The sequence below is a fragment of the Paracoccus sp. SSJ genome (assembly GCF_030234105.1).
GTDB lineage: Bacteria > Pseudomonadota > Alphaproteobacteria > Rhodobacterales > Rhodobacteraceae > Paracoccus > Paracoccus denitrificans.
Map to the genome: position 1 here is coordinate 1 of NZ_JASSPE010000001.1, position 55961 is coordinate 55961.

Annotated in this window: 53 protein-coding genes and 2 pseudogenes (1 of these 55 running past the window's edge); 33 read left to right on the forward strand and 22 right to left on the reverse strand. The window is 66.4% G+C overall.

The features are described 5' to 3' along the window. Nucleotides 1-131: 131 nt before the first annotated feature. Genes QPR87_RS00005 through QPR87_RS00055 form a run of 11 tightly spaced genes read right to left on the reverse strand, consistent with a single transcriptional unit; the run spans nucleotide 132 to nucleotide 12654 of the window. Entirely contained in the window at nucleotides 132-1787 is a 1656-nt protein-coding gene (locus tag QPR87_RS00005; protein WP_285047518.1) for an acyl-CoA synthetase, read from the reverse strand. Nucleotides 1788-1826: 39 nt separating this feature from the next. Next, the gene (locus QPR87_RS00010) at nucleotides 1827-2219 is read right to left on the reverse strand and encodes a rhodanese-like domain-containing protein (protein ID WP_285047519.1); all 393 of its coding nucleotides are present in this window, start codon (nucleotides 2217-2219) and stop codon (nucleotides 1827-1829) included. Between the two features lie 2 nt (nucleotides 2220-2221). Further along, nucleotides 2222-2800, reverse strand: a complete 579-nt coding sequence (locus QPR87_RS00015) for a peroxidase-related enzyme (protein ID WP_285047521.1) — start codon at nucleotides 2798-2800, stop codon at nucleotides 2222-2224. Then, nucleotides 2797-5112 carry a molybdopterin-dependent oxidoreductase gene (locus QPR87_RS00020; protein ID WP_285047523.1) on the reverse strand — a complete coding sequence of 772 codons (2316 nt, stop codon included), beginning with the start codon at nucleotides 5110-5112 and terminating at the stop codon, nucleotides 2797-2799. Before QPR87_RS00020 ends, QPR87_RS00015 begins: the two co-directional genes overlap by 4 nt. A 12-nt stretch (nucleotides 5113-5124) precedes the next feature. Further along, nucleotides 5125-6669: an acetolactate synthase large subunit gene (locus QPR87_RS00025; protein ID WP_011750816.1), complete on the reverse strand. Its 1545-nt coding sequence runs from the start codon at nucleotides 6667-6669 to the stop codon at nucleotides 5125-5127. Continuing rightward, nucleotides 6666-8156, reverse strand: a complete 1491-nt coding sequence (locus QPR87_RS00030; RefSeq protein WP_285047528.1) for an FGGY family carbohydrate kinase — start codon at nucleotides 8154-8156, stop codon at nucleotides 6666-6668. Before QPR87_RS00030 ends, QPR87_RS00025 begins: the two co-directional genes overlap by 4 nt. Beyond that, nucleotides 8156-8833, reverse strand: coding sequence for an L-fuculose-phosphate aldolase (locus QPR87_RS00035; RefSeq protein WP_104493952.1), 678 nt, complete (start codon nucleotides 8831-8833; stop codon nucleotides 8156-8158). The genes QPR87_RS00030 and QPR87_RS00035 overlap by 1 nt, the downstream gene beginning before the upstream one ends. An 8-nt stretch (nucleotides 8834-8841) precedes the next feature. Then, complete coding sequence (locus tag QPR87_RS00040) at nucleotides 8842-9888, reverse strand: 2-hydroxyacid dehydrogenase (protein ID WP_285047531.1); 1047 nt, start codon at nucleotides 9886-9888, stop codon at nucleotides 8842-8844. Next, entirely contained in the window at nucleotides 9885-11084 is a 1200-nt protein-coding gene (locus QPR87_RS00045) for a CaiB/BaiF CoA transferase family protein (RefSeq protein WP_285047532.1), read from the reverse strand. The genes QPR87_RS00040 and QPR87_RS00045 overlap by 4 nt, the downstream gene beginning before the upstream one ends. Beyond that, complete coding sequence (locus QPR87_RS00050) at nucleotides 11081-11848, reverse strand: CoA-transferase (protein WP_285047533.1); 768 nt, start codon at nucleotides 11846-11848, stop codon at nucleotides 11081-11083. The genes QPR87_RS00045 and QPR87_RS00050 overlap by 4 nt, the downstream gene beginning before the upstream one ends. After that, a complete protein-coding gene (locus QPR87_RS00055) occupies nucleotides 11845-12654 on the reverse strand; it encodes a CoA transferase subunit A (protein WP_285047535.1) in 810 nt (269 codons plus the stop codon). The genes QPR87_RS00050 and QPR87_RS00055 overlap by 4 nt, the downstream gene beginning before the upstream one ends. Before the next feature lie 206 nt (nucleotides 12655-12860). On the opposite strand from QPR87_RS00055, the gene QPR87_RS00060 reads away from it, so the two are divergent. The 10 genes and pseudogenes from QPR87_RS00060 to QPR87_RS00105 all read left to right on the forward strand — a co-directional run bounded on the left by QPR87_RS00060 (nucleotide 12861) and on the right by QPR87_RS00105 (nucleotide 23388). Beyond that, nucleotides 12861-14009, forward strand: a complete 1149-nt coding sequence (locus tag QPR87_RS00060; protein ID WP_285047536.1) for an ABC transporter ATP-binding protein — start codon at nucleotides 12861-12863, stop codon at nucleotides 14007-14009. Further along, a complete protein-coding gene (locus tag QPR87_RS00065) occupies nucleotides 14006-15781 on the forward strand; it encodes an ABC transporter permease subunit (protein WP_285047537.1) in 1776 nt (591 codons plus the stop codon). The genes QPR87_RS00060 and QPR87_RS00065 overlap by 4 nt, the downstream gene beginning before the upstream one ends. A gap of 31 nt (nucleotides 15782-15812) precedes the next feature. Continuing rightward, nucleotides 15813-16889 (forward strand): extracellular solute-binding protein, encoded by a 1077-nt coding sequence (locus tag QPR87_RS00070; protein ID WP_285047538.1) that lies wholly within the window; start codon nucleotides 15813-15815, stop codon nucleotides 16887-16889. A gap of 97 nt (nucleotides 16890-16986) precedes the next feature. Beyond that, nucleotides 16987-17742: an IclR family transcriptional regulator gene (locus QPR87_RS00075; RefSeq protein WP_285047539.1), complete on the forward strand. Its 756-nt coding sequence runs from the start codon at nucleotides 16987-16989 to the stop codon at nucleotides 17740-17742. A 63-nt stretch (nucleotides 17743-17805) separates the two neighbouring features. Beyond that, nucleotides 17806-18145: pseudogene (locus tag QPR87_RS23580) on the forward strand (aldehyde dehydrogenase family protein). Beyond that, complete coding sequence (locus tag QPR87_RS00085) at nucleotides 18142-18276, forward strand: aldehyde dehydrogenase family protein (protein ID WP_285047542.1); 135 nt, start codon at nucleotides 18142-18144, stop codon at nucleotides 18274-18276. Before QPR87_RS23580 ends, QPR87_RS00085 begins: the two are co-directional and overlap by 4 nt. A 133-nt stretch (nucleotides 18277-18409) precedes the next feature. Then, on the forward strand, nucleotides 18410-19642 hold the full coding sequence (locus QPR87_RS00090; RefSeq protein WP_285047544.1) for a putative DNA modification/repair radical SAM protein: 1233 nt from the start codon (nucleotides 18410-18412) through the stop codon (nucleotides 19640-19642). Beyond that, a complete protein-coding gene (locus QPR87_RS00095; protein ID WP_285047545.1) occupies nucleotides 19639-21078 on the forward strand; it encodes a UdgX family uracil-DNA binding protein in 1440 nt (479 codons plus the stop codon). Before QPR87_RS00090 ends, QPR87_RS00095 begins: the two co-directional genes overlap by 4 nt. Nucleotides 21079-21150: 72 nt before the next feature. Then, nucleotides 21151-21633 (forward strand): pyridoxamine 5'-phosphate oxidase family protein, encoded by a 483-nt coding sequence (locus tag QPR87_RS00100; protein WP_011750830.1) that lies wholly within the window; start codon nucleotides 21151-21153, stop codon nucleotides 21631-21633. 279 nt (nucleotides 21634-21912) lie between these two features. After that, the gene (locus QPR87_RS00105) at nucleotides 21913-23388 is read left to right on the forward strand and encodes a phospholipase D-like domain-containing protein (RefSeq protein ID WP_231000992.1); all 1476 of its coding nucleotides are present in this window, start codon (nucleotides 21913-21915) and stop codon (nucleotides 23386-23388) included. A gap of 20 nt (nucleotides 23389-23408) precedes the next feature. Here QPR87_RS00105 and QPR87_RS00110 read toward each other — a convergent pair whose 3' ends face one another. The 3 genes from QPR87_RS00110 to QPR87_RS00120 form a co-directional block, all read right to left on the reverse strand. Next, a complete protein-coding gene (locus QPR87_RS00110) occupies nucleotides 23409-24638 on the reverse strand; it encodes an NAD(P)/FAD-dependent oxidoreductase (RefSeq protein WP_285047548.1) in 1230 nt (409 codons plus the stop codon). Between the two features lie 31 nt (nucleotides 24639-24669). Continuing rightward, on the reverse strand, nucleotides 24670-26718 hold the full coding sequence (locus tag QPR87_RS00115) for a catalase (protein ID WP_285047549.1): 2049 nt from the start codon (nucleotides 26716-26718) through the stop codon (nucleotides 24670-24672). Between the two features lie 104 nt (nucleotides 26719-26822). Next, nucleotides 26823-27014 carry a hypothetical protein gene (locus QPR87_RS00120; protein WP_285047550.1) on the reverse strand — a complete coding sequence of 64 codons (192 nt, stop codon included), beginning with the start codon at nucleotides 27012-27014 and terminating at the stop codon, nucleotides 26823-26825. Nucleotides 27015-27140: 126 nt separating this feature from the next. Between QPR87_RS00120 and QPR87_RS00125 the strand changes: the two genes are divergently transcribed. The 4 genes from QPR87_RS00125 (at nucleotide 27141) to QPR87_RS00140 (ending at nucleotide 30246) form a co-directional block, all read left to right on the forward strand. Next, a complete protein-coding gene (locus QPR87_RS00125) occupies nucleotides 27141-27875 on the forward strand; it encodes a peptidoglycan-binding domain-containing protein (RefSeq protein ID WP_285047552.1) in 735 nt (244 codons plus the stop codon). Nucleotides 27876-28087: 212 nt separating this feature from the next. Further along, the gene (locus tag QPR87_RS00130) at nucleotides 28088-28645 is read left to right on the forward strand and encodes a hypothetical protein (protein WP_285047554.1); all 558 of its coding nucleotides are present in this window, start codon (nucleotides 28088-28090) and stop codon (nucleotides 28643-28645) included. 43 nt (nucleotides 28646-28688) lie between these two features. After that, nucleotides 28689-29087: a hypothetical protein gene (locus QPR87_RS00135; protein ID WP_285047556.1), complete on the forward strand. Its 399-nt coding sequence runs from the start codon at nucleotides 28689-28691 to the stop codon at nucleotides 29085-29087. 139 nt (nucleotides 29088-29226) lie between these two features. Further along, nucleotides 29227-30246: an extracellular catalytic domain type 1 short-chain-length polyhydroxyalkanoate depolymerase gene (locus QPR87_RS00140; RefSeq protein ID WP_285047557.1), complete on the forward strand. Its 1020-nt coding sequence runs from the start codon at nucleotides 29227-29229 to the stop codon at nucleotides 30244-30246. A gap of 93 nt (nucleotides 30247-30339) precedes the next feature. On the opposite strand, the gene QPR87_RS00145 is transcribed toward QPR87_RS00140, so the two are convergent. Further along, the gene (locus QPR87_RS00145; protein ID WP_285047558.1) at nucleotides 30340-31446 is read right to left on the reverse strand and encodes a DNA topoisomerase IB; all 1107 of its coding nucleotides are present in this window, start codon (nucleotides 31444-31446) and stop codon (nucleotides 30340-30342) included. A 148-nt stretch (nucleotides 31447-31594) separates the two neighbouring features. On the opposite strand from QPR87_RS00145, the pseudogene QPR87_RS00150 reads away from it, so the two are divergent. Next, nucleotides 31595-31861, forward strand: a pseudogene (locus QPR87_RS00150) (transposase); the annotation flags it as partial. Between the two features lie 205 nt (nucleotides 31862-32066). On the opposite strand, the gene QPR87_RS00155 reads toward QPR87_RS00150, so the two are convergent. From QPR87_RS00155 to QPR87_RS00170, 4 genes are all read right to left on the reverse strand, one after another. Next, the gene (locus QPR87_RS00155) at nucleotides 32067-32477 is read right to left on the reverse strand and encodes a DUF3830 family protein (RefSeq protein WP_231000985.1); all 411 of its coding nucleotides are present in this window, start codon (nucleotides 32475-32477) and stop codon (nucleotides 32067-32069) included. A gap of 122 nt (nucleotides 32478-32599) precedes the next feature. Next, nucleotides 32600-34000, reverse strand: coding sequence for a dihydropyrimidinase (gene hydA, locus QPR87_RS00160; protein WP_285047559.1), 1401 nt, complete (start codon nucleotides 33998-34000; stop codon nucleotides 32600-32602). Beyond that, the gene (locus QPR87_RS00165) at nucleotides 33997-34716 is read right to left on the reverse strand and encodes a GntR family transcriptional regulator (RefSeq protein WP_285047560.1); all 720 of its coding nucleotides are present in this window, start codon (nucleotides 34714-34716) and stop codon (nucleotides 33997-33999) included. The genes hydA and QPR87_RS00165 overlap by 4 nt, the downstream gene beginning before the upstream one ends. 41 nt (nucleotides 34717-34757) lie before the next feature. Further along, the gene (locus tag QPR87_RS00170; RefSeq protein ID WP_011750840.1) at nucleotides 34758-35525 is read right to left on the reverse strand and encodes a maleate cis-trans isomerase family protein; all 768 of its coding nucleotides are present in this window, start codon (nucleotides 35523-35525) and stop codon (nucleotides 34758-34760) included. A 281-nt stretch (nucleotides 35526-35806) separates the two neighbouring features. On the opposite strand from QPR87_RS00170, the gene QPR87_RS00175 reads away from it, so the two are divergent. The 5 genes from QPR87_RS00175 (at nucleotide 35807) to QPR87_RS00195 (ending at nucleotide 40817) form a co-directional block, all read left to right on the forward strand. After that, entirely contained in the window at nucleotides 35807-36850 is a 1044-nt protein-coding gene (locus QPR87_RS00175; RefSeq protein ID WP_285047561.1) for a TRAP transporter substrate-binding protein, read from the forward strand. Continuing rightward, a complete protein-coding gene (locus tag QPR87_RS00180) occupies nucleotides 36847-37500 on the forward strand; it encodes a TRAP transporter small permease subunit (protein WP_233902072.1) in 654 nt (217 codons plus the stop codon). The genes QPR87_RS00175 and QPR87_RS00180 overlap by 4 nt, the downstream gene beginning before the upstream one ends. Next, nucleotides 37497-38798, forward strand: a complete 1302-nt coding sequence (locus tag QPR87_RS00185; protein ID WP_285047564.1) for a TRAP transporter large permease — start codon at nucleotides 37497-37499, stop codon at nucleotides 38796-38798. The genes QPR87_RS00180 and QPR87_RS00185 overlap by 4 nt, the downstream gene beginning before the upstream one ends. Beyond that, on the forward strand, nucleotides 38799-40271 hold the full coding sequence (locus QPR87_RS00190; RefSeq protein WP_285047565.1) for an amidohydrolase family protein: 1473 nt from the start codon (nucleotides 38799-38801) through the stop codon (nucleotides 40269-40271). Between the two features lie 243 nt (nucleotides 40272-40514). Next, complete coding sequence (locus tag QPR87_RS00195) at nucleotides 40515-40817, forward strand: membrane dipeptidase (RefSeq protein WP_285047566.1); 303 nt, start codon at nucleotides 40515-40517, stop codon at nucleotides 40815-40817. A 43-nt stretch (nucleotides 40818-40860) separates the two neighbouring features. Here QPR87_RS00195 and QPR87_RS00200 read toward each other — a convergent pair whose 3' ends face one another. After that, nucleotides 40861-41322 (reverse strand): Lrp/AsnC family transcriptional regulator, encoded by a 462-nt coding sequence (locus tag QPR87_RS00200; RefSeq protein WP_011750846.1) that lies wholly within the window; start codon nucleotides 41320-41322, stop codon nucleotides 40861-40863. Between the two features lie 120 nt (nucleotides 41323-41442). Between QPR87_RS00200 and QPR87_RS00205 the strand changes: the two genes are divergently transcribed. The 4 genes from QPR87_RS00205 to QPR87_RS00215 all read left to right on the forward strand — a co-directional run bounded on the left by QPR87_RS00205 (nucleotide 41443) and on the right by QPR87_RS00215 (nucleotide 43806). Further along, nucleotides 41443-42510 carry a Leu/Phe/Val dehydrogenase gene (locus QPR87_RS00205; RefSeq protein ID WP_285047568.1) on the forward strand — a complete coding sequence of 356 codons (1068 nt, stop codon included), beginning with the start codon at nucleotides 41443-41445 and terminating at the stop codon, nucleotides 42508-42510. Between the two features lie 48 nt (nucleotides 42511-42558). Further along, on the forward strand, nucleotides 42559-43311 hold the full coding sequence (locus QPR87_RS00210; protein ID WP_285047569.1) for a YitT family protein: 753 nt from the start codon (nucleotides 42559-42561) through the stop codon (nucleotides 43309-43311). Nucleotides 43312-43486: 175 nt separating this feature from the next. Further along, nucleotides 43487-43690: a hypothetical protein gene (locus QPR87_RS23585; protein ID WP_350310434.1), complete on the forward strand. Its 204-nt coding sequence runs from the start codon at nucleotides 43487-43489 to the stop codon at nucleotides 43688-43690. Then, entirely contained in the window at nucleotides 43627-43806 is a 180-nt protein-coding gene (locus QPR87_RS00215; RefSeq protein WP_285047570.1) for a hypothetical protein, read from the forward strand. Before QPR87_RS23585 ends, QPR87_RS00215 begins: the two co-directional genes overlap by 64 nt. A 120-nt stretch (nucleotides 43807-43926) precedes the next feature. On the opposite strand, the gene QPR87_RS00220 is transcribed toward QPR87_RS00215, so the two are convergent. Both QPR87_RS00220 and QPR87_RS00225 read right to left on the reverse strand, forming a co-directional pair. Beyond that, the gene (locus QPR87_RS00220) at nucleotides 43927-45165 is read right to left on the reverse strand and encodes an NAD(P)/FAD-dependent oxidoreductase (protein ID WP_285047572.1); all 1239 of its coding nucleotides are present in this window, start codon (nucleotides 45163-45165) and stop codon (nucleotides 43927-43929) included. A gap of 16 nt (nucleotides 45166-45181) precedes the next feature. Further along, a complete protein-coding gene (locus QPR87_RS00225) occupies nucleotides 45182-46654 on the reverse strand; it encodes a S9 family peptidase (protein WP_285047574.1) in 1473 nt (490 codons plus the stop codon). Between the two features lie 119 nt (nucleotides 46655-46773). Between QPR87_RS00225 and QPR87_RS00230 the strand changes: the two genes are divergently transcribed. The 9 genes from QPR87_RS00230 to QPR87_RS00270 form a co-directional block, all read left to right on the forward strand. Next, the gene (locus QPR87_RS00230; protein WP_285048060.1) at nucleotides 46774-47838 is read left to right on the forward strand and encodes a M81 family metallopeptidase; all 1065 of its coding nucleotides are present in this window, start codon (nucleotides 46774-46776) and stop codon (nucleotides 47836-47838) included. Nucleotides 47839-48150: 312 nt separating this feature from the next. Then, complete coding sequence (locus tag QPR87_RS00235; protein WP_285047575.1) at nucleotides 48151-49158, forward strand: ABC transporter substrate-binding protein; 1008 nt, start codon at nucleotides 48151-48153, stop codon at nucleotides 49156-49158. Nucleotides 49159-49179: 21 nt separating this feature from the next. Next, nucleotides 49180-50871, forward strand: a complete 1692-nt coding sequence (locus tag QPR87_RS00240; RefSeq protein WP_011750870.1) for an ABC transporter permease — start codon at nucleotides 49180-49182, stop codon at nucleotides 50869-50871. Nucleotides 50872-50877: 6 nt separating this feature from the next. Then, nucleotides 50878-51981: an ABC transporter ATP-binding protein gene (locus QPR87_RS00245; RefSeq protein WP_011750871.1), complete on the forward strand. Its 1104-nt coding sequence runs from the start codon at nucleotides 50878-50880 to the stop codon at nucleotides 51979-51981. A 2-nt stretch (nucleotides 51982-51983) separates the two neighbouring features. Next, nucleotides 51984-52835 carry an inositol monophosphatase family protein gene (locus QPR87_RS00250; RefSeq protein WP_285047578.1) on the forward strand — a complete coding sequence of 284 codons (852 nt, stop codon included), beginning with the start codon at nucleotides 51984-51986 and terminating at the stop codon, nucleotides 52833-52835. A gap of 28 nt (nucleotides 52836-52863) precedes the next feature. Further along, the gene (locus QPR87_RS00255; RefSeq protein WP_158659358.1) at nucleotides 52864-53664 is read left to right on the forward strand and encodes a MurR/RpiR family transcriptional regulator; all 801 of its coding nucleotides are present in this window, start codon (nucleotides 52864-52866) and stop codon (nucleotides 53662-53664) included. Nucleotides 53665-53783: 119 nt separating this feature from the next. After that, a complete protein-coding gene (aphA, locus tag QPR87_RS00260) occupies nucleotides 53784-54470 on the forward strand; it encodes an acid phosphatase AphA (RefSeq protein WP_285047579.1) in 687 nt (228 codons plus the stop codon). Between the two features lie 160 nt (nucleotides 54471-54630). After that, on the forward strand, nucleotides 54631-55818 hold the full coding sequence (locus QPR87_RS00265; protein WP_285047580.1) for an ABC transporter substrate-binding protein: 1188 nt from the start codon (nucleotides 54631-54633) through the stop codon (nucleotides 55816-55818). Then, nucleotides 55815-55961: the beginning of an ATP-binding protein gene (locus QPR87_RS00270; RefSeq protein WP_285047581.1), read on the forward strand. Its footprint extends 1806 nt past the window's final position; only the first 147 of its 1953 coding nucleotides appear in the window; its start codon is at nucleotides 55815-55817; the stop codon falls past the right edge of the window. The genes QPR87_RS00265 and QPR87_RS00270 overlap by 4 nt, the downstream gene beginning before the upstream one ends.

The window sequence follows — 55961 nt, forward strand, 5'->3', positions numbered from 1 at the left end:
CTGGACCGGCAGGGCTTGTGAAGGAAACAGCGCGATGCCCTGTAAAGTCAGGCCGAGGCGCCCCGCCCTTCAGGTCCCCCGCCCTTCAGGTCCCCCGCCCTTCAGGTCCCCGCCCTTCAGGTCATTGCCCTTCAGGTCATTGCCCGCGCCAGTTCCGCCGCCCGCGCACGCAGGGCGAACTTCTGGATCTTGCCGGTCGAGGTCTTGGGCAGCGGCCCGAACACCACCCGCGACGGGCATTTGTAGCCCGCAAGCCCGGCGCGGCAATGCGCGATCAGGCCGGGCTCGGTCTCCTCGCCGCCCTCGCGCAGCTCCACGAAGGCGCAGGGGGTCTCGCCCCATTTCTCGCTGGGCATGGCGACCACGGCGCAAAGCGCGACGGCGGGATGGCGGTAGAGCTGTTCCTCGACCTCGATCGAGGAGATGTTCTCGCCGCCCGAGATGATGATGTCCTTGGAGCGGTCCTTGAGCTGGACATAGCCGTCGGGATGCATCACCGCCAGGTCGCCGGAATGGAACCAGCCGCCGGCAAAGGCCGCCGCCGTGGCCTCGGGGTTCTTCAGATAGCCCTTCATCACCACATTGCCGCGAAACATCACCTCGCCCAGCGTCCGGCCGTCGGCGGGCACGGGCTGCAGGGTTTCGGGGTCCATCACCGCCAGTTCGTCCAGCGACAGGTAGCGCACGCCCTGCCGGGCCTTGCGCGCCGCCTGCCCGGAAGGCGGCAAGCCGTCCCAACCGGGATTCCATTCGTTCACCACGGCCGGGCCGTAGGTTTCGGTCAGGCCGTAAAGATGGGTGACCCCGAATCCGGCCTTCGCCATGGCCTGCAGCACCGTCTCGGGCGGCGGCGCGGCGGCGGTGTTGAACGTCACCTGCTGCGGAAAGCCGCGTTTCCGGTCGGCCGCAGCGTTCAGCAGCGTGGACATGACGATGGGCGCCCCGCACAGATGCGTGACGCCGTGATCCGCGATGGCGTCGAAGATCGCCCCCGCCCGGACCCAGCGCAGGCAGACCTGCGTGCCCGCCTGCACCGGCACCGTCCAGGGAAAGCACCAGCCGTTGCAGTGAAACATCGGCAGGGTCCACAGATAGACCGGATGCCGGCCCATCCCGGCATGGATGACGTTGTTCAACGCCATCAGCGCCGCACCGCGATGGTGATAGACGACGCCCTTGGGATTGCCGGTGGTCCCCGAGGTATAGTTCAGCGAGATCGCGTCCCATTCGTCGCCGGGCGGGGTGGCGGCGAAATCCGGGTCGCCCTCGGCCAGCAGCTGCTCATAGTCCAGGCTGCCGATGGGTTCGCCCTTGGGATGGGGGGCATCGTCGGGATATTCGGCATCGTCGAAGTCGACGACCAGCGGCCGCACCCCGGCCAGGGCCAGCGCCTCGGCGGCCATTGCCGAGAACTCGCGATCCACGATCAGGACGCGGCTTTCCGCGTGGTCCAGCTGGAACGCCACGGTGGCGGGATCGGAGCGGGTGTTGATCGAATGCAGCACCGCGCCCCCGGCCATCGGCACGCCGAAATGGGCGTGGATCATCGGCGGCGTGTTCGACAGCAGGACCGAGACGGTATCCCCCCGGCCGATCCCCCGGCCCCGCAGCGCCGAGGCCAGCCGGCAGCAATCGGCCCAGAGCCGGGCATAGCCGTGGCGCTGGCGGCCATGGATCACCGCCGGGTGGTCGGGATGGATCCGCGCCGTCCGCCGCAGATAGGATATGGGCGTCATCGGCTGGTGGTTGGCCGCCGTTCGTTCCAGCCCCTCGTCGTATTCGGTCATGCTTTTCCCCCTGATCCGCCCGGATGCGTCGGACGATGCCTATCCCCTTGCCGGGCGTTCGGCCACCGGCTGGCCGGCCCTGCGCCATTCCCCGAAGCCGCCGCGCAGGGACCGCGCGTCCAGCCCCATCTCCTGCGCCACCCTCGCCGCCAGCAGCGAGCGCCAGCCCGAGGCGCAGTAGAACACATAGGTCCCGCCCTCGGCAAAGCCAGGCTTGTGATAGGGGCTGTCGGGGTCGATCCAGAACTCCAGCATCCCCCGCGGCGCGTGAAAGGCGCCGGGGATCAGCCCTTCGCGCTCAAGCTCGCGCGGGTCGCGGATATCGACCAGGACCACCTGCGGATCGTCCCGCATCCGGGCCGCCTCATCGACCGTGACCGATTGCACTACGGCCTCGGCCTCGGCCAGCAGCTGCTTGTAGCCGACAGCCATGCTCAGCGGCCCATCGTGTAGAATTCGTCGTTGGGCCGCATGCTGGACACGTTGGCCAGCCGGTTCGACATGCCGAAGAAGGCGGCGATGGCGGCGATGTCCCAGATGTCGTCCTCGTCGAAGCCGTGGCCGCGCAGGGTGGCGAAGTCGTCGTCCTCGACCTCTTGCGCGCGGGCCGAGACCTTCATGGCGAAATCCAGCATCGCCTTTTGCCGGGGCGTGATGTCGGCCTTGCGATAGTTGATCGCTACCTGGTCGGCGACCAGCGGGTTCTTGGCGCGGATGCGCAGGATCGCGCCGTGGGCGATGACGCAATACTGGCACTGGTTCACGGTCGAGGTGGCCACCACGATCATCTCGCGCTCGGCCTTGGTCAGGTTGCCGGGGCGGTCCATCAGCGCGTCGTGATAGGCGAAGAAGGCACGGAATTCGTCCGGCCGATGCGCCAGCGTCAGGAACACATTGGGGATGAAGCCGGATTTCTCCTGCACCGCCTCGATGCGGGTGCGGATATCCTCGGGCATGTCGGCAAGGCGGGGCACGGCAAAGCGGCTGACGGGGGTGTCGGCGGTTTCGGTCATGGGGTCTCCTCCAGGTCGGGCAGGATGTCTGCCAGTTGCGATTGATAGGTCCGCATCGGGTCGCGGTTGTCGCCGGCATGGGGGGCGACGCGGATCAGGCAGGTATGGGCGGAGCAGCCCTGCCCAAAGGCCGAGGTGCCGATGTCGAGCGTCAGCACATTGGGGTTGCCCGAGATTTCCGGGCCGTCCCCGACGGGCGTGAACCAGGCCCCGGTCGGCAGCACCGCAACGCCCGGCGCGGTGTCGCTGCTGATGCAGGCCGTGGCAAGGCAGGCGCCGCGCGCGTTCCACAGTCGCACCGTGGCGCCATCCACGATGCCGCGCGCCTGCGCATCGGCGGGGTTCAGCCGCAATTGCTCGCGCCCGTGGCGCTTGCCGGCCATGCTGGCGGCGCCGGTCTCCAGTTGGCTGTGCAGCCGCCCGGCCGGCTGGTGCGAGATCAGGTGCAACTCGTCCCCCCTTGCCTCGCCCAGCCATTCGGCGGGCGGCAGCCAGGCCGGATGCGCCGGGCAGTCGTCATGGTCCAGCCGCGCCAGCGTCTTGCTGCCCAGCACGATCCGCCCGCTTTCCGTGTCCAGCGCATTGCCCGCCGGGTCATGGCGAAAGCCGGCCAGATAGACATGGTTGCGCTGCACCGGAACCGGGGCATGGCCGCGTTCCCAGAAGGTCTCGAAATCCGGCATCAGGAAGCCATGCGCATGCAGGGCATGGGTGCGGCTTTCATCGTAGAGATGCCGGATCCAGCCCATCTCGTCCCGGCCCTCGTTGAACTCGGGGCCGACGCCCAGCCGCTGGGCCAATGCGTCGAAGATGTCGAAATCCGAGCGCGACTGGCCCAGCGGCGCGATGGCCTGCCGCATGGCCAGGATCAGGTCGCAGCGCTTGTTGCCGGCCAGGTCGTTGCGCTCGATCGAGGTCGAGGCCGGCAGCACGATATCCGCCCGGCGCGCGGTCGCGGTCCACATCGGATCCTGGACGACGATCGTCTCTGGCCGGGTCCATGCCTCGGACAGCCGGTTCAGGTCCTGATGGTGGTGGAAGGGATTGCCGCCCGCCCAATAGACCAGCCGGGTGTCGGGATAGTGCCGCGTCTCGCCCTGATAGGTGAAGGGCGCGCCGGGGTTCAGCAGCATGTCGCTGATCCGTGCCACCGGGATGAAGCTGTCGATGGGCTTGACCCCCTGCGACATGCCCGGCGACTTGCCGACGGAAAAGGGCGCACCCACGCCGCCGAGCGAGCCGTAGCCGTAGCCGACCCCGCCGCCCGGCAGGCCGATCTGGCCCGCCACGGCTGCCAGCCCAAGCGCCGCCCAGAAGGGCTGCTCGCCATGATGGGCGCGTTGCAGGGCCCAGCTGACGGTCAGCATGCTGCGGCTGTCCACCAGCCGCAGCGCCAAGGCCCGGATCGCATTGGCGGGCAGGCCGGTGATGGCCGCGGCCCAGGCGGCGTCCTTGCGCTGTCCGTCCGGCTTGCCGCGCAGATAGGCCAGGAACTCGTCCGAGCCGCTGGTGCAGCGGGCAAGGAAATCGGCATCGTGCCGCCCGGCCATCACGATTTCGCCTGCCAGGCCCAGCATCAGCGCCGCGTCTGTATTGGGCCGGATCGGCCACCATTCGGCGCCCACCCAATCCGGCAGGTCGTCGCGCAGCGGCGAGACATGGATCACCCGCACCCCGCGTTCCGCGATCCGGCGCAGATAGCCTTCCAGGTAATGTGCGCCGATGCCGCCGGCCTCGCTTTGCGCGGTGCGGGGCGACATGGCGCCGAAGACCACCAGCGTTTCCGTATTCTCGGCGATGTCGTCCAGCGTATTGGCCTGCCCGCCGCAGGCGCGGTCGTCGCCCAGCACATGGCGCAGGATCACCGGCCCGGCGGCGATGGAATAGGTATCGACATGGCCGGTATAGCCGCCTGCCAGGTTCAGCATCCGTTTCAGCAGCGAAGAGGCATGATGGAACCGCCCGCAAGAGGTCCAGCCGTAGCTGCCGGCAAAGATCGCGGCATTGCCGAAGCTGCCTGCGACGCGCGCGATCTCGCCGGCGACCAGATCCAGCGCCTCGTCCCAGGGAACGGCCAGGAAACGCTCGCTGCCCCGGCGATGGCGGTCGCTGCCCTCGCGTTTGGCCAGCCAGCCTTCGCGCACCATGGGGCGCAGCACGCGGCGGTCGGGTTTCGCCCATTCGGCGACGGAATGGATGATGGCCGAGGGCGCGGGGTCCAGGGCCAGCGGTTCGACGCCTGCGATCCGCCCGTCCTCGACCAGGATCGTATAGGCGCCCCAATGGCTGCAATGCGGGATGCGGCGGATCATGGCTGGCCCCCTTCAGACCACGGCTTCGATCAGGAACGGTCCCTTGCGCGACATGGCGGAACGCAGCAGGTCGAAGAAGGCTTCGGCGGTATCGGCCCGGGCCGCCTCGACCCCCATGCCGTTCGCGATGCGCACCCAGTCCAGCGCTGGATCGTCCAGGTCCAGCATCCGCCGGGCATTTTCGCCGGGGGCACCCGCGCCGACGTTCTGCAACTCTCCATGCAGGATCTTGTAGAGGCGGTTGGCAAAGACGATGGTCACCACGTCCAGCCGCTCTCGCGCCTGCGTCCACAGGCCCTGCACCGTATACATGCCGCTGCCGTCGGCTTGCAGCCCGATCACCTTGCGGTCGGGGCAAGCCACGGCGGCGCCGGTGGCCATGGGGATGCCCTCGCCGATGGAGCCGCCGGTCAGTTGCAGGAAATCATGCGGCGCGGCGCCATGGGTCGAGCGGAAGAAGTCCCGCCCCGAGGTTATGGATTCGTCGCAGACGATGGCGTCTTGCGGCATCAGATGCGCCAGCGCGATGGCGATGGCGTCCGGGGTCAGCGCGCCGCCGGGCATGTCCGGCGCGCCGTGTTCCGCCAGTCGCGGCGCAGGGGCCAGGCCGGTTTCCCCGGCCAGCGCGGCGATGGCGGCGGGCAGGTCATCGTCTGCGTCCGCCATGGCGATCACCCGGCAACCTTCGGGCAGCATCGAGCCGGGCTTGCCGGGATAGGCGAAGAAGCCGACCGGGGCATTGGCGCCGATCAGCACCAGTTGCTCGGTTTCGGCGAAGGTCGCCAGCGCCTGGTCGATGACATAGGGAACGCGGTCCAGCGCCACCCGGCCCGCGCCGCGCTGCATCCGGGCATTGGCCTGCTGCGCCATGACGCGGGCATCGGTCTTTTGTGCGATACGGTCCAGCATCTCAGTCTGTGGCGCGCGCAGGGCGCGGCCGGTGACGAGGATGGTGGTGCGCTTGCCATTGCGCAGTGCCTCGGCCGCCTCGCGGATGCGGGCGGGATCGGGCGCGGCGGGGGCGGCGGGAACCACCGCTGCCGGGACCGGGGCCGAGGTCTCGGTCCAGGCGGCGTCGGCATGCAGGATCAGCGTGGCGATGCCGCCCGCGCCGGCCCGCGCCGCCGCGATGGCCTCGGCGGTGCGTTGGCCCACGGCCTCGGCGGTCTCGGCCCGGCCGATCCAATGCGACATCGGCCGGGCGAGGCTGTCGATGTCGCTGGTCAGCGGCGCGTCGAGGGCCAGGTGGCAGGTCGCATGGTCGCCCACCACGTTGACCATGGGCGAGCGCGCGCGCCGCGCGTTGTGCATGTTGGCAAGCCCGTTCGCCAGGCCGGGGCCGAGATGCAGGAGGGTCGCTGCGGGTTTCTCGGCCATGCGCGCATAACCGTCGGCGGCGCCGGTCACCACGCCCTCGAACAGGCCCAGCACGCAGCGCATCCGCGGCTGGCGGTCCAGCGCCGCGACGAAATGCATCTCGGAGGTGCCGGGATTGGCGAAGCAGGTGTCGATGCCGTTCGCCAGCAGGGTTTCGCACAGAAGATCGGCGCCGTTCATGGGGTCTCCATCAGTTTTTCGGCCTGTTCGCGCAGGTCGGAGAGCGGTTCCCAGAACGGGGACACGGCCTCCAGCAGGGTGGCGAACAGACGGTATTTGTCTTCGGCATAGGCTGCGACGGGGCCGGGGTCGGGCGCAAGGCCGTGCCCGGTCAAACCGACCCATGGCGCGGGGTCGCGGGCGTCCAGCAGGAAGCGCGCGGCGATGGCGGCAAGGCCGCGCAGGCCGGCATGGCTGCCGGGACTGCGCTGCACCGTGCAGCCGGTGACGGTCGCAAGGAACTGGGCGAAATGTTCGTCGCCCGCCAACCCGCCGCCCAGCGACAAGGCACCACCGGGCGCGCCCATTACCGCGTGGCTGGCGCGGGTGACGAAGGCCAGCGCCTCGCGCCCCGCCCAGGCAATTTGCGCGGGCGTGGCGGCTGCGGTCAGGCCGATGATCGCGCCCGAGGCATGGGGGTCGGTCCAGGGTGCGCGCTCTCCGCCCGGTTCAAGGAAGGGGTGCAGGATCAGGGCGGAATAATCCGGCGCGGGTGCGGCGGGCAGGTCGGCAAAGCGGCGCGACAGGTGATGCAGCAGCGTGGCGCCATTGAAGCAAGGATGAAAGCACAGATAGCCCGACCCCAGAGCGAATTGCTGGATCATCGCGCCGGCGGGAGCCTGCGGCATGGCGGTCGGGTCGTCCAGCAGGCAGGCATGGATCGCGCTGGTGCCGAAGATCGAGGCGCGGCCGACGCCGGCCCGGCTGCCCAGCCCCAGCCCGATCAGTGTCGCCTGCACATCGCCCGGACCCAGCAGCACCGGCAGGCCCGGCGGCAGGCCGGTCGCTTCGGCAGCGGCTTGGGACAGCTCGGCCCGTGCCGCGCCGACGGGGGTCAGGTCGGGCAGCAAATCGGCTCCGCGCGACAGGCCAAGGCTTTCTACCACCACCGGCGTCAGCGCGCCGCTGCGCCAGTCGCCCCAGACCGGCAGCAGCGCCGTCGGCTCGGCCATCAGCCGCCCGGTCAGCGCCAGGAACAGCCATTCCTTCGCCCGCAGGGCATGGGCGATGCGGGCATGGCGGGTGGGGTCGTTTTGCTGAAGCCACAGAAGCTGCAGGCTGGCCGAGGCGGCGGTCGGCCGCGTCCCGGTCGCCGCCTGCACCGCGTCCAGCGCCGGCGCCATCGCGGCCACCAACCCGCGCGCCCGTCCGTCGAGCCAGGTCAGCGCCCGTCCGACCGGCTGGCCACCCGCATCCACCGGCCAGAGCCCGTCGCCCTGCCCGGTGACGATCAGCCCCGCGAAGGGCTCCGTCACCTGCGCCGCGCAATCGTGCAGTACGGACAGCGCCTCGGCGCGGGTCCGGTGCATGTCCTGTTCGACCCGCGCGCCCTCGCGTTGCAGCGCGCCGTTCGGGCGCTCGGCCTGGGCCAGGAGGCGCCCGCCGCCGTCGAAGGCCGCCGCCTTGACCGAGGTCGTGCCGGAATCGAGGCAAAGCAGAACAGCCATCAGGACGCCTGGCGCAGCCCTTCCAGCGCGGCGCTGCTTTGCTGGCCATAGGTCTTGAACTTGACCAGGACTTCGGCGATCTGCTCGTCCGACAGCACCGGCGGCTCGCCCAGGGGCAGGCACAGCAGGTATTGCCTGGCCAGTTCCTCGACCGTGACGGCCAGCGCCAGTGCACGGGCGATAGTGGCATGGGCGGCGATGACGCCGTGATGCGCCATTAGGCAGGCGCGGCGCCCCTCCAGCGCGGCGACCACGCGGTCGGCCAGTTCCTGCGTGCCGAACAGTTCATAGGGTGCGCAGCGGATGCTGCTGCCGCCGGCGGCGGCGATGACGTAATGGATCGCCGGGATCTCGCGCCCCAGGATCGACAGCGCCGTGGCATGGGTCGAATGGGTATGCACCACCGCGTTCAGGTCGGGCCGCGCCTGCAGGATGTCGCGATGAAAGCGCCATTCGGACGAGGGCTGGACCTCGCCTTCATAGGTCGCGTCCCAGTTCATCGCCACGACATGTTCCGGTTGCAGCTTGTCATAGGGGATGCCGGTGGGCGAGATCAGGAAGCCGTCGCCGTAACGGACGCTGATATTGCCCGAGGTGCCCTTGTTGATGCCCAGCCGGTTCATGGCGCGGCAGGATTCGATCAGCTCAAGACGCAGGGCGCGTTCTTCGTCGGTCATGGGATGCCTCACTTGCAGGGATAGAGCGGCGGCTTGCCGTCAAGGATCAGCGCGATGTCGCCGGCGATCATGGTCGCGGCCTTGATCGCGGAATAGCGCGAGGCGCCGGCGATATGCGGCGAAAGCGTGACGTTGGGCAGCCTCAGCAGCGGCCAGTCGGCGGGCGGCGGCTCGGGCTCGAACGTATCCAGCGCGGCGCCGCGCAACTGTCCCGAAACCAGCGCGTCGTACAGCGCGTCATAGTCCAGCACCTGCCCGCGCGTGGTGTTCACGATATAGCCGCCGGGCTTCATCATCGCGATCCGTGCGCGAGAGATCATGCCCCTGGTCTGGGGCGTGACGCGGGGGTGCAGCGTCACCACGTCGGCGCGGGCCATCAGGTCGTCCAACTCGGCCTTTTCGAAGCCGGCGGCCGTTTCGTCGGGCGTCAGCTCCTTGAACGGGTCGTAGATCAGGATGCCGCAGCCAAAGGGTTGCAGCAGCCGCGCGACCCGTGTGCCGATGTCGCCATAGCCGACGATGCCGACGGTCAGCTCGCACAGTTCGGGGCCGGTATTGGCGTAGTGATAGAATTCGCGCCCGAACCGGCCGCTGGCGACGGCCATGTGGCCGCGGATCAGGTTGCGGGTTTCCGCCAGCAGCGAGCCGACGGTGAATTCCGCCACCGCCGAGGCATTGCGGCCGGGCGTGTTCACCACCGGGATGCCGCGCGCGCGGGCCGCCGCCATTTCGATATTCACCGGCCCGCCGCGCGATACGGCGATGGCCTTGAGCCGCGGGGCGTGGTCGAGGCTTGCTGCGGTGATCGGCGCCAGGTGAGTGATGAGGATGTCGAGATCGGCGAGGAAGTCGAAATAGTCCTCGGGCCGGCCGACGAACTCGCCCACCGGCAGGGTGGGGTCGTATTTGGTGGATTTCAGCCGCAGCGGCCAGTCGATCTCCATGCTGCGGATGGTCAGCTCGCGGCCGGGCAGTTTCTCGCGCAGTGCGGTTTCAAAGAAGCCCGGCTGCATGAAGCCGTCGCCGATGATGCCGATGGTCAGGCTGTCCGTCATGCTTTCCTCGCGGCGTTCTGTTCGGGGTCCAGACCCGGCAGCACCTCGCGATAGCTGTCGGGGTCCAGCGCGCGTTCCGCCATGACTTCGCCCGTGTGCTGGGCAAAGCCGGGCGGCGCGCGGCGATAGCTGGCGGGCGTGCGCGACAGCTTGATCGGGCTGCCGGTGCCGCGATACTCGCCGATATCCACCACCATCTCGCGGTGGATCGTATGCGGGTCGGCGATTACCTGGTCGATGCTGCGCACCGCACCGCAGGGCACGCCGGCCTTGATCAGCCGGTCGGAAAGCCCGGCGCAATCGAAGGCGGAAAGCGCCGCTTCCAGCGCCGCCTTCAGCGCGTCTCGGTGGATGTTGCGCTGGCTGTTGCTGGCAAAGCGCGCGTCCTGCGGCAGGTCGGGCCGGCCGATCATGGCGCAGAGCGTGGCGAATTGCCGATTGTTGCCGACGGCGAGAAAGATCGGCTCGGTCCCGGTGGCGAATGTGTCATAGGGGCAGATGTTGGGATGCGCATTGCCCGAGGGCCCCGCCACCCTGCCCGAAAGGTAGTAGTTGGGCAAATGCGGATGCAGCAGCGAGACGCCGCAATCGTAAAGGCTGGTCTCGACGAACTGGCCCTTGCCGCTGGTCGCGCGCTCGTTCAGCGCCATGAGGATGCCGATCGTCGCGTTGAGACCCGTCACCATGTCCACCACCGGCAGGCCCACGCGCAGCGGCTGGCCACCCGCCTCGCCATTCACGCTCATGATGCCGCAAAGCGCCTGGATCGCGGCGTCGTAGCCCGGCAGCCCGCCCATCGGCCCGTCCGCACCGAAGCCCGAGACGCGGCAATGCACCAGCCGCGGGAAGCGCCGCGCGAGTTCGTCCTGGCCCAGGCCCCAGCGTTCCATCGTGCCGGTCTTGAAATTCTCGATCAGCACATCGGCGTCTTCCAGCAGCGCCAGCAGCAACTCGCGCCCCATCTCTTGCGACAGGTCCACGGCGATGCCGCGCTTGTTGCGGTTCAGGCCCAGGAAATAGCTGGCCGCATCGCCCAGGAAGGGCGGGCCCCAGCCGCGCGTTTCGTCGCCTGCAGGGGGTTCCAGCTTGACGACATCGGCGCCGTGATCGGCCAGTATCTGGCCGGCATAGGGACCGCCCAGCACGCGGCTGGCGTCGATGACCCGAAGATTGGCGAGCGATCCGGGATTGATCATGCGGGGCTTCCTTCGCGGGTCAGGGCCGCCAGGTCGCTGCGCCATTCGGCGGCGAAGGCGGGGTAGGTTTCGGCAAGCTCATCCAGCACCCGGCCGCGCAGCAGCGACAGGGTGGCGGTGTCGGGGGCAGGGGTGGCGGCGGGCGTTTCCGCATGGTCGAAGGCAAAGCCGGTCGCCGCGCGGATCTCGTCCAGGTCATGGCCGGGATGGACGCTCTCCAGCGTGAAGCCCGGCCGCGCCTTGTCGAAGCGGAACAGCGCCTTGCCGGTCAGCAGCGCGACCGGCCCGCCGGTGCGATAGACGCCGGGGGCGCTGGCGCCGGGGGCGCTGATGAAATCGACCTTGTCCACCAACACGCGCGGCGAATGCTCTTCGCGGAACAGGATCACGCGCGGCACGGTGAAATACAGATAGGCCGAGCCGAACGAGCCGGGCCAGCGCACCTTGACCTGCGGATAGTCGCCGACGCCGACCAGGTTCACGTTGGCCTGGCCGTCGATCTGGCCGCCGCCCAGGAAAAAGGCATCCAGCCGGCCCTGGCCCGCGCTGTCGAACAGTTCTGCCGAGCCGTTGGTGAAGAAATTGTGCTCGACCGAGCCAAGGATCGACAGCCGCACCGGACGCTGTCCTTCGTCGAGCGCCCGGCGCAGCATCGCACCGGCGGCAGGCATGGGGGAGGAGGCGCCGACCGCGACATGGCGCACGCCGTCGAGCAGCCGGGCGATGGTGCAGATCAGGATCTCGCGGGGCAGGGCGGCGCTCATGCCGGCATCTCCTGCCCCACGAAGCCCGCCATGTATTCGGCAAAGCCCTTGGCCGTGCCGGCGGCGGCGGCATAGCGCATCAGCTCATCCGTGTCGGAGGCATATTCGCCCCAGAGGCCATAGGGCCAGGCGCCGCGCGGCGCCTGCGCCACGGCGCTGACGTAAAGCGCGGGCAGGGTGCCGGCGGCGGTCATCTCGTCGGCCAGCAGGCTGCGGTCCACGATGCGTTCCACCGTGACCAGCGTTTCGCTCGCGGCATAGGCCATGGCGGCCAACTCGCGCCGGCGGCCGATCCAGACATTGCCTTCTCGGTCGGCCATCGGCGCATGAAAGATCGCCACGTCGGGCCGGATCGCCGGGATCAGCGCGACGGGATCGCTCGCTGCAAAGGGATTGTCGATCACCCGCCAGTCGGGGCGGTTCGCCAGCACGTCCGAGCCGATCAGCCCGCGTATCGGCAGGAAGGGCACGCCCTTCTGCGCCGCCATCAGCCCGGCATGGATCGCGGGGCAGGTGGCGTCGAGGATGCGGATGCCGCCCTGTCGCACGGCATCGTTGAACCGCGGCGCGCCCCCGGCCTCGCCCAGCGACACGGCGCTGGTCTCGACCGTGGCGACCAGCCCGGCACCGATCAGCATGTCCACCTGCAGGCCGCCGGTCGGCACGCAGACCAGGTGCAACCCGCCCGCGCCATGCTCGATCAGCGGCCGGGTCATCGCCATCGAGACCCCGGCATAATCCACCGGCAGCGCCAGCGACATGCCCGGCGTGACGCGACGGGCCATGTCGCGCAGATCCTGTGCCATGTCGCTCCCCTCTCTTATTGTTCCAAAATACGGAACATAGTTCTGAAAATTATGATAGGCAGAGCCAAACCGGCAAGTCAATCCATTCCCATCGCGGCATTTTGCGGAAATTTCTTCAGTCGGTCGGAAATTCTTGACAAGCGAAGCAGAGCGCTGACAATAAAATACAGAATACCGTTCTACAATACAGAACAAAAGGGGAGATGATGGTGCAGACATTGGCACGGCGCGAGATGAGCCTTGAAGCACCCCGCACCACGACCACTGCCGCCGTGCGGACGCAAGGGGCGATCGGCGCCGGCATCTCGATCCGCGAGGTGGTCAAGAGATACGGCGCCTTCGTCGCGGCCGATCGCATCAGCCTGGACATCGAGCCGGGCGAGTTCATTACGCTGCTCGGCCCCTCGGGCAGCGGCAAGACCACGCTGCTGAACCTGCTCGCCGGGTTCCAGAGCCTCGATGGCGGCCAAATCCTGGTCGATGGCAGGCCGATCCAGAACGTGCCGGTGCATCGGCGCGGCTTCGGCATGGTGTTTCAAAGCTATGCGCTGTTTCCGAACATGACCGTGGCGCAGAACGTGGGCTTTCCCATGCGCATGGCCAGGATCGACCGCGAGACCACCGACCGCCGCGTGGCCGAGACGCTGGAGATGATGCGGCTGTCCGATCATGCCGGCAAGCTGCCGGCGCAGATGTCGGGCGGCCAGCAGCAGCGCGTGGCCATCGCCCGCGCCATCGTCATGCGCCCGCGCGTGGTGCTGATGGACGAACCGCTGAGCGCGCTGGACCGCCGGTTGCGCGAATCGATCCAGATCGAGCTGCGCGAGCTGCATCAGGCCATCGGCTCGACCATCCTGTTCGTGACCCATGACCAGTCCGAGGCGCTGACCATGTCCGACCGCATCGCGGTGATGGACGCGGGCCATATCGTGCAGGTGGCCCGCCCGGCCGAGATCTATCGCCGTCCGCAAAGCCGGTTCGTTGCGGGTTTCGTGGGCGAAAGCAACCTGATCGACGCGCAGGTGCTGGGCCGAAACGGCCGCGTTCTGACGCTGCGCACCCCCGGCGGCCATGTCTTCGAGGCGGAATCGCGCCATGGCGTGTCAGCGGACAGCGCCACGGTGCTGATCCGCCCCGAGCGCATCGCGATCCATACCGCCCCGGCGCCCGCTACCCTGCCTGCGACTGTGACCTCGGCGCTGTTCCTGGGCGAGGTGCTGCGCATCGAGGTGGTGCTGGACGATGGCCAGCGCCTGCTGATCCGCTGCCCCGACATTGCCGGGCGCGACTTGCCCGAGGTCGGCACGCAGGTGCATGTCGGCTGGGGCGCCGCCGACAGCTGGGTGCTGTCATGAGCGACGCGACCCTTGCCGCCCCCCGCACGTCCCTGGCGCAGCGGCTGAAAAGCCCGGTGCTGCTGCTGGTGCCGGCGGTGCTGTTCCTGGCGGTGATCTACCTGCTGCCGCTGATCGACCTGTTCCGGGTCAGCATGTCCGGCCCGACCTGGTCCACGCATTTCGAGCGGGTGTTCTCGGTTCCACTTTACTGGGAATCGCTGATCCGCACCATGCAGATTGCCTTTACGGTGGCCTGCCTCTGCGCGCTGCTGGGCTATCCCACGGCGCTGCTGATCCATCGCACGCGCGGCATCGCCCAGATCCTGATCGCGACGGCGGTGATCCTGCCCTATTTCATTGCCATCCTGATCCGCACCTATGCCTGGATGGTGCTGCTGGGGCGCAACGGCCCGATCAACAAGCTGCTGCAAACGCTGGGGCTGATCGACACGCCGCTGGCGCTGCTGTTCAACCGGGGCTCGGTGCTCTTGGGCATGACGGCGGTGCTGTTGCCGCTGATGGTGCTCAGCATCTATGCCTCGGTGGCGCGGCTGGACACCAGCCTGACGCGCGCGGCGCTGGCCTCGGGCGCGGGGCCGCTGGCGGTGTTCTGGCGCGTGCTGCTGCCGCTGACGCTGCCGGGGATCGGCGCGGGTTTCCTGCTGGTCTTCGTGGCCGGGCTGGGGTTTTTCATCACGCCGACGCTGCTGGGCGGTCCGGCGGACCAGATGTTCGCCATGCACATCACCCAGCAGGCCGATTCCATTACCGGCGAGGGTTTCCTGCAGGCCCTTGCCGTGGTGCTGCTGGTCATCACCCTGGTCGTGGTCGGCGTCGCCGGCCGGATCATGGGGTTCGAGTTCATCTGGGGCGGCGGCAAGCTGGGCGATGGCACGCCCAGGCCCGTCGCCACGGCAGCCCGCGTGCAGGCGCCGCGCCGGGGGTTCGGCATGGTGCTGGCCGATCTGCTGGGCTGGCCGCTGTTGCGGCTGATGGGGCTGCTGCCCGCCGGCTGGGGACGCTGGACGGTGCGGATCATGGGCGGGGCGGTGATCGTCGCGCTGGTCGTGCCGATCATCGTCGTCATGGTGATTTCCTTCAGCAAGGCCAGCTACCTGACCTTTCCGCCGCCGGCCTGGTCGCTGCGCTGGTACGAGAAATTCTTCAGCGACAGCAACTGGATGAACGCTTTCCGCAACTCGCTGCTGATCGCCCTGCTTTCGGCGACGATCTCGGTCAGCCTGGGCGCGACGGCGGCCATGGGCATCGTGCGCAGCAATATCCGCTACAAATCCGCGCTGATGCTCTTGCTGGTCAGCCCGATGATCGTGCCGCCGGTGGTGCTGGGCCTGTCGCTTTACGCGCTGTTCCTGAAGCTGGGGCTGGTCGGCACCTATCTCGGCCTGGCCGCCGCCCATGCCATCGGCGGCATCCCGATCGTGGTGGTGATCGTGGCGGCGTCGCTGCAGGCGGTGGACCAGCGGCTGGAGCAGGGGGCCGCGGTGCATGGCGCGTCGCCGCTGACGGTGTTCCGCACGGTGACGCTGCCCGCCATCGCGCCGGGCCTGGCGGCGGCGGTGTTCTTTGCCTTCCTGCATTCGTTCGACGAACTGGTGCTGTCGCTGTTCCTGTCCAGTCCGCGGATGAAGACCCTGCCGCTGATGCTGTGGGCGGACATCAACTATCAGCTGAACCCGGTTCTGGCCGTCGTCTCGACGCTGGAGGTGCTGCTGGTCGTGGGCGGGATCATCCTGGCCCGGCCGGTCCTGACACGCGGCAAGCCCGCGTAACCACAAGAACGTTCCAATGGAGGAGGATGGAATGCTGCGACTGAACAGACTGACCGGCGCGGTCTCGGCGCTGGTCCTGGGCGCGCTGTTGGCCGGCCCTGCGCTGGCCCAAGGCGAGGTGGTGATGCAGGATCCCGGCGGCGCCTATGGCGACGCGTTGCGCGAGGTCATGTATGACCCGTTCGAGAAGGAAACCGGCATCGACGTGGTGACCGTGCAAGAGGCGCGTTCCGGCCCCCGCATCAAGGCGCAGGTCGAGGCGGGCAAGACCGAATGGGACCTGACCTTCATCTTCGACCAGGAAACCAGGCTGCTGGGCGATTGCTGCCTGGCGGAGATCGACTATGCCAAGCTGTCGCCCGAGGCGCAGGAGACGCTGGCGACCATGCCCGACAACCTCAAGCGGCCCAAGGGCGTGGCCTTGCAGGTGATCGGCGTGGCCATGGTCTATAACACCGACACCTATGCCGAGGCGCAGCCGAAAAGCTGGGCCGACTTCTGGGATACCGAGAAATTCCCCGGCAAGCGCTGCATGCCCGCCTGGCCGCGCTTTGTCATGGAGGCCGCGCTGATGGCCGACGGCGTTCCCAAGGACCAGATCTATCCCATCGACATGGACCGCGCGCTGAAGAAGATCGCCGAGATCAAGCCGCATGTCTCGAAATGGTGGACCACCTCGGCCCAGGCGCCGCAACTGCTGCTGGATGGCGAGGCGGACATGTGCATGGCCTATACCGGCTCGTCCTCGGTCCTGGCGCTGGAAGGCGCGCCGCTGGAAGTCGAATGGAACCAGGGCTTCGTCTATTACGACTTCTTCTCGATCCCCAAGGGCGCGCCGCATTACGACAACGCGCTGAAGCTGCTGTCCTGGCGGCTGGATGCCAGGCGGGCGGCGGAATTGACCTCTGCCTATCCGGTCGCGCTGCCCTCGCCCCTGGTCTATGAGCAGGCCGATCCCGAGATCAGCAAGTATTGGGCCAACAACCCCGAGAACCTGGCCAAGGCCATCGAATGGAGCCCGGATTACTGGGGCGCCGCCTCGGGCCACGGCACCACCACGAACGAGGAATACGGCCAGGAACAGCTGAACGCGCTTCTGGCGCAGTGATGATGCCTGGGCTGGCCTGTTCGGTGCGGCCTGGGGCATATATGACAAAAGGGCGGGCCGCGCCGGCCCGCGCCAGCAAGGGAAGACCAAGCCGGACATGGACAAGGCATTCATCAAGGGGTTGCGGCTGATCGAGGCGCTTGCGCTCAGCGATCAGCCGCGCGGCGTGACCGACCTGGCCAATGCGCTGGGGCTGACGAAAAGCAATGTCCACCGCCTGCTCGCGACGCTGATCGCGCAGGGCTATGTCCGGCAGGTGCCGCCGCAAAGCCATTACGAGCTGACCACGCGGATATGGGAACTGGGCAGCTGTGTCATCCGCCGCATGGACCTGACCCGCATCGCCCGCCCCGCCATGGCCCGGCTGGCCGAGCAGACCGGAGAGACGGTGCATCTGTCGGTTCTGGACGGCAGCGAGGTGGTCTATCTCGACAAGATCGAAAGCGCCCATCACATCCGCGCCCATACCAGCGTCGGCGCCCGCGCCCCCGCCTATACCGTCGCCACCGGCAAGGCGATGCTGGCGCAGATGCCCGACAGCTATCTCGATCGCTTCGAGGGCCGGATGCAGCGCTATACCGACACCACCCGCACCACGCTTGCCGAACTGCGCGAGGATATCCGCATCGCGCGCGAGCAGGGTCATGCCCTTGTCCCCGAGGGTGAATGGCGCGAGGGCATCGCCGCCTGCGCCTGCGCGATCCTGAACCGCTCGGGCGAGCTTGCCGGCGCCATCGGCATGTCCGGCCCGGATTCGCGCATCAAGCGCAAGCAACTGCGCGAGATCGCGCCGCTTGTGATGGAGGCCGCCCGCGCCATTTCCCTGGCCCTGGGCTATGCCCCGCGCGATTGAAGCAGCAAAGGGGAATGGCATGGCCGCCGCCTATCCCGACACGCTTCTGTTCATTCATGGCCAATGGCGGCCGGGTGCCGAGGCCGCAGCATCGCGGTAACCGATCCCGCCAGCGGCGCTGTAATTGGCCGGCTGGTCCGTGCCGAACGCACGGATCTGGACGCGGCGCTGGCCGCCGCCGCGCGCGGCTTCCGGGTCTGGAGCGTGAGCGGTGCCTTCGACCGCTATCGCATCATGCGCCGATGCCATCGCCGCCATCATGGTCCGCGAACAGGGCAAGCCGCTGGCCGAGGCCAAGGGCGAGGCCATGGCCGCTGCCGATGTCATCGACTGGTTCGGCAAAGAAGGTCGCCGCGCCTATGGCCAGATCATCCCGCGCGCATGCCGGGTGTCACGCAGATGACGATCAAGCTCCCGGTCGCGGCCTTCACGCCCTGGAACTTTCCGATCAGCCAGGTCGTGCACAAGCTGTCGGGGACGCTGGCCGCCGGCTGCTCGATCATCGTCAACCCTGCTGACATGGCTACCGCATGAGGACAATCATCCGCTCGGGTGATTTCAGCCCGAACGGGTTTCCCGGCCGATGCCATGGCAGGCACCGTCGAATCTGAATGTCCATTCACGTGGCCAGTTGACGAACATATCATGAACATGCGATGCCTTCGCCATGGCGGGACGATCACTTCAGGACAAGCTGGCCATCCTTTCGGACGCGGCGAAATACGACGCGTCCTGCGCCTCCAGCGGGGGTGAGCGGCGGGACGCGCGCAGGGGTGGGCTGGGCTCGTCCGGGGGCAGCGGCATCTGCCATGCCTATACGCCGGATGGGCGCTGCATCTCGCTGCTGAAGATCCTGATGACGAATTTCTGCATCTTCGATTGCGCATATTGCATCAACCGCGTGTCGTCGAATGTCGAACGCGCGCGCTTTTCGGTCGAAGAGGTCGTGTCGCTGGTGCTGGAATTCTATCGGCGCAACTATATCGAGGGGCTGTTCCTGTCCTCGGGGATCATCCGCTCGCCTGACCAGACCATGTCCGACATGGTGCGGATCGCCCGCAGCCTGCGCGAGGACCACCTTTTCAAGGGCTACATCCACCTCAAGACGATTCCCGACGCCGCACCCGAACTGGTCCGCGAGGCAGGGCTGTGGGCCGACCGCCTGTCGATCAATGTCGAGCTGCCCCAGGATGCCAGCCTGCGCCGGTTTGCGCCCGAAAAGCGGCCCGAGACGATCCGCGGCGCCATGGCGCAGGTGCGGCTGGAGGGCGAAGCGGCGAAGGAAAAGACCTTCACCGGGCGCAAGCCGCCCCGCTTTGCGCCGGCGGGGCAAAGCACGCAGATGATCGTCGGTGCGGACGGGGCCGACGACCTGACCATCCTGAACAGCGCGACGCGGCTTTATTCCGGCTACCGGCTGCGGCGGGTCTATTATTCGGCCTTCAGTCCCATTCCCGACGCATCCTCGGCGCTGCCGCTGGTCAAGCCGCCCTTGCTGCGCGAACATCGGCTTTATCAGGCGGACTGGCTGCTGCGCTTTTACGGCTTCACGGCCGAGGAAATCGGGCAGGGCGCGACGGGCGGCCATCTGGACCTGGAGCTGGACCCCAAGCTGGCCTGGGCGCTGAAGAACCGGGGGCTGTTTCCGCTGGACGTGAACCACGCCAGCCGCGAAATGCTGTTGCGGGTGCCGGGCTTGGGCACGCGCAGCGTGGATCGCATCCTGGCCGCGCGCCGCCACCACAGCCTGCGGGTCGAGGATCTGGCCCGCATGGGCGTGCTGGTAAGGAAGGCGCGGCCCTTCATCTGCGCACCGGGCTGGACACCGCGCGGGCTGACGGACAGCGCCGGCCTGCGCGCGCGCTATGCCCCTGCGCCCGTGCAGCTTGCGTTGATATGAACTATGCCGTCGCGCTGCCCGACCAGGCCGTGTTCGAGGCATGGCGCGATGCCGCGCGTTGCGCCATCAGCCATCGCATCGCGCCGGAGCGGATCGACTGGACCGACGGCGGGCTGTTCAAGGCCGCGCCCTTGCCCGATGCCTCCGGTCCTCACGAAATCCGCGTCTCGAAGCAGTTCCTTTCGCTTGCGCGTTCGGTCGTCTGGCACAAATCGCCCGAACGCTTCGCGCTGCTTTACCAGGCGCTGTGGCGGCTGGACCGGAGCGACGGCGATCCGCTGTCGCCCGCCGATGTCCTGGGCCGCCGGTTGCAACTCATGGCAAAGGCCGTGGGCCGCGACATCCACAAGATGCATGCCTTCGTCCGTTTCCGCGAATTGCCTGCCGAGGGGCCGCGCCGCAGCTTTGCCGCTTGGTTCGAGCCGGAACACAACACGCTGGAACCGGGCAGCGCGTTCTTTGCCGGGCGCTTTGCCGACATGGACTGGCTGATCGCGACGCCGCGCCTGACGGCGCGCTTTCGGGCGGGCCGGCTGAGTTTCGCCCCCGGCGGGGCGAAGCCCGACTTGCCCGATGATGCGTCCCAGGCGCTATGGGCCACCTATTTCGCCAATATCTTCAACCCGGCCCGGATCAAGCTGGACGCGATGCGGTCGGAAATGCCCAAGAAATACTGGAAGAACCTGCCCGAGACGCGGCTGATCCCGGCGATGCTGGCCGATGCCGAGGCGCGCGTGGAACGCATGCGCGCGGCGGGGGCCTCGATCCCGCGGCCGGGGGCCGGGCCCGTCTCGACCCGCTATCGCAATGCGATGCCGCAAGCCGTCGAACCTCCCGCGACGCTGGACCAGGCCCGGCAGGCGGCGCTGCAATGCCGCCGCTGCAAGCTCTGCGAGGCGGCGACGCAAACGGTCTGGGGCGAGGGGGCCGCGGATGCGGCGGTGATGGTCGTCGGCGAACAGCCGGGCGATCACGAGGACCTGACGGGCCGGCCCTTTGCCGGTCCTGCCGGGCAATTGCTGCGCGGGATGATCGCGGATGCCGGGCTGGACGGTGCGCAGATCTGGCTGACCAACGCGGTCAAGCATTTCAAGTTCGCTCTGCGCGGCAAGCGCCGCCTGCACCGGAACCCCGCCCGCGACGAGATCCGGCATTGCCGGTGGTGGCTGGGGCTGGAACTGGCCTTCGTCCGGCCGCGCGTCACGCTGGCGCTGGGTGCCTCGGCGGCCTTTGCCCTGACCGATGACGACCGCCCGATGCATGGGCGCCGCGGCACGGTCGAGACGGGGCTGCATGGCGGTCCGGTCCTGATATCCTGGCATCCCGCCCATATCCTGCGCCTTCCCGAACCCGACCGGCGGAACCATGCCCGCCTGCAACTGGCCGAGGATCTGGCCAGGCTGGTGTCCCTGGCCGAAGAAGGAAGGCAGCGATGATCCGCCCGCCCGACATGCCTTCAGGAACATTTCCCCATGTCCCTCGTTGACCGGCAGCAACAGGAGGCGAGCATGACCGATCATGACGATCACGTCGAGAAATTCTGGAGCCGGCTCGGCGGCATAAACTCCGGCATGCTGGGCTTGACCGAGGACGCCCGGCTTGTGCCCATGTCGCATTATGCCGAAGCCGAGACGGGCAGGCTGTGGTTCATCACCGCCAAGGGGACGGACCTGGCGCGCTCGCTTGCCGCTGGCGGCAAGGATGCCGTGCATGTGGTCGGCGACGAGGGGAAGGGGCTTTTCGCCCGCATCCACGGCACGCTGGCCCTGTCGGACGACCGCGCCAAGCTTGACGAACTGTGGAATGCCGTGGCCGCGAGCTGGTTCGAGGACGGCCAGCAGGACGAGGATATCCAGCTTCTGCGTTTCGATCTTGCCGAGGCCGAGGTCTGGGCGACGGGGGGCAGCCTGTCCTTCATCTACCAGATCGCGAAGTCCAAGGTCACCGGCAACAAGCCGGATATGGGCGAGCATTTCACCCTCTCCTTCTGAACCTCGCCCCGGCGGCTTGCCCCATGGATCATGTGCGACAGCGCCGTGTCGTGATCGGTCGCCGGCGACGGAAACGGGGCGGATGACCGGTCCGCGACCCGATGGCCAGCTTGCCGGCATGTGTTGTATGATCAATGGCAAGAAGCCCGCCGGAGCCCTGATGAGAGCTGTTACCCCGCCGATGCATCGTTCATCCATTCCGTCCCTCGTGGTTTGCCGCCGAGGAACCCGCAGGCCATTTCCGCGTTCCCAAACAAGCTCGTGCTGGAGTGAGGCCACATGACAGAAGACCGCTTGCTTCAGCCCGGTCGCAATTGCTGGCGCGTCGAACCCGCAGATCGCTTCGCCTTCATCGTGGATGCCGCCGATTATTTCGTGGCCGTCCGGCAGGCCATGCTGAAGGCGCGGCATTCGATCATGCTGGTCGGCTGGGATTTCGACGCGCGCATCGGGTTTGGCCCCGGCGGGGACGACGGACCGGAAAGGCTAGGCGACTTCATCCTGTGGCTGGCCGACCGCACACCCTCGCTTGAGCTTCGGCTGCTGCGTTGGGATACCGGTGCCCTCAAGGCGATGCTGCGCGGAAATACGCTTTGGACCATCCTGCGCTGGAAGGCGCATCCGCGTATCACTCTGCGCCTTGACGGGGCGCATCCGCCTGCCGGCTCGCATCACCAGAAGATCGTGGTGATCGACGATTGCATCGCTTTCTGCGGTGGCATCGACATCACCATGGAGCGCTGGGATACGCGCGAGCACCTTGACGACGACCCGCGCCGTGTCAGCCCGGGGGGCCGGCCGCACGACCCGTGGCACGACACGACCAGCGCTTTCGACGGGGCGGCCGCCCGCGCCATCGGCGATCTTGCCCGTGATCGCTGGAATGCCGCGACGGGTGAGACGTTGCCGTCCTGCGACGAATGCCACGACTGCTGGCCCGAGACGCTGACACCGAGCTTTGCCGATATGCGTCTGGCCATCGCCCGCAGCATTCCCAGGATGGACGGCGTTGCCGCCGTGCATGAGATCGAGGCGGCCTATATCGACCTGATCGCGGGAGCGCGGCGGATGATCTATGCCGAAAGTCAGTATTTCGCCTCGCGCAAGATCGCCCATGCCATCGCGAAGCGGCTGGCCGGGGACGACCCGCCCGAGATCGTCCTGATCAACCCCCATAGTGCGAACGGCTGGCTGGAGCCCCTGGCGATGGACACGGCGCGGGCGAAGCTGGTCGAGGCGCTGCGGCGCATCGACCGCCACGGGCGCCTGCGCATCTATCACCCGGTGACGCAGGGCGGGGCCGAGATCTATGTCCATGCGAAGGTGATGGTTGTGGACGACCGGGTGCTGCGGGTGGGGTCGTCGAATTTCAACAACCGCTCGATGCGGCTCGACACGGAATGCGACGTGATCCTGTCGGCGGACGAGCCGGGCAACGAACATCTGGCCGAAAAGATCGCCGCCCTGCGCGACGACCTTCTGGCAGAGCATCTGGGCGTGACGGCGGCGGATGTGGCGGCGACGCTGAAGGAAACCGGCTCGCTGATCGCTACCGTCGAGGCGCTGCGCGGTCCGGGCCGCGGGCTGGTGCCTTATCGGATCCCAGAGCTTTCCGATTTCGAGGAGTGGCTGGCCGAGAACGAGATCCTCGATCCCAACGGCCCGGATGAGATATTCGAGTCCACGACCAGGCGCGGGCTGTTCAAGGGGTGGGAGCGGCTGCGGGGCGGGTTCCGACGCCCGGCCCGGCAATAACCAGCGGCCTCTGCCGCGCTTCAGCGATAGCGAAAGATGTCCGCGTCGGGATCGGGCTTGCCGGCGATGGCGGCGGCGGCGATCTGCGCGGCGATCATCGAGAAGGTGATGCCGTTGCCGCCGAAGCCCATCACCGCGAAGATGCGCTCATGTCCCGGCACGCGGTCGATGATCGGCAGGCCGTCGTCGGTGACGCCGAAAGGCGCGGACCAGGCATAGGCGGGCCGGCCGATACGGATGCCGGTCAGGGCGTGCAGCTTGCCGGCGATGACCTTTGCCTTGGTCGCCAGCTTGGCCGGGTCGGCATTGGTGTTCGCCGCGTCCTCGTCCTCGCCCCCGGCGATGACCCGGCCCGACCCGTCGGTGCGGAAATAGAGATAGGGGTCCGCCGCCTCCCAGACGATCGTCTCTTGCATCCAGCCGGGCAGGCCGGCCACCGGCCTTGATGCCAGCGCCCAGGTCGAGGTGACGTGATGCGACTTCGTCCTCATCTGCGGCAGGTATTCGTAGCCGGTGCAGAAGACTGCGTGCTCCGCCACCAGCACCTCGCCCTTGCGCGTGGCCAGCGCCACGCCCGAGGGCAGTTCGGCCATGTCGGTGATCTCGACCGGCGAGACGATCTGCGCCTTGCGCGCCAGCGTCGCACCAAGCAGCCCGGCCGTCAGTTGCGCGGGATTGGCCGAGGCCGAGGCATCGGACAGGATCGCCGCCGGACGGTCCATGCCGAAGCGGCCGATCAACTCGCCGCGTGCCAGATATTCGGCGCCGATGCCGATTTCCTGCCGCGCCTTAGCCTCGTTCGACAGCGCCCTTGCGCCCATCTCGTCTCCGGCCAGATAGATCGCGGGTTTCGGGCGCATTCGGCAATCGAGCCCCAGCTTTCCGGCCAGTGCGACCAGATCCGCCACCGCCCTGGCCGAGCGCAGCCAGGCGCGGTCGGCATGGTCCTTGCCGATCCTGCGGCGCAACCGGGTTAGGGGCACGTCGATCTCGTGCTGGATCATGGCCGTCGAGGCGGGGGTCGAGCCACGCACCGGCGGGCGGCGGTCCAGGATCAGGACGGATTTCCCCGCTTGCGTCAGCGCCTCGGCCACCAGCGCCCCCGAGATGCCCGCGCCCACCACGATCACGTCGAAGCGGTCGCCGGTCAGGCGGGGCAGGGGCTTTACCGTCGAGTTCGGCGTCCTGACCCAGAAGGGCGTCCCGGTGTGCAGGTCGTCCTTGCGGGTGTCGGCGTCGAGGTCGGGCATGGTCGGGGCTCCGTCGCTGAAGGCTCGCAGGTCAGGCCAGGTCGCGGACCTTGGGCTCGCGGTCCCAGTAGCGGCGGGAGGCGGTCTTGGGCAGGGCGGCAAGGTCGGTGACGCCCTCGTCCGGCTCGATCCCCGCGCGGTCCAGCAGCGGCTGCGCGCCCGGCGTATGGCCGATGGCCTTGAGATGGGCGAAGGCGTCCATGACGAAGCCGACCGCCGCGCCGTCCCGCGCCATCTTCCGCGCCGCCTGTTCGGTCAGGACCAGCGCCACCGCGTCGAACAGCACCGAGGGCGAGCCGGCGAGCTGGCCGTCGGCCCTGGCCTCGCCGCCCGACAGCGGGATGCCGCCGACCTTCGGGGCGATGGTGAAGGGTGTGCCGCCGGCCTTTTCGACCGCCGCGACCAGCCCGTCGAGTTCCGCCTTGTCCGTGCCTTCGGCGAACAGGATGCCGACCTTGCGCCCCTTCAGCGTCTGCTGCCAGTTCTTCTGGATCGACAGCGCGTCGGAAGGCTCGATATCGACCGGCTTGCGAAACGGCTTCGCCGCCTTGGGCAGGTCGAGCGCAAGCCCCGCCGCCACCCGCCTGGCCAGATCCTCGTCGATATTGCGCAGATGGCTGACCACGCGGCTGCGCACATGGTCCAGCCCCACCTTGGACAGCTCGAACACGAAGGCCGAGGCGATATGCGCCTGCTCGTTTTCGGTCTGCGAGCGCCAGAACAGGCGCGGCTGGCTGTAGTGATCGCCGAAGCTTTCGGCCCGGATCCGCAGCTTGTCGCCGGAAACCTGCTGCGGCGCGGTGGCGAAACCTTCGGCGCTGGCACGGGGGCCGGGATCTTCGCCCGCCTGGTCCAGGCTGTTCGGCTCGTAATTGGCGCGGCCCTTCGGCACCTGGGTCTGCATCATCCCGTCGCGCATCATGTTGGCAAAGGGGCATTTCGGCGCATTCACCGGGATCTGGTGGAAATTCGTCGTGCCCAGCCGCGATTTCTGCGTGTCGAGATAGGAAAACAGCCGTCCCTGCAACAGCGGGTCGTCGGAAAAATCGATCCCCGGCACGATGTTTGAGGGCAGGAAGGCGACCTGCTCGGTCTCGGCAAAGAAATTGTCGGGATTGCGGTCCAGCACCAGGCGGCCGACCATGCGCAGCGGCACGATCTCCTCGGGGATGATCTTGGTCGCGTCCAGCACGTCCCAGGGCAGGCTGTCGGCCAGTTCCTGGTCGAAGATCTGCAAGCCCAGATCCCATTCGGGATGGTCGCCGGCCGCAATCGCCTCGTAGAGGTCGCGACGGTGATAGTCGTTGTCGGCGCCCTGCATCTTGGCGCTTTCGTCCCAGACCAGCGACTGCATGCCCAGCCGCGGCCGCCAGTGGAACTTGACGAAATGCGTCTCTCCCCCGGCGTTCACCAGCTTGAAGGTATGGACGCCGAAGCCCTGCATCATGCGATAGCTGCGCGGGATGGCGCGGTCGGACATGGCCCAGATCACCGTATGCAGGCTTTCGGGCATCAGCGAGACGAAATCCCAGAACGTGTCATGGGCCGAGGCAGCCTGCGGATAGCCCCGGTCGGCCTCCATCTTGACCGAATGCACGAGGTCGGGAAACTTGATCGCGTCCTGGATGAAGAAGACCGGGATGTTGTTGCCGACCAGATCCCAGTTCCCTTCGTCGGTATAGAGCTTGACCGCGAAACCGCGCACATCGCGGGGCGTATCGACCGAGCCCGCCCCGCCCGCGACGGTGGAAAAACGCACGAAGGCGGGGGTCCGCTTGCCCTTCTTGGCAAACAGGCTGGCGCGCGTCAGCTCGGGGATCGGGTCGGTGCATTCGAAATAGCCATGCGCGGCCGAGCCGCGGGCATGCACGATGCGCTCGGGGATGCGCTCATGGTCGAAATGAAAGATCTTTTCGCGCAGAAGGAAATCTTCCAGCAGCGTCGGGCCGCGATGGCCCGCGCGCAGGCTGTTCTGGTTGTCCGAAAACGGGATGCCGTGATTGGTGGTCAGGGTCTCGCCGCCGCGCTGCTGCGTTTCGCCGGCATTGCCTTGTTCGGTCTTGTCGGGGATCGGTGCCATCGTTCCTTGCCTGCCGTGAAGGTGGGTGGGCACTGGCACACCGACCAGCGCCGCCGGAGATGGTGCAACGTCGGGCAAGGGCAACGGTTCCCCGCAGGGCATCGTCATGCGCCGGCAAGGCGCGATGGCGCCGAGGCTGCGCAGAGCGGTTTCAGGCGGGCCGCCGCCGCGACCGACAGCTTGGGGCCGAAGGTCGCAGGCCGGCCGCCGCGGGCCTTCGCCAAGGCCGGGATCGTCCGGGCAGAAGCCACGACCCCCAGGACCTCGGCAGAGCCCGACCCGCTTCGGCCCGTCATGGCGAGACCATCCATCGCATCACCGCTGCGGCCAGCGGTGGAACTTCGTCGGGAACCGGCGGCCCCCCGACCACGCTATATATTCAAGCGTTCCCATCTGGAGTATGAGAAAAGGGGGACCATCCGATGGTCAGAACAATACTTGCCGGAGCCTTTGCGGCCGCTCTTGTCGCCGCGCCGGTGCAGGCGCAGGACAACGTCCGGGACATCGTGGGCGGGATCGCCCGCGAGTATCTGCAACAGGAACAGGACCGTGCCGCCTTCTCGCAGGCGCAAAACACCAACACGCTTTCGGCCTATCAGTCCTATTTGCGGCAGTTCCCGAACGGGATGTATGCCGCACAGGCGCGTGATCGTGTGGAACGGCTGGGTGGGGCGACGTCCCGTCCCGAGACCCCGAGCGGCGCGGATACGGCTTCGCTGACGGCCCAGCAGCGCCTTGAGATCCAGCGCCGCCTGAATGCGCTGGGATATGAGACCAACGGCGTCGACGGGAATTTTGGACCGGGAACCCGCCGCGCCATCGCGCTGTGGCAGCGGGACCGCAATTATTCGCAGACCGGCGCGCTGAACGCGGCCCAGGCGAACGAGATCCTGCGGGGAACGACCAGCGGCAGCCGCTCCGACAGCGCGGATTCCGCCAGAGGTCCGGCGCAGGTCGAGGCGGCGCTGAACCTCAGCCGCCAGCAGCGCAGCGCGGTGCAGGCGGGATTGACGCGGCGCGGCTTCGACACCCGCGGTGTGGACGGGGTGTTCGGGCAAGGCACCCGCAACGCCATCGCGGCGTGGCAACGGGCCAACGACGAATCCGTCACCGGCTACCTGACCGGAGCACAGGCGGAACGGCTGATCGCCCGCTGAACGGCACGTCTCGATGAGCGCCCGATAACCGTTCTGGCGCTGGAAATCGTGCCGGCAAGCTCACGGCGTCGCGGCTGGCGCTATCCTTGCGCCGCCGGCAGGCGGGTTGTGTCGCAGCGATGCGGGAACAATTCCGCCTTTTGCGGGTTCATGTTTCCGACCGAAAGCGGGAGCGCGCCTGGGCCGGGCAGTTTGTCCGGATGGAGGAAACCATGCCCGTGATCACCAGACTTTACGAAACCTGCAATGACGCCGCCGCCGCGGTGGAGCGGATCGAGGCGCTGGCCCTGCCCGGCGTGGAGCCCTCCGTCATGGGCGGCGAAAGGTTGCGGGACTATCGCGACATGCGCGTCGAGTGCGACCCGGCGACCGGCAGGCGCATTCAGGTGCCCGATCCCGCGCCGGCCACGACAGCCGGTGCAACACTTGGTGCGGCGGTCGGCGGCGGTGCGGGGCTGCTTGCGGGACTTGGCCTTGTCGCCGTTCCCGGCTTCGGCCCGATGATGGCCGCCGGCTGGCTGGCCTCGGCCCTGACCGGCGCTGCCGGGGGTGCGCTTGCCGGCGGCACGATCGGCGCCTTCGTCGATCTGGGCATCCCCGCGGATGACGTGCCGCTTTATGCCGAAACCTTCCGGCGCGGCGGCGTCGCGCTCAGCGTCCGCTTTCCCGAGGAGCACCGGACCGTGGTCGAGGATACTCTGGCCGCGACCGCCCCCTCTGCGCTGCCGGACCTGCGCCGGCGCTATGAGGCCGAGGGCTGGCGCAGCTGAGGCGAATGTGGGTAAGCTGAAGGGGCAAGAAGGGGATATGCCGATGAATCGCGTCACCCTCGCCATCACATGCGTCGCCCTGTTCGGGCTGGCGTCCTGCAGCACGCCGGCCGAGCAATGCGAGGCGCGCGTCGCGGCCGAACAAAGGAACGTCTCGCGGCTTCTGCAAGAGGTCGAGGCGAATATCGCGCGCGGATATGCCTGGGAGAGCACGGTGAACAACACCGGCTTCCGCCTCTGCGCGGGCGGCTTCCGCGGCGGCTACGGCCGGTTGGGCCTGGGCTATTCCAGTTGCTACGGCGGTCCCGATACGGCGCGCCAGCGGGTGGCCATCGACCCCGCCGCCGAAATGCGCAAGCGCGATGCCCTGCAAAAGCGCCTTGCCGCGCTGTCCTCGCAGGGGGTGCCGCAATGCATCGCGCGCTATGGTGCGGCGAGGTGAGCCCGGACACCGCAAGCGCGTTCCCCGATCAGCCGTCCCAGGTCATATGACCAGAACCCCCAAACGCCGAAGACATGGCACCGGCAGACGCCGCACGCGCAAGGCGTCATCGACGCTGACCCGCGGGCTGAAGCTTGCCATGCGCCTTGCCTCGATGGCCTCGACGGCGCTGAGCGCGATGACGCCCAAGGTCGCGAAACCGTCCCGAACTCCGACGAAACCCGCGAAACGTGCCGGCAGGGTCCAGGACAAAGCGCGGCAGGGGTCAAGCTTTCGGGCGGGCATCCATGACTGCGACCATGGCAGCAGGCGCTACAAGCTGTTCACGCCCGGTCTCGCGGCGGACGCAAAGCCCCCGCCCTTGCTGGTCATGCTGCATGGTTGCGGCCAGACGCCCGACGATTTTGCCAAGGGCACGCGCATGAATGCGCTGGCCGGCGAGTTCGGCTTCATCGTGGTTTATCCGGCGCAGCCGCGCGATGCGCATCCCAACCGCTGCTGGAACTGGTTCGGCCGCGACGATCAGGCCCGCGGCTCGGGCGAGCCTGCCTTGCTGGCCAGCCTGACCCGCCACATCGTCGACCGGCACGGCGCCGACCCCGGCCGCGTCTATGTCGCGGGCCTTTCGGCGGGGGCTTCGGCGGCGCTGATCCTGGCGGGGGCCTATCCCGAGATCTTCGCGGCGGTCGGCGCGCATTCCGGGTTGCCTGCGGGCGCAGCGCAGGATCAGGCTTCGGCGTTGCTGGCGATGCAGCGAGGCAATCCCGGCCGGCGGCTGGAACATCCGATGCCGACCATCATATTCCATGGCAGCCGCGATCATGTGGTTCACCCCCGGAACGGACGGCTGGCTGCGATCCGGGCGCGCGAGCCCTACGCATCCTTGCGCGCGACCGAGTTTGCAGGCCAGATCCCGAACGGCCACCGCTATGTCAGGACCGTGCATCGGATCGGTTCGGGCCGCCCGCTGGTCGAGCATTGGAGCGTCGCGGGATCGGGCCATGCCTGGTCGGGCGGTTCGTCCGCCGGCCGATTCACCGATCCGAAAGGGCCCGATGCCTCGCGCGAGATGGTCCGCTTCTTCTTGCGCCACAGCCTGCCGGCGCGGCAGAGGGCGGCTCTGGCCGCGCGCCTCGCCACGGCGCAGGACGAACATTGATCGGCTGAGGGAACGGGCGGTGATCGCCTGTTTCGGTTGCGCAAATGCCCGGAATGCCTAGGTGCTGAGAGTTGGCAAGCACGCAAGCCGCACTCAACTGCCTGAAGGCTTCGATCTGTTCCGCAAAAGGCGCAGAACCTGTCGTTCTTCGGGGCTCAGTCCGGCATCGCCAAGCGCGTCATGGGTCTGGTCGCGCAACTCGATCTTCAACTCAGCGGTCAGATAGGCGTCGATGATCGCCGGATGGACATAGCATTTTCGGCAGATGGCGGGGGTATTGCCCAGGCGGGCTGCGACGGTCGCAATCGCCTTGTGCAGATTGCGCCTGGCCGCAGCCTCGCTGTCGAAGGCTTCATGGGCCGCCAAAGCCTTGGCGGCGAGAACCGTGCCGGTCCAGGTGCGGAAATCCTTGGCCGTCACGTCCCGGCCCGAAATCCTGCGCAGGTAATCGTTCACCTCGCCTGAGGTGATCTTGCGGCATTCGCCATCGTCATCGAGATACTGGAACAGTTGCTGGCCCGGCAGATCCTGCATCCTGCGTATGATGCGCGCGACGCGCCGGTCGCGGATGTCCAGATCCCATTCCTTGCCGCCCTTGCCCCTGAAGCGGAAACGCACCTTGCCACCCTGGATCCGGGCATGGCGGTCTTGCAGCGTGGTCAGCCCGCGCGAGCGGTTTTCGCGCGCGTAGCTGTCATTGCCGACCCGGATCATGGTCGTCTCCAGCAGATGCACGACGGTGGCCAGGATCTTGTCGGGAGGCATGTCGGGCAGCGCCATATCGGCATCGACGCGGGCGCGGATCTTCGGCAGGCGGACGGCGAAGTCCAGCATGTGGTCGAACTTGGCGCTGTCGCGAAACGCGCGAAAGCGCGGATGATAACGGTATTGCTTGCGACCCCGCGCGTCGCGTCCGGTGGCTTGCAGATGACCGCGCGGGTCCGGGCAGATCCAGACGTCGGCATAGGCGGGCGGAATCGCCAGTGCCTTCATGCGCTTCAGCACCGTTTCATCGCGGATCGTCCTTCCCCGTGCGTCGCGATAGGAAAAGCCCGAACCGCAGCGGCGGCGGGTGATCCCCGGCATGGCGTCGCTGACATGGATCAGGCCCACCGTTTCAGCAACGTCCCGAGGGTCGATGACGGGCGAGTTCTTGGGCATGGCGACCAGAAGAGCGCAGCAATCCGGCGGAACGCGCATGAGGCCGGCCCGGTTGCCGGCACGGCCGGGAAAAGAGGGCGGGTCGGCCGATTCCGATGGGGCCGGCTGGCGGCGATGCAGCTTTGGCAGACCGTGGCGGTGTGCGGCGAGCAAAGGCCAGGGCCATTTGAGCCTTGGGAACATTGCCGGCCCGCGCGCGGTTGGCGACGCGCCGCAATATGCCTCGGCGCTCGGCAAGAACGCCAACTGCCAGGTGCTGGTGTCGCTGACGCCGGCCTCGGGCGAAGTGCCGGTCATGGTGGGGCTGCGGCTGTTTCTGCCCGAGAGTTGGACCTCCGATCCCGTCCGGCTCGATCATGCCGGTGTGCCCGATGACCATCGTGCCTACAGGACCAGGCCCGAGATCGCGCTGGCCGAGATCGACCGGGTTCGCGCGGCCGGCATGCGCTTCGGTCGCCCGAAGGTCTTTCTTGCCGCCCTCGCCCTCGCCGCTACCGTCATGTTCAGGTAATGAACCGAGGACAAGTCCTGACCGCCAACACCTGTCCTGAACAGGGAAACGGATGGCTTCGGCATCGCGACGCTCGGCCGTAAGTTGGCACTGGCGCGCGGATTAGCGGCCGGGATTGGCGGTGGTCATCGGGCTGGCTCCACTGGGCTCAGACCTCCGCGAAGCGTATTTCCTGTGCTCCTTCCCAAAGCACCTTCGGTCCGATATGCGCAAGCTTGTCGAGGTTCGATGTCAGGGACATGAAATGATTGCCCGCCAGTTGACCCAGCTTGGAAGCGAAATGCACCCCGCCATAGGCCAGCAGGATCTCGGTCTCACTGATGCCACCGGGATAAAGGATGAACTGCCCCGGCGCGGGATAGCTGGTGTGGTTTTCATAACCGACACCGAAATCCCTGTTTCCCAGGGGAATCCAGACGCCCTCTCCGCTCCAACGGACATGGACGACCTTGCCGACATAAGGCATCTGCTTGCGGAAGGCGGCGACGGTTTCGGGTGCGGCATCCTCGAATTTCGCGGCGAACTCGATCCCGGCGAGAGTGACTTTCAGACTGGACATGGTTTCTCCTTGTTGAGTCAAGCTGGGCATGCGGGGCATGGGAGGCGCTGATCCTTGGCCATGACTTGCCTTACGGGCTTGTGGACGGGTTGGCAGCGGATCGCCTCGATGGGTTCCTTCGCTCAGGCGTGGTCGCTGATGCGTCGCGCGACATGCGCGCCTGCGCGGATCCCGGTCAGCACGCCGTCCCGCATGATGGTCTGTCCGCGCAACATGGTCAGCACCGGCCAGCCAGTCAGTTCCATTCCCTCATAGGGTGTATAATCCGCCCCATCGTTCAGCATCGCATGGGTCAGCCGGTTCTTCGCCCCGGGGTTCCAGATGGCGATGTCGGCATCCGCGCCGACCGCGATGGTGCCCTTTTTCGGGTAAAGGCCATAGGTCCGGGCATGGTTGGTCGCGGTCAGGGCAACGAAGCGATTGATATCGATGCGCCCCTTCATGACCCCTTCCGAGAACAGGATCGGCAGCCTTGCCCCCACGCCCGGAATCCCGTTCGGCACCCAACGGAAGCTGGTGCGACCCTTGGGAGTCAGCTTGCCCTGCGGATCGTCGTAGCGGAACGGGCAATGGTCCGAGGAAAACACGTCGAAAACGCCCTGTTGGAGCCCCTCCCAGCAGGCTTGCTGACTCTCGTGATCGCGCGGCGGGGGTGAGCAGACGTATTTTGCACCCTCCATGTTCAGCCCTTCCAGGTCACCTTCGGTTAGCGTCAGATACTGCGGACAGGTCTCGCCGAAGATCCTGAGGCCCTTCTGCCGGGCACGGCGGATTTCCTCCATCGCCTCGCGATTCGAGACATGAACGACCATCAGCGGCACTTCGGACAGTTCGGCCAGCGAGATCGCACGATAGGTTGCCTCGCGCTCGGCGATCACGGGGCGCGACGTGGCATGGAAAACAGGCGCGGTCCTGCCCGCCTGCTCAAGCTGGTCGGTCAGATAGCGGATGACGTCGTAATTCTCGGCATGAACCATGACGAGGGCGCGGGTCTCGCGCGCGACGGCCATCACCTTCAGCAGTTCCAGATCGCTCAGTGCCAGCCCTTCATAGGTCATGAAGACCTTGAACGAGGTATAGCCCTCATGCACCAGCGCGGGCAGGTCCTGCCCCAGAACCTGTTCGGTCGGATCCGAGATGATGAGATGAAAGGACACGTCCGTATGGCAGCTACCCTCGGCCTTGGCGTGATAGTCTTTCAGGGTTTCGCGCAGGGGCACGCCGCTTTCCTGAAGGCAGAAGGGCAGCACCATCGTATTGCCGCCAAGCGCGGCGGAACGGGTGGCGCTTTCGAAATCGTCGGCCATCACGACCCCCTCGCCGTAGGGCTGCGAGATATGGACGTGGCTGTCGATGCCGCCGGGCAGAACCCATTTTCCGGTCGCGTCGATCGTTTCGTCCGCGATGCCAAGGTCGTGACCAAGCGCGGCGATACGCCCCTCGCGAATGCCGATATCGCATTGGAAGGTATCCGAAGCGGTGGAAATGCGGCCGCCCGTGATAATTGTGTCGAAGCGGGTCATGCGGATTTCTCCTTCTTGCTTCGGGGATTGTGTTCGGCGATTTCGGCGAAGGCGCGGATCATCGCCTCGCCCGTCAGGCGGTTGTGTTCCTGCAGGCGCTCGGCCAGATCGAGACGAGCGCGGGCGCGCAGCGCCACCATGATGTGTTCGTGTTCCTGGTAGGACGTGACCAGACGCTCGTCGAATTCGTTGACGGCGAAACGGTAGCGCCAGATCTTCTGTTGCAGCGCCTCGTAATTCTGCGCCAGCAGGGGATTGCCGGTCGCCTGCGCCAGAAGCTGGTGAAAGGCGTAGTTAAGTCGCGTATAGGCATTCTGATCGCGGCGGGACAGCGCTTCGCCAAGCGCGTGGTGATGTTCCTCAAGCGCGGTCATGGCCGCATCGTTGGCGCGCAGGGCGGCCAGGGTGCCGATCAGCCCCTCCAGCGCACCCTTCAGCTCGAAAATGGGACCGATGGCCGCGGCATCGATGGGGGTGACGACCGCACCGCGATTGGGGCGCAGCGTCACCAGTCCCTCGGCGGCCATGACCTTGAGCGCCTCGCGCAGGGGGGTGCGCGAGATGCCGAAACGTGCGCAAAGCTCGGCCTCGGGAATGCGGCGACCCGCGGCGAATTCGCCCTCAAGCAGGATGTTGCGCAGCTGCCCGACGACCAGATCGTGAAGCGTGGCCGCACTTTCAGGCGCCTCCGGTTCATTTCCGGCTGGTCGTATCATGATCGATGGCCCTCCCATTCCTGCCAATGTCCTTGATATGATCATTGGGCCGGGACGGCGCACAATCCTTGATCGCGCCCTGATACGAACATCTGCCCATAGCCTGCCAGCCTGTCCATCGGCACGCCGGTTTCGCGCAGGCATCCCCAGAGCGTAAAGGCCACCGAGTCCAGGATCGGGATGCCGGTCTGCCGTTCAAGCTCGGGTGCGATCAGCGGGCCGCGCATGTTGGTGCAGACGATGGCGATCGCATCAGGGCGGGCCTGCGCCACATCGAGACACATCTCGCGGATCTCCTCTTCGGTCACCTCCGCGAAAGAATGATTGTCGGACCGCCCGCTATGGCGCTCGGCCACGGTCTCGATGCCGATGGCCGCGTAGTTTGCGATGATCCGCTGCTGCACGTCCCGCGTGTAGGGCGTCACGAGGCCAAGACGCTTGACCCCCATCTCGGCCAGCAGCCGGTTCAGGCTGAGGATCGCGCTGGTCGCGGGAATACCGGTGCGCTTGGTGATCGCAGCGCACAGCCGGTCGTCGGTGTCGAAACCCAGCCAGCTTGCCGAGGTTCCGTTCCAGGCGATGATCGCGGGCTTCGCATCGGCCAGCAGATCCGCGGCCGCGAGGATCGGTTCAAGCGTGAACTGGCTGTTCGAGCCTTCGTCCAGCGCGATTCTGGTCACTCGGAAACGTCCGAAATGCACGCTCACGTCTGGATAGAGCGGCCAGGCCATCGCGCTGGTCAAGGGTTCCACAACGGTGTTCGACGAAGGGGTAAGCATCGCGAGCCCAACATTGCCGTCATTTTGCATTCATTTTCACCAAAAGATTCTGCTGTCTCATCGAAGCTTAGGCCAGCTTCGGCCTTGACCGCAAGCCTGTCATGGTGCGCCGCATCCATCCATTACTGGATCTGATGGGCCAAGACCCTTCTTAAAATGCTGATTTTTCATGCGTATTTTAGGGAAATTTCTGAAGATGCACAATCTTTCACCCGACGCACTCGTTATTTCTTGCAATGAACATTCGAATCCGCAACAGTCGTGGAAAACAGAGAACCCTTAAAAATGAATTCAAACAGGGAGAAATCAGCATGAAACTGTCGCATACCCTCGCAGCGGCTGGCATGGCGCTGCTTGCCGGCGCCACGCTGGCCGCATCCGATACGCCCCTGCGCGTCGCAGGTAATTTTTCGCAGAACATCACGCAGGTCGAGATCGAGCGGACCTTCTTCAACGGGCTGAGCGAGGCCACAGGCGTTGGTATCTCGATGAACTACAATCCAATGGATGTCGTTGGCGTGAAAGCCCCCGATGCCCTGCGGATGTTGCGCGGCGGGTCGTTCGACGTGATGTCGGTGCAGATCGGCATGGCATCACGAGACGATCCGTTCTTCGAGGGCATCGACCTGATCGGCGTCGCCCCGGATATGGAAACGCTGCGGAAAGTCGTGGACGCCTATCGCGAACCCTTCGATCAGCGCCTGCAAGAGCGCTTCAACGCCAAGGTGCTGACTCTCTGGCCGTTCGGGCCACAGGTGTTTTACTGCAACCATCCGCTTGAAAGCGTGAACGACCTGCGCGGTCTGAAGGTGCGTTCCTTCACGCCGTCGATGTCGGCGATGTTGGAAAGCTTCGGCGCAACGCCCGTGACCTTGCAATTCTCCGAGGTCTACCCCGCCTTGCAGCGCGGCGTGGCCTCTTGCGGGGTCACCTCGCCTACGTCGGGCAATACCGGCAACTGGCCCGAAGTGACCACTCATTACCTGCCGATGGCGGTATCTGGCTCGGTTCAGGGACATTTCATCAATCTTGCCGCCTGGAACCGCTTTTCGCCCGAAGAGCAGGAAAAGCTGCTGGCCGAGTTCGCAAAACTGGAAGACGAGATGTGGGGTCTCGCCACCAACTCCAGTTCCAACGCCGACGCCTGCAACACCGGGCAGGACGAATGCACGGACTACCGCAAGTTCACGATGCAGATGGTTCAGGTGACCGACGCCGACCGCGAGCGGCTGAAAAAGATCGCGGAAAGTTCGGTCCTGCCGATCTGGAAACAGACCTGCAACGCAGTGGACCCGCAATGTTCGGAGATCTGGAACGAAACCGCCGGTGCCGCCGCTGGGCTGCGGATTGATTGAGGTCCTGGCGCGCCTCGGTAGAAGCGCGCCCATCAACAAAGGTCTTCCCCATGACTTCTGACAATCCAGTCACGCAGGCGGCCACCCCTCTTGCCCGTTCTTTCGCCCTGATTGCAGGATACATGCTGTTGGGCGTGGCACTTTTCGTGACCGCCGAGATCCTGGCCCGCCGATTCTTCAACATATCACTGCAAGGCGGCGACGAACTGGGCGGCTACATGCTGGCCATCCTTGCGGCCTTCGGCTTTTCCTATGCGCTGATCGAGCGCGCCCATACCCGCGTCGAGATCTTGATCGAGCGGGTGGGCCCGCGCATCCAGGCGGTGCTGAACATCTTTTCGGCATGGTGCATCGCGCTGATGGCGGTTTTCATGGCGTGGCGCGCCTGGGCAACCCTGATGGAAAGTGTGGAATACCGCTCGCTTTCCGGCACACCGTTGATGACGCCCCTGTGGCAACCGCAATCCTTGTGGTTCGCGGGGCTTCTGCTCTTTGCGGGAGTGGCGCTGGCGGCAGCAGTCCATGCCACCCTTCTGATGCTGCACGACCAGCACAGGCTGAACCGATTTTACGGCGTCAAGACCCTCGAAGAAGTGATCGAGGAAGAAACCCTCACCTCGGAATCCGGCATGGAGAGTGCAGCAAGATGATCGGTGTTTTCGGAGCCGCGGTCGGCTTTCTCATGATGGTGGGCCTGATGCTGACGGGCTTGCCGGTGGCGGTCGCGCTGTTTCTGACAGCATTCATCGGCGCCTGGGCCTTTCTGGGTCTGCCTACGCTTCTTTCCTTCGGCAACCAGATGTGGAGCGGACAGAACGACTTTATCCTGACCGCTATCCCGCTTTTCATCTTTCTGGGCGAAATCCTGGTGCGCTCGGGCGTGACGGACGGACTTTACCGCTGCCTTTCGGATTGGCTGCGGCGCCTTCCGGGCGGGTTGCTGCATACGAACATCGGGGCAAGCACCTTCTTTTCGGCGGTTTCCGGTTCGTCGGTGGCAACGGCCGCCACCATCGGCACAGTGGCCATGCCGATCATGAAACAGCGCGGCTACGATGCCCGGCTGACCACGGGCTCCATCGCCGCTGGGGCTACGCTGGGCATCCTGCTGCCGCCCTCGATCAACATGATCATCTACGGCTCGATGACGAATACCTCGATCGGGCAGCTTTTCGCGGCCGGTGTGGTGCCGGGACTGATCCTTGCCGGGCTGTTCATGGTGCTGATCGCCGGGGTCTGCATCCTGCGGCCCGAACTTGCCGGGCCGATGCTGCCCGCGCGGTCCTGGCCCGAGAAAATCGCGAGCCTCGTTGATATCATCCCGCCGATCGTGATCTTCCTGATCGTGATGGGGACGATCTATCTGGGCTGGGCCACGCCGACCGAATCGGCGGCCATCGGGGTCGTCTGCGGTCTTGGGGTCGCCATCGCCAAACGACGTCTTTCGCTGTCGATGATGCATGAATGCATGATATCGACCGTGCGCATCTCGGCGATGATCCTGCTGATCATGGTGGCGGCGCACTTCCTGAACTTCGTGATCGGGGTGCTGGGCATTCCGCAGGCACTGACGGGCTTTGTCGCCGACGTCGGGGCGGGACCGCTTCAGATCATCCTGCTGCTGATGGTCTTCTACCTAGTCCTCGGCTGCTTCATGGAGACGCTGTCGATGATGATCGCCACGCTTCCGGTCGTCTTTCCGCTGGTCCTGCATCTGGGGATCGACCCGGTGTGGTTCGGGATCTTCCTTGTCGTGATGATGGAGATCGGGCTGATCACACCCCCCATCGGCATGAACCTCTATGTCGTGCAGGGCGTGCGGGGGCATGGCTCGATCATGGACGTGATCTATGGCGCACTGCCCTTCGTGCTGCTGATGCTGGCCTTCGTCGGCCTGCTCATCGTGTGGCCGCAGATGGCCCTTTGGCTGCCGCAGAGGCTGTTCTGAATGCTGATCATCGAGGCGGATCACCTGATCGCCCATGCCGCCGCGCCCCTGCAATCGGGTGCGGCGGTCGTCGTCATCGACGGGCTTGTCCACGCAATAGGGCCGCGGGCCGAGTTGCGGGCGCATTATCCTTTGGCCCGACGTCTTGATCTGGGCGGATCGCTGCTGCTGCCCGGCCTGATCAATGCGCACCAGCACGGGCGCGGGCTGAGCCAAATTCAGCTTGGTTATCCCGACGACCAGCTTGAACCATGGATTGCGCGCAGGCGCGGGAGGGGTGCGCCAGATACCTATGCACTGACCCGGCTTGCCGCGCTGCGAATGCTGGCAAATGGGGTCACCGCGACACTTCACGCCAATTATAGCTACGCTTCGGGCGATTACGAGGCCGAACTGCGCGCAGCGATCCGCGCCTATGCGGATACCGGACTGCGGGCTACCATCGCGGTCGGATATGCCGACCGTGGCGCGCTGATATATCCGCCCGACGACGAGGCGGCTTTCGTCTCCATGCTTTCGGCCAAGGCACGCGGGCTTATTCGCGCCGGGCGCCCCGCCTATCTGCCGCTGACCGAAACGCTTGACCTCATGGCACGGCTTTGCGCCGAATATGCCGGGCATCCGACGCTGAGTTTCGCCTATGGTCCTGCAGGACCGCAATGGGTCAGCGACGAGGCTTGGCGCGTATTGGCGGGCGATGCCGCACGGCGGGGCCTTGGGTTGCATTTTCACCTGCTGGAATCGCCTGCGCAGGCAGCGTGCGCACGACAGCTTTATCCCTCGGGCGTACTTGCGCATTTGGAAAGGCTCGGTGTGTTTCAAGCGGCGGCCAGCGCCGCGCATTTCGTCCATGCGACCGAACGCGATATTGCCGATGCCGCACGGCTTGGCATCGCGATCGTGACCAACCCGGGTTCGAATATGCGTTTGGGCAATGGCCCACCGCCGCTTGACGCGCTGCACCGGGCGGGGGTGTGCATCGCCATTGGCAGCGACAACTGCACCTTGCAGGATGACGAGGATCTGCTGGCCGAACTGCGCCTTGCCGATGCGCTGACGCGACGGGGTCGCACCGATGATGTGATGGGCGGAATGTGGATGCTCGATGCCGCGACAGGTGCCGGGACGCAGGCGGCTTTCCTGAACGGGACCGGCGCAATCGCACCAGGAATGAAAGCAGACCTGATCGCACTTGATCTTGATCCCACGCAAGGCGCTTTTCTCGACCCCGATATGGGGCTGTTGGACGTCACCATGGCCCGCGCCAAGGGGCGTGACGTGACACTGACGATGGTTGCTGGGCGCATCCTTTATCACAAGGCCAAGTTTCCCGGCGCGGATCTGGCGCAAGCCCGCCGTGCCGCCTGCCGGACGGCATATGCAGCCCGATCAGCGGGACCCGACACCCAAGCTGCAGCCGAAGAAATCGCCGAAGCCCTACGCCGTCATTACACGCAACCAGTCAGGACCTGACCTTGTTGGACGGGAGTGCAGCCGTAAAGCGGAAAAGTAAAGGGACATGCCCGTGATCGAGCGGCCAACAAGACCGAAGTCGGAGGCACTTTCTATTTTGCGCTTGGTTGGGAGGTCGCCATTTTCATGCTCTGTCCTGATCCGCATGATCATGTGTGACCGTCCAGGCCGGCTCGCCGTCAGCAATCCCGGCTATGCGTTTCTGGGCGAGGTGATCGCCCGGCTGACCAGCGGCAGTCGGCAATGGTGCTGCGCTGTTCGCATACAGGCGGCCGGGCTGCGCGCGAGGCAGTGGATGCGTCCGCCGATCCGGTGATCTTTTCGCATTCCAATGCCCGCGCCGTCTGGGATCATCCGGGCAACATCCCCGACGACCCGATGCGCGCCTGTGCCGAACGGGGCGACGATCTGCGGATGATCGCACCCCGGCGCCTGCCGGCGCTGGCCCAGCGACTTGTCGACCGGGGATACGGCGCCGCTGCGCTGGCGAAGATCATGCGCGGCAATCTTGAACGCATTGCGCGGCAGGTCTGGAAGACGGGCTGACGAGCGGAACCACCCTGGGCAACCCGCGACGGGCGTCGCGCTGTCAGGGAATGCGCGGCCGGTCGATGAACTTGCGCAGCGCGAAATGCGTGCGCACGCTGCGCACCCCGGCAATCTTCAGCAGCTTGCCTTGAAGGAAATCCTGGTAATCTTCGAGGCTGCCGACGACGACTTCAAGCAGGAAGTCCTGCGAGCCGGTCATCAGCATGCCGGCCACCACCTCGTCGAACTGCGCGACCTTCTGTTGCACCAGCTCGATCTCGTCGCCGTCCTGTCGCTCCAGCTCGACCGAGACGAAGGCGGTGATCCCGAAACCGGCGGATTTGTGGTCGATGCGGGCGGCATAGCCGGCGATCACGCCGCCCTCTTCCAGCCGTTGCAGCCGCCGCTTGCAGGGCGTGGCCGAGAGACCGACACGATCGGCCAGCTCGACCACGGGAATCCGGCCCTCCTGACCAAGAACGCGCAGTATCCGGCGATCAATCGAATCGATGGTGATATTCACGCAAACACCCCGGAACCATAGAGATAATCACTCAAGATTATGCCATGAAGCCTTCATATAGGAGAGTTTCACCGGGTAAAAGCGCTATAATCGCCCAATCATCAAGGCGAGGAGGAAATCATGGCGCTTGTGATCACGGATGAAACGCCGCCGGCGGGCTATGAACGGCTTGTCCATGTCGAAGATGTCGAAAGCGGCCTTGACGCCTTCATCTGCATCCACTCCACCGCTTGCGGTCCCGCGGCGGGAGGATGCCGGATGTGGAACTATGCCTCGCTTGACGATGCACGCCGCGATGTGCTGCGGCTGGCGGAGGGGATGACCTGCAAGAACGCCATTGCCGATCTGGGCCTTGGTGGCGGAAAGTCGGTGATCATCGGCAATTCGCGTACCGACAAGTCGGAGGCGCTGTTCCGCGCCTTCGGCCGCGCGGTCGACAGTCTGGGCGGGCTTTACTACACCGCCGAGGATGTCGGGATCACGCCCGACGACATGGCCATCGTGGCAAGCGAAACCCCCTATGCGGTCGGGCTGAACAGCGGCGCCCATGCCAGCGGCGATCCGTCGCCCTTTACCGCCGAGGGCGTGTTTCAATGCCTCCGGGTCGGGGCCGAGCAGGTCTTCGGCAGTGCCGATCTGACCGGAAAGCGGGTGTTGGTGCAGGGGCTGGGCCATGTCGGCATGGCGCTGGCCGAAAAGCTGCATGCGGCAGGGGCCGTGCTTATCGTGTCCGATCTGAACCAGAATGCGGTAAAGCGTGCGCAGACCGATCTGGGCGCAGAGATCTGCAGCCCGGAAGAGGTGTTTTCCCAGCAGATGGATATTTTCGCGCCCTGCGCCCTGGGCGGCATCCTGACCGCCGAGACGGTCGCGCGGCTGACCGCGAAGGTCGTCTGCGGGGCGGCGAACAACCAGCTTGCCGCCCCGGACATCGCCGGGCATCTGCGTGCCCGCGGCATCAGCTATCTGCCCGACTACGTCGTCAACGGCGGCGGCATCATCAGCGTCGCGGGCGAGATACACCGCCGCGGCGAAAACTATCGCCGCGAACGGCTTGCAGGCATCGCCGAGCGTATCCGCCGCATCCTGGCGCTGAGCCAAAGCAGCGGCAAGACCACCACCGAGGTCGCGAGCGACATGGTCGCGGATATTTTGGCGCAGGCGTCCTCCCGCCGGGTCCTGGCCTGATCCTCGGGACAGCAGCTCCTGCATCGCACCATCCCCTGAAAGCAGGGGGTGGCGCCGCAATTTCTATCGAAAGGGGCCCCGTTGAGCCAGGCCTTGCCAGAGGTTTCCGCGTCTGCGGGACGAAGTGCCGATCCCTTGCCTGATCGCGATCCGGTTGTCGCCGGGGCAGCGCCGGCGTCTGCGCATCTGTCAAGGCTGGCGCGGGCGGCCACCGATCACAGCCCCCTGGAGGATATGCAGGGCATTTTCACGGGCGCATTGCTGGGGGCGCTGGGGCTGGCGCTGCTGTCGCATCTGGGGTTGCTCACCAGCGGCGCCGCCGGGCTCGCGCTGATCGTTTCATATGCGTCGGGCCTTGATGTCAGCCTGTCGATGCTGCTGGTGAACGCGCCGTTCCTGGTGCTGGCCGGTCTGCGGATGGGGCGGGCCTTTACGATCAAGACCCTTGTGTCGGTCGGTCTCTTGTCCTTTCTCACATCGCTGCAACCCCACCTCGTCAGTTTCGGTCGTATCGAGCCTGCGGCGGGCGCGGTGATGGCGGGTCTGTTGCTGGGCTTCGCCGTTCTGGCGCTTTTTCGGCACCGGGCCAGTTTTGGCGGCGCCGGCATTCTGGCAATCCACTTGCAGGATCGCCGTGGCTGGCGCGCGGGTTATACCCAGCTTGCCATGGACCTGGTGGTCCTGGCGGCGGCGCTGGCGGTCGCAGACCGCAGTTCGGTCGCTTACTCGCTGATCAGCGCGATGGTGCTGAACCTGTTTCTGGCGATCAACCACCGCACCGACCGCTATGTCGCGCGGTAGTTCGCGTATTCGCGCGCCGGAATCGGCCGGCATCGCTCTCTGACAAAATGAAAACAGAGAAGTCATTTTCTAACAGTGCATATTCGTCCTTGGCATATCGACGTCGGGGAAGAGAGGAGGCCGGCCCGACCATCTCTACAGCGACCAGCACCTCAACCTGGGCGGTTTCCTGGGCATCCGCGGCACAACGGACCTTGTCGCTTTGGGATCGTCCGGGCGGACCTGGCGGAACGAACTGGAATTTCCGCTGGCCGAGACGGCGCTGGACGACCGTGTGACCCGCCCTCGCTCCATCTCGGCCTGGATCTTGCCAAGGTGTTCTCGCAGCCGCGCCAGCGCATCGAGGGGGCGGAAGGTGCCGGGGCGGTCATCGGCATGAGGGGGGCGGTCGGAAAGGGCACGCTGGATTTCGGATATGCCATGTTCGTGCAAGCATCGGACAATATCGCCATGCCAGGCGGTCGGTTCTACTTATTGCTGAGCCTTCGGATGTGAACGGCCATCCTTCCGCCTTGCACCGGTGGGCCGCTTCGCGCCGCATCGGCGAAGCATCGGCGATGCTGCCGCGTTTGATCAGCCATACGAATGTCGGCCGCGGCGGCGAATGTGTTTCCGTCAGAACCCATACCTTGCCGGCAGAAACGGTTCCGGCGCTGTCGCAGGAGGTTCGCTCGACATCAGGGCAGCCAGGTGTCGGCCGCTGGCGGGGCCGAGCGTCAGGCCCTGGTGGCCGTGGCCGAAATTGACCCATAGCCGTGGAAGCCTTGTGGATTCCCCGATCAGCGGGATCATGTCGGGCAGGCAGGGGCGGGTGCCTGTCCATGGCTGGATCTCATCGGCCCGCCCGATGTCCAGGATACCGCGCGCCGCCGCTTCGGCGCTGGCCAGTTGCGCGTAGTCCGGCGGAAGGTGCAGCCGGGCAAGATGCGCGCCGGTGGTGATCCGCAGCCCTTGTTCGACCGGGGTGGCGACGTATCCGTGGTCGGTGTCCAGCATCGGCACGTTCAGCGGAACCGGCGCGGTATAGTGGCGATGATAGCCGCGCTTGTAGACCATCGGGACGCGGATGCCCAATCCGGCCAGCAATCGCGGCGTCCACGGGCCGGCGGCAAGCACCAGATGCGGCGCCGACCAATCGCGCCCTGCCGTCTTTGCCGTCCAGCCGGTGGCGGTTGCCCGGATCGCGGTCACCTCGGCCCCGACGATATGCCCGCCTCGGGCGACGAGGGCAGCCGCATAGGCCATGGTCAGGCGACCGGGATTGCTGACGCTCCAGGGATCGAGCCAGTGGATGGCGCCTGCACCGGGCTCCGTGATGGCCGGTTCGGCCGCCTGAAGCGCCGCCGCATCCATCACCGCCAGGTTCAGGCCATGACGCGCGGCCATCTCCTTGCTGCGGCGGGCGGCAGCCTCGAACACGCGCGGGTTGCGGAAGTATTCGCGGTATCCGGTGCGACGGACCAAGCTTCCCGCGCCGGAGGCGTCGATGAAATCCCGATGCGCCGCCAGCGAGGTTCGGATCAGGCTTTCATAGGCCGCCGACAGGAGGGCATGGCGCGCGGGGGTCGAGTGGAACCCGTAGCGGACCAGTGCGCCGGCCTGCCATGCCAGTTCGCGCCATCGCGCGCGGACATCGTTCCTGCGGCCCAGAAGCACCCCCAGCAGGAAACCGGGCCCAAGCGGCATCGCATAGGGGGCGACGGCCTCGCGCTGGAGGATGCCGGCATTGCCGAAACTGGTTTCGCAGCCCGGCTCCTTGCGGTCGATGACGGTCACGGTCCAGCCGCGCTCCTGCAGTGCCAGGGCGGTAGAGACGCCGACGATGCCGGCACCGATGACAAGGGCCTCGTTCATTGCGGATAACGGCCTCTCATTCCCGACCTGCAAGGTGACGCAGGAAATAATCGACAGTCCGGCGAAGGGCATAGGGGTGAAAGGCAACGCCATGGCCGGCGCCCGGCACGATGAGCATGTCGAAATCGGCATCGGCCTTCACCAGCGCATCGACAAGGCGCAGCATCTGGCTGGGCTGGACATTGTCGTCCATCTCTCCCTGAACCAGGAACAGCTTGCCGGCGATCCGGTCGGCCACATCGGCGCTGGCCAGGCCGCGGCGGGAACCGGCATCCATGCCCTGGAACATCTCTGCCCAGTTGGCGATATACAGCGAAACATCGTGGTTGCCGCAGATCGACACCCCGACGGTGAAGAAATCGGGATGGACCGCCATCCCGCGAACCGTCGCGTAGCCGCCGCCCGAGAACCCGGTCAAACCGACGCCCTCTGCAATGTCCATCCAGGGGCGGTCCGTCGCCAGGGACCTGATGGCCGCCACATGGTCGGCAAGGCCCCCGCAGCTTTCCATCCTTCCATGGGAATGCAGCCAGAAATCCCGGGATCGTCCCGGTGTTCCGGGGCCGTCAAGCAGAAGCGTGACGAAGCCCGCCGCGGCGAGGCCCTCGGCATATCGGGCATAGGTTGTCTGGCCGAACGATTTCGGCGCCATGAAGACCTGCGGACCGCCATAGATGACGTCGATGACCGGATAGGATTTCTCCGGATCGAACCCCGGGGGCTTGTAGAGCACTCCCCAAAGCTCCGTTTCGCCGTCCAGGGCCTGGACATGAAACGGCTCGGGCAGCGGCATGTCGGCGGGCCAGGCTGCCCCGGCATCCGCATGTTCCAGCATCGTGACCACCCTGCCGTTCCGGTCATACAGGGCCGAGACGGGCGGCCGGTCCGGCGCTTCATGGGCGGCGACGAAAAACGTTCCGTCGGGGCTGGTCCCGTTCGGATATCGCCCGCTGCCGGCCGGAACTTGCGTCAGTGCGCGTGGCGGCAGGGACAGGTCATGGTTGAGATCCTGATGGGTCAGGCGGCGCAGATCCGTTCCGTCGAAGCGGATCGAATAGACCTGGAGGTAATAGGGATCCAGCCGCGGCTCACGGCCTGCGGCAGCGAAGAGGACGGTTTCGGCATCCTCGTCGACATGGAGGATCGAAACGACGTTCCATCCGCCCGCGGTGATGCGGCGGCGGCTGCGCGGATCGCCGGGCTCGACGAAATAGAGATGGCGCCAGCCGTCAGCCATCGACGACCAGAGGATGCGGCCGTCGCGCAGCACCTGTGGTTGCGGGCTCGGGCTGAAACATGGCCTCCCCGCCGCGGGGCCCTCCTCGATGACCAGTCGCGTGGTGTCGCCGGTTGCGGTGTCCACCTGCCAGAAATCCAGCCGATCTCCGTCGCGCGATCCTTCATGCAGGTAGAAGTGACCTCCGTCGTCGGACCACCAGGCGGGATAGCTGATCAGCGGATTGGCGCCAAAGCTGACCAGTCGATCCATCCTGGCTGGCACCCGCTGTCCGTTCCTGTCGATGAACCACAACTCGCTCAACGCGCCATGTTCATCGCCGGGAAACCAACAGCTTCTCTCCGATCCCGTCCGGCGCGCTGGCCTTTTCGCTGGACCATGTTCGCCGCGTCCGGGCGGGCGAAATCGCACCGCCCAAGGACGAGATGCTGGCGGTCTTCCACGAGCTGTGCAGCACCGACGGCCACGAGGTCGTGCAGGGCATTGCCGCCGGGGCGGAGCCCGGAGCCTCGGTCGTGCGCGCCGTCTATGAGGAACTGCGCGACATGATCCTGGACGATCTGCGCGCTGCGGGCGATGTCGATGTCGTCCTGCTTGCGCTTCACGGAGCGATGATCGCGCAGGGATACGACGATTGCGAAGGCGATCTGCTGGCCCGCATCCGCGAGATTGCGCCCCGGGCGATCATCGGCGCCCAGCTGGACCCGCATTGCAGCCTGACCGAAACCATGGTCGCCAATGCCGACCTGATCACCATCATGCGGGAATATCCCCATACCGATTTCGCCGAACGGGCAGCGGATCTGCATCGGCATTGCCTGCGGGCGGCGCGGGGGGAGATCCGCCCGGCGGCGGCGCTGATCGACTGCCGGATGATCGGTTTCTTTCCGACCACGGACGGCGCGATGAAGCAGGTTGTCGGGGCCTTTCGCCACAGCAGCGCCGAGCCGCGCATCGTTACCGCGGAATTCGCGCATGGCTTTCCCTGGGGCGACGTGCCGGAGATGGGCGCGCGCGTGCTGGTTTACGCGGATGGCGATGTGGAAATCGCCAAGGCAGAGGCCCTGCGGCTGGCGCGGCTGGTCCATGACAGGCGGCGGGAATTGCAGGCCGCATTCCCCGACCTCGCGTCCTCGCTCGACCGGGCGGAGGGGCTGGACGGCCTGGTCGTGCTGGGCGACTTTGCCGACAATCCCGGCGGCGGGGCGCCCGGCGACAGCACCTTTGTCCTGCGTGAACTGCTGGATCGCGGCATTGCCGATGCGGCGATCGGCGCTTTCCACGACCCGGAGGCGGCGCGGCTTTGCGCCGATGCCGGGCCGGGCGCTACGATCCGGCTGCGTCTGGGCGGCAAGCTGGGACCGGAATCCGGCGACCCGGTCGATCTGGTGGTCGAGATCCTCGGCTTCAAGGGCGGCGATCGGGTGAATTTCTGAGCCGGCTCGCCCCGAGCTTTTCTGGGCCCGGTCCAATCACCGCAAGAGCGCCATGGCCTCTTGAGCAGGCGGGGCGGGTGGAGTGCCCGCCTCTTGCCCCGACAGCCCCATTCTCGGAGGGTCCAGCAGGGCCGAAGGGCTGTCGGTTGGAACGTGCAAGTCGGAAGGGGAGGAGGGTGCCCAGCCAAGTTCTGTAAATTAGCTACAAATAATTTGACATCTGTAGTGCAGCTACTATTCTCCGTCCTGTTCGGTATTGCGGCGCGTGGGTGATCGCATGGAGGTGCCGGACGCTTTGCGGAGGAACCCTTGATGAAACGTCCACTCGCGCTGTCTTCAGCGCTTGCCTTCCTATGCTCGGTCGCCAGTGCCCAGGCGGCGCCGCTGACGGTTTATTGCCCGATGTCGGATGACGATTGCGGCTCGGTCCTGGCGGCCTTTGCCGCCGATACCGGAAACGAGGCGCGCTTTGTCCGCATCGGCGCGGGCGAGATCCTGGCCCGTATCCGGGCCGAGAAGGCCAATCCGCAGGCCGGGCTATGGCTGGCCGGCGCCGCCGACAATTTCATCCAGGCGGCCGAGGAGGGGCTCCTGGCGCCGCACAAGGCGGCCGGCATCGACAAGGTCGATCCGCGCTTTGCCGACAAGGACGGCGCCTGGACGCCGATTTCCATGTCGCCGCTGGTCTTCGCCTATAACGCCGATCTGGTCGAGGAAGCGCAGGCGCCGATCCCCGACAGCTGGACGAGCTTCGCCGACCCGGCCTATCAGAAGAACGTCGCGCTGGCCCATGCTGCGTCCTCGGGCACGGCCTATGTCGCACTGGCCTCGGTCGTGCAGCTTTCCGGCGAGGACGAGGGCTTCCAGCTGATGAAGGACATCGACAAGAACGTCATCCAGTATACCCGCTCGGGCGTCGCGCCCTCGCGCATGGTCGCGAATGGCGAGGTGGCGCTGGCCATGGCCTTTACCCAGGATGTCGAGGCGGCGCTGGCTGCCGGCTATCCGCTGGACTATGCCTTCCCGAAAGAGGGCACCGGCTTCGAGGTGAACGCCGCCGCCGCCGTCGCCAATGCGCCCGATGATCAGGCCACGGCCGCCACCGCCTTCCTGGACTGGGTGCTGACCGAAAAGGGCCAGGCCGCCATGGGCGCCACCTTCCGCGGCCCGATCGTGCCCGGCTATGTCCACCCCGAGGCGAGGATCGACCTCAGCAACGTCAAGCTGATCGATTACGATTTCGCCTGGGCCGGTGCCAACCGCGCCCGCCTGCTAGAGCGTTACGAGAACGAAGTCCGCCACAAGGCCGACGCCCAGTAAGGCGCCAAGGAGCCCGTCCCCATGTCTTTGCAAACCGACACCGCCGCGCGGCCGGGGGCGGGCTGGGCCTTGCCCGCGCCGCTGCGCCGCATCGCTGCCGATCCCTGGCTGTTCGGCATCTTCGTCCTGCTGACGCTCTCGGTGCTGGTCTTCGCCGTCCTGCCCATCGTCAACGTGCTGAAGCAGGCGGTCTGGACGCCGGAGGGCTTTGACCTTGCCGCGCTGAAGACCACGCTGGCACAGCCCTTCGTCTGGCGCGCGCTTGGCAATACGCTGATCCTGGGCGCGACCTCGGCGCTGGTCGCAACGGTGGCGGGCTTTGTCATGGCCTTTGCCGTGACGCGGACCACCATGCCCGGCAAGGGCTTCATCCACGCGGCGGCGCTGCTGCCGATCATCTCGCCGCCCTTCGTCATGGCGCTGGCCATCGTGATCCTGTTCGGCCGCTCGGGGCTCATCACGCGTGAACTGCTGGGCATCCGCAACGCCAATGTCTACGGCTTTCACAGCCTGGTGCTGATCCAGTCGCTGGCCTTCACCCCCATCGCCTATCTGAACATCAAGGGCATGCTGCAATCCATCGACAGCGCGCTGGAGGATGCCTCGGCCTCGCTGGGCGGCACGCGTTGGACCACCTTCCGGCAGGTGACGCTGCCCCTGGTGACGCCCGCGATCCTCAGCTCCATCCTGCTGGTCTTCGTCAAATCGGTCGAGGATTTCGGCAATCCGATGCTGATCGGCGGGCCGTTCAGCACGCTGGCGGTCGAGGCCTATTCGCAGATGGTGGGCTATTTCAACCTGAACGCCGGCGCGCTGCTGGCCAGCCTGATGCTGATCCCGTCGATGACCGCCTTCCTGATCCACCGCTATTGGGTCAGCAAGAAAAGCTATGTCACCGTGACCGGCAAGCCCACGGCGCAGTCGATCCGCATTTCGGGCGCGCGGGTGGTGCTGCCGCTGTCGCTGGTTTGCTACTTCCTGGCGCTGACCATCCTGCTGTTCTATGCGACCGTGTTCTATGTCAGCTTCACCAAGCTGCCGGGCGTCAACAACACGCTGACGCTGGACCATTACCGGACCGTCTTCACCGCCGGCTTCGATACGCTGGGCAATTCGCTGTATCTGGCCGGCATTGCCACGCCGGTTACGGCGATTGCCGGCATGATGATCGCCTATCTTCTGGTGCGCCGTGCCTTCCCGGGCAGCTTCCTGCTGCGCTGGGGCACGCTTTTGTCCTTTGCCGCGCCGGGCACCATCCTGGGCATCGGCTATATCGGCACCTTCAACACGCCGCCCCTGCTGCTGACCGGCACCGCCGCCATCATCATCGCGGCCATGGTGGTCAAGAACCTGCAGGTGGGCATCGAGGCCGGCACCAACCAGCTGCAACAGATCGACCGCTCGATCGAAGAGGCGTCGACCATCCTTGGCGCCTCCAGCGGCCGGACCTTCACCAGCGTCACCCTGCCGCTTCTGCGTCCGGCGCTGTTTTCCTCGGTCGCTTATGCCTTCACCCGGTCGCTGACCACGCTCAGCGCGGTGATCTTCCTGGTCTCGGCCAATTGGACGCTGATCACCGTGACCATCCTGTCGCAGGTCGAGACGCTCAAGACCGGCGTCGCCGCAGCCTGGTGCTGCATCCTGGTCGTGGTGGTGCTGGCCATCCTTGCCCTCATGCAACTCGTTCTGAACCGCAGCGCGCGCGAAAGGTGACATCCCATGTCGAACGTCGTTTTCCAGAATATCGTCAAGCAATTCCCCGCCGCCGGCGGGGCGCCGGGCGGGCTTGCGGTACAAGACCTGGACCTGACCATCGAGGAAGGCTCGCTGGTCACGCTGCTGGGCCCTTCGGGTTGCGGCAAGACCACCACGCTGCGGATGCTCGCGGGGTTCGAGACGCCCACCTCGGGCCGCATCACCATCGGCGGGCGCGACGTGACGCATCTGCCGGTCAATGCCCGCAATGTCGGCATGGTGTTCCAAAGCTATGCGCTGTTTCCGCACATGACCGTGCGCCAGAACGTCGAATACGGTGCCAAGCTGCAGAACCTCTCGAAGGCCGAACTGAACAGCCGCGTGGACGAGATGCTCGAGACCATGGCGCTGACCCCCTATGCCGACCGCGCGCCCTCGCGCCTGTCGGGCGGCCAGCAGCAGCGCGTGGCGCTGGCCCGCGCCGTGGTCACCCGGCCCAAGGTGCTGCTCTTCGACGAGCCGCTGTCGAACCTCGATGCGCAGCTGCGCGAGCGGATGCGGGACGAGTTGCGGGCGATCCAGCTGCGCCTGGGCATCACCAGCCTTTACGTCACCCATGACCAAAGCGAGGCGATGGCGATTTCCGACCGCGTCGTGGTGATGCGCAACGGCGTCGTAGAACAGGCCGACACGCCGATGAACGTCTATGCCCGCCCCGGCACCGCCTTCGTGGCCGAGTTCATGGGCAAGGCCAATATCCTCGAGGGCGAGGTGCAGGAAATCGGCGAGGCGACCGTACGCACCCGCATCGCCGGCGCCAGTTTCGAGCTGCCGCGCGGTCCGCATCCCTTGCGCCCCGGCCAGCGCGTGCGCTGCGTGCTGCGGCCCGAATACCTGCGCATCGATCCGCAGGGCCCGCTGACCGCCACCGTCAAGCGCGTCGTCTTCCAGGGCGGCCATGTCGAATACCTGACCGAGATCGGCGGGCAGGAATGCACCGTCACCGACGCGCAATATTTCCACGGCGGTATCGCCGAACAGGGCCGGCCCCTGCGGCTGGCGCTGGACACAAGGCCGGTCTGGATGCTGGCCGACGACCAAAACACGAACGCATTGAAAGCAGCCTGACCATGAACCTGATGACCACGACCGACCTCGACGCCGAAATCGCCGCCACCGCCCGCGCCGCCGCGCTGGCCGCCGGCGCCATCGCGCGCGAAGCATTCCTGAACGCCACGCCCGCCGATCTCGCGACCGAGCAGAAGGCCGGGTTTTTCGACATCGTGACCGTCACCGACAAGGCCGCCGAGGTCGAGGCCAGCCGCATCATCTGGGACCGCCTGCCGCAATCGCGCATCCTGGGCGAGGAAAGCGGCTGGCAGGGCGCGGGCCCGGCCAGCTGGATCATCGACCCGATCGACGGCACCAGCAACTTCGCCTCGGGCCTGCCGTTCTTCAGCGTCTCGATTGCTGCCTATTACGAGGGCCGGCCGGTCTGCGCCGCGATCTACGACCCGATCCGGGACGAGCTGTTCATGGCCGAGAGCGGCCGGCTGACCCTGAACGGCGCCCCCGTCGCGCTTTATGCCAAGGGGCTTGCCGACCGCGAGGTCGAGCTTTTGACCAATGCCCCTTACGAAGGCGCGCGCCCGACGCCCGAGACGCTGGCGGGCTTCGCCGATGTGGTCGACAGCTTCCGCGCCGTGCGGCGGCTGGGCTCCTGCGCGCTGCATCTGGCCTATGTCGCGGCGGGCCGGGTGGTGGTCTGCTACGAATCCAAGTTCAGCGCCTGGGACATCGCAGCGGGGCTGCAACTGGTGCAGGCGGCGGGCGGCATCGTCCATGCCCGCGACGCCGAGGGCGCGCCCATCGGCACCGGCCACGACGACCTGTCCCGCGTCCGCAGGCTGGTCGTGGCGCAGAAGGGGTTTGACTATTCCGGCTCTTGCCTGTCGAAACTGATGGACCATGGCGCCCTTTGACGGCGCCGTCCTGACTGCGCGAGGTGAGATGCTTGACCGGATCCGTCAATCCCTGGCCAGCTTCACCCCGGCCGAGCGCCGGGTGGCCGAGGCGGTGCTGGATACGCCCAGCACCGCGATCACCTGGTCGATCTCGGATGCGGCGCGCATCGCAAAGGTCAGCGAACCCTCGATCATCCGCTTCTGCAGGCGGCTGGACTGCGACGGTTTTCCCGATTTCCGGCTGAAGCTGGCGCAGCAATTGGCCAAGCACCAGCCCGCGCCGCAACCTTTGGCGCGGCCGGGGTCGGGCAACGACGATCCGCTGGCGGCAATGGTCGACGACATCTTCCAGCGCGCCGGGCAGGCCATCGAGGAGGCACGGCGCGATCTGGATCTGGGCGCCCTGCGCGCGGCGGTCGCCATGCTGGGCAAGGCGCGGCGCGTGGATATCTATGGCTATGGCAGCTCGGGCTTCATGGCCAGCGAGGCGCAGCACCGGCTGGCGGCCCTTGCCATTCCAGCCGTGGCCTATTCCGACCCGACCTTGCAGATGCACTCGGCGCCGCTGTTGGGGCCGGGCGACCTTTTGTTCGTGCTGTCCTTCTCGGGGCTGACCAGCTACCTCATCTCGAACATCGAGATCGCGCGCAAGGCCGGAGCGCCGGTGCTGGCCATCTCGCCCAAGGGATCCATCGTCGCCTCACTTGCCGATGTGAACCTGAACTTGAACGCCTATCGGCAGTCCTCGGGCCGGATGGCGGTCCCGACGGGCCGCGTGGCGCCGATGTATGTCCTGCTCGACGCGCTGTTCGCGGCGATGGCCGAAGAAATGGGCGGGGAGCATTGAGCTTGCTGCGACAGTTCGCCCCCGCATCGCGAACAGGCCCGGCCGACCGAAGGAAACGATGCGGATTGCAAGACCGGGAAGGCCGCGCCGCCGCCCATAGACAAGGAAAGGGACCGCCCATGTCGAAACGACTGACCATGATCGCGCTGCTGCTTGCCGCCTGGCCCGCGCTGGCAGATGACGCCTCGAACCTCAATCCCGGGGTCACCACCTCGGAGCTGCTGGCGACCGCGCCGGTGCATTGGGTCTCGGTCCCGCAGATCGCGGCCAGCCTTGAGGGACAGCCGCCGATGGCCGTGGGCTTCGACGTGGACGATACGGTGCTGTTCTCCACGCCCTGCTTCTATTACGGCAAGAACAGGTATTCGCCCGGTTCCGAGGATTACCTCAAGATGGACGAGTTCTGGACCGACATCCACACCAACAATTGCGACCAGTATTCGATGCCGAAAGAGGTTGCGCGCGAATTGCTGGACATGCATGTGGCGCGCGGCGACGACATCTATTTCATCACCGGCCGGACCAAGGGCAGCGGCGAGGAAACCCTGACCGCGACGCTGCAAAAGGCCTTCGACCTTGAAAAGATGCATGACGTGGTCTTTACCGCCTCGTCGGAAAACAAGGTGCAGTTCCTGAAGGATCACGGGCTGAAGATCTATTACGGCGACGCCGACAGCGACATGCGTGCGGCGCTTGAGGCGGGGATCCGGCCTATCCGCGTCATGCGGGCGCAAAACTCCAGCTACAAGCCCGACCCGCGCAACGGCAGTTTCGGCGAAGAGGTCATCGTCAATTCGACCCAGTAGCCGCCAGGATCGCCGACGAAAGCGCCAATGGAACAGAGGCAGGGGAAAGCTTTGAAAGGCCGCGCATGAGGTGTGCTTTGGGGATGCCCAGGCGTTTCCCACCTCGGCTGGTTGCCTCGCCGATGCCGAGGATGCAACAGTTCCGCATCGGGGAGGAAGCATGCGCCGGCCAAATCAGACCAGGGTCCGAACATACAGGCTGGCCGCCCTGCTGTGGGCGATGGTCCTGCTTGCGGCGCCCGTTTCCGCCGAGGAGTTGCGGATCATCACCTCCTACCAGGCCGACGTGGTCGATCCGATGCTGGAGGCCTTTGGGCGCAGCCGCCCCGATATCCGCATCCGTGTCCTGAACAAGAACACCCATGCCGCCGTCGACGAGGTGCTGGCCGGCAATGATCGCGGGTTCGACCTGTTCTGGGCTTCGGCGCCCGAGGCTTTCGTGGTGCTGGACAAGGCCGGGCGTCTGGCCGATCTGGGCGATGGGCCTTATGCGGATTTCGCCTGGTCCGCCGTCGGATGGACCTGGCGCGCGCCGCGCGACGGGCCGGTGCCGCAGGACTGGAACGACCTGCTTGACCCCGCCTTCACCCAAGGCATCGCCATGTCGCATCCGATGCGATCCGGCACGATGCATTCGCTGCTGGAGACGATCTTGCAGGATCGCGGCTGGCAGGCGGGCTGGGCGTGGATTCTGGAGCTGGCGGGGCAGTTGAACACCATCTCGGCGCGCAGCTTCGGCGTGCTGGAGGGCGTCGAACGTGGCGATTTCGCCATCGGCCTGACCATCGACTTCCTGGCGCTGGCCCGCGACGGGCTGGTCTTTCGCTACGGCCGGCCGGTCATCCTCATCCCCGCACGGATCGCCGCCTTGCAGGGCGGCACCCAGCCCGAGGCGGCGAAGGTGTTCATCGATTTCGTCCTTTCGTCCGAGGGGCAGCGCATCCTGCTGCGCCCCGACATCCGGCGCATTCCGGTCGATCCCGAGATCCGCGCCGAGCTGTCGGAATCGCTGGACCCGGCGATCCGGGCTGCGCTGAATTTCAGCTGGTCGCGCTACGATCCCGAACTGGCCGCGCGCCGCTACTGGCAGGTCAAGCAGTTGTTCGAGGCCTTCGTTGCCCGCGACCTGCTGCTGCGCCGCGATCTGTGGCGGCGTCTGCGGGCGCTGGACGATGCGCCCCCGGCGGAACGTGCCCGCATTCGCCGGCTGCTGACATGGATGCCGCTGACCGAACATCAGGCGCGCTCGGTCCCGACGGATCGCGAGACGCTTTTGGAATGGTCGGAGCGCTCGCACACGATCCTGCGCGATGCCGAGGCGCTGATCCGTGCATTGGAGCAGCCATGATCCGCCGCGGCTCGATCCGGGGGCGGCTGATGGCGGCGCTGGTGCTGGTCGTGATCATCGCGGCTGGGGTGCTGGCGGTCGGCATGGTGGTGATGCTGCGGGCCGAGCGCGACTTTCGCGCATTGGCGCAGGACCGCATCCCC

Excerpts from the sequence above, each read along its gene's own strand:
- QPR87_RS00005 (WP_285047518.1), bottom strand. The coding sequence starts at position 1,787 with ATGACCGAATACGACGAGGGGCTGGAACGAACGGCGGCCAACCACCAG.
- QPR87_RS00010 (WP_285047519.1), bottom strand. The coding sequence starts at position 2,219 with ATGGCTGTCGGCTACAAGCAGCTGCTGGCCGAGGCCGAGGCCGTAGTG.
- QPR87_RS00015 (WP_285047521.1), bottom strand. The coding sequence starts at position 2,800 with ATGACCGAAACCGCCGACACCCCCGTCAGCCGCTTTGCCGTGCCCCGC.
- QPR87_RS00020 (WP_285047523.1), bottom strand. The coding sequence starts at position 5,112 with ATGATCCGCCGCATCCCGCATTGCAGCCATTGGGGCGCCTATACGATC.
- QPR87_RS00025 (WP_011750816.1), bottom strand. The coding sequence starts at position 6,669 with ATGAACGGCGCCGATCTTCTGTGCGAAACCCTGCTGGCGAACGGCATC.
- QPR87_RS00030 (WP_285047528.1), bottom strand. The coding sequence starts at position 8,156 with ATGGCTGTTCTGCTTTGCCTCGATTCCGGCACGACCTCGGTCAAGGCG.
- QPR87_RS00035 (WP_104493952.1), bottom strand. The coding sequence starts at position 8,833 with ATGACCGACGAAGAACGCGCCCTGCGTCTTGAGCTGATCGAATCCTGC.
- QPR87_RS00040 (WP_285047531.1), bottom strand. The coding sequence starts at position 9,888 with ATGACGGACAGCCTGACCATCGGCATCATCGGCGACGGCTTCATGCAG.
- QPR87_RS00045 (WP_285047532.1), bottom strand. The coding sequence starts at position 11,084 with ATGATCAATCCCGGATCGCTCGCCAATCTTCGGGTCATCGACGCCAGC.
- QPR87_RS00050 (WP_285047533.1), bottom strand. The coding sequence starts at position 11,848 with ATGAGCGCCGCCCTGCCCCGCGAGATCCTGATCTGCACCATCGCCCGG.
- QPR87_RS00055 (WP_285047535.1), bottom strand. The coding sequence starts at position 12,654 with ATGGCACAGGATCTGCGCGACATGGCCCGTCGCGTCACGCCGGGCATG.
- QPR87_RS00060 (WP_285047536.1), top strand. The coding sequence starts at position 12,861 with ATGGTGCAGACATTGGCACGGCGCGAGATGAGCCTTGAAGCACCCCGC.
- QPR87_RS00065 (WP_285047537.1), top strand. The coding sequence starts at position 14,006 with ATGAGCGACGCGACCCTTGCCGCCCCCCGCACGTCCCTGGCGCAGCGG.
- QPR87_RS00070 (WP_285047538.1), top strand. The coding sequence starts at position 15,813 with ATGCTGCGACTGAACAGACTGACCGGCGCGGTCTCGGCGCTGGTCCTG.
- QPR87_RS00075 (WP_285047539.1), top strand. The coding sequence starts at position 16,987 with ATGGACAAGGCATTCATCAAGGGGTTGCGGCTGATCGAGGCGCTTGCG.
- QPR87_RS00085 (WP_285047542.1), top strand. The coding sequence starts at position 18,142 with ATGACGATCAAGCTCCCGGTCGCGGCCTTCACGCCCTGGAACTTTCCG.
- QPR87_RS00090 (WP_285047544.1), top strand. The coding sequence starts at position 18,410 with ATGGCGGGACGATCACTTCAGGACAAGCTGGCCATCCTTTCGGACGCG.
- QPR87_RS00095 (WP_285047545.1), top strand. The coding sequence starts at position 19,639 with ATGAACTATGCCGTCGCGCTGCCCGACCAGGCCGTGTTCGAGGCATGG.
- QPR87_RS00100 (WP_011750830.1), top strand. The coding sequence starts at position 21,151 with ATGACCGATCATGACGATCACGTCGAGAAATTCTGGAGCCGGCTCGGC.
- QPR87_RS00105 (WP_231000992.1), top strand. The coding sequence starts at position 21,913 with ATGACAGAAGACCGCTTGCTTCAGCCCGGTCGCAATTGCTGGCGCGTC.
- QPR87_RS00110 (WP_285047548.1), bottom strand. The coding sequence starts at position 24,638 with ATGCCCGACCTCGACGCCGACACCCGCAAGGACGACCTGCACACCGGG.
- QPR87_RS00115 (WP_285047549.1), bottom strand. The coding sequence starts at position 26,718 with ATGGCACCGATCCCCGACAAGACCGAACAAGGCAATGCCGGCGAAACG.
- QPR87_RS00120 (WP_285047550.1), bottom strand. The coding sequence starts at position 27,014 with ATGACGGGCCGAAGCGGGTCGGGCTCTGCCGAGGTCCTGGGGGTCGTG.
- QPR87_RS00125 (WP_285047552.1), top strand. The coding sequence starts at position 27,141 with ATGGTCAGAACAATACTTGCCGGAGCCTTTGCGGCCGCTCTTGTCGCC.
- QPR87_RS00130 (WP_285047554.1), top strand. The coding sequence starts at position 28,088 with ATGCCCGTGATCACCAGACTTTACGAAACCTGCAATGACGCCGCCGCC.
- QPR87_RS00135 (WP_285047556.1), top strand. The coding sequence starts at position 28,689 with ATGAATCGCGTCACCCTCGCCATCACATGCGTCGCCCTGTTCGGGCTG.
- QPR87_RS00140 (WP_285047557.1), top strand. The coding sequence starts at position 29,227 with ATGCGCCTTGCCTCGATGGCCTCGACGGCGCTGAGCGCGATGACGCCC.
- QPR87_RS00145 (WP_285047558.1), bottom strand. The coding sequence starts at position 31,446 with ATGCGCGTTCCGCCGGATTGCTGCGCTCTTCTGGTCGCCATGCCCAAG.
- QPR87_RS00155 (WP_231000985.1), bottom strand. The coding sequence starts at position 32,477 with ATGTCCAGTCTGAAAGTCACTCTCGCCGGGATCGAGTTCGCCGCGAAA.
- hydA (WP_285047559.1), bottom strand. The coding sequence starts at position 34,000 with ATGACCCGCTTCGACACAATTATCACGGGCGGCCGCATTTCCACCGCT.
- QPR87_RS00165 (WP_285047560.1), bottom strand. The coding sequence starts at position 34,716 with ATGATACGACCAGCCGGAAATGAACCGGAGGCGCCTGAAAGTGCGGCC.
- QPR87_RS00170 (WP_011750840.1), bottom strand. The coding sequence starts at position 35,525 with ATGCAAAATGACGGCAATGTTGGGCTCGCGATGCTTACCCCTTCGTCG.
- QPR87_RS00175 (WP_285047561.1), top strand. The coding sequence starts at position 35,807 with ATGAAACTGTCGCATACCCTCGCAGCGGCTGGCATGGCGCTGCTTGCC.
- QPR87_RS00185 (WP_285047564.1), top strand. The coding sequence starts at position 37,497 with ATGATCGGTGTTTTCGGAGCCGCGGTCGGCTTTCTCATGATGGTGGGC.
- QPR87_RS00190 (WP_285047565.1), top strand. The coding sequence starts at position 38,799 with ATGCTGATCATCGAGGCGGATCACCTGATCGCCCATGCCGCCGCGCCC.
- QPR87_RS00195 (WP_285047566.1), top strand. The coding sequence starts at position 40,515 with ATGGTGCTGCGCTGTTCGCATACAGGCGGCCGGGCTGCGCGCGAGGCA.
- QPR87_RS00205 (WP_285047568.1), top strand. The coding sequence starts at position 41,443 with ATGGCGCTTGTGATCACGGATGAAACGCCGCCGGCGGGCTATGAACGG.
- QPR87_RS00220 (WP_285047572.1), bottom strand. The coding sequence starts at position 45,165 with ATGAACGAGGCCCTTGTCATCGGTGCCGGCATCGTCGGCGTCTCTACC.
- QPR87_RS00225 (WP_285047574.1), bottom strand. The coding sequence starts at position 46,654 with ATGGATCGACTGGTCAGCTTTGGCGCCAATCCGCTGATCAGCTATCCC.
- QPR87_RS00235 (WP_285047575.1), top strand. The coding sequence starts at position 48,151 with ATGAAACGTCCACTCGCGCTGTCTTCAGCGCTTGCCTTCCTATGCTCG.
- QPR87_RS00240 (WP_011750870.1), top strand. The coding sequence starts at position 49,180 with ATGTCTTTGCAAACCGACACCGCCGCGCGGCCGGGGGCGGGCTGGGCC.
- QPR87_RS00245 (WP_011750871.1), top strand. The coding sequence starts at position 50,878 with ATGTCGAACGTCGTTTTCCAGAATATCGTCAAGCAATTCCCCGCCGCC.
- QPR87_RS00250 (WP_285047578.1), top strand. The coding sequence starts at position 51,984 with ATGAACCTGATGACCACGACCGACCTCGACGCCGAAATCGCCGCCACC.
- QPR87_RS00255 (WP_158659358.1), top strand. The coding sequence starts at position 52,864 with ATGCTTGACCGGATCCGTCAATCCCTGGCCAGCTTCACCCCGGCCGAG.
- aphA (WP_285047579.1), top strand. The coding sequence starts at position 53,784 with ATGTCGAAACGACTGACCATGATCGCGCTGCTGCTTGCCGCCTGGCCC.
- QPR87_RS00265 (WP_285047580.1), top strand. The coding sequence starts at position 54,631 with ATGCGCCGGCCAAATCAGACCAGGGTCCGAACATACAGGCTGGCCGCC.